The organism is Megasphaera sp. AM44-1BH (assembly GCF_003467125.1).
Lineage (GTDB): Bacteria > Bacillota > Negativicutes > Veillonellales > Megasphaeraceae > Megasphaera.
Map to the genome: position 1 here is coordinate 114,990 of NZ_QSFA01000003.1, position 57,671 is coordinate 172,660.

The 57,671-nt window shown below is 46.4% G+C and carries 46 protein-coding genes, 3 tRNA genes and 1 pseudogene (2 of these 50 cut by a window edge); 18 read left to right on the plus strand and 32 right to left on the minus strand.

Annotation, left to right across the window (positions count from 1 at the left end; all coding sequences use genetic code 11):
- The 4 genes in view from DW949_RS04145 to DW949_RS04160 are tightly spaced (at most 12 nt apart) and all read right to left on the minus strand, a layout consistent with a single transcriptional unit that may run on beyond the window.
- Positions 1–705: the 5' portion of an AAA family ATPase gene (locus tag DW949_RS04145; RefSeq protein WP_118021984.1), read on the minus strand. The gene continues 909 nt to the left of window position 1, outside the view; the window shows 705 of its 1,614 coding nt (coding positions 1–705); its start codon is at positions 703–705; its stop codon lies off the left edge, out of view.
- Positions 706–710: 5 nt separating this feature from the next.
- Complete coding sequence (locus tag DW949_RS04150) at positions 711–1,148, minus strand: hypothetical protein (RefSeq protein WP_118021985.1); 438 nt, start codon at positions 1,146–1,148, stop codon at positions 711–713.
- On the minus strand, positions 1,145–1,360 hold the full coding sequence (locus tag DW949_RS04155) for a hypothetical protein (protein WP_118021986.1): 216 nt from the start codon (positions 1,358–1,360) through the stop codon (positions 1,145–1,147). Before DW949_RS04155 ends, DW949_RS04150 begins: the two co-directional genes overlap by 4 nt.
- A 12-nt stretch (positions 1,361–1,372) precedes the next feature.
- Positions 1,373–2,962, minus strand: coding sequence for a hypothetical protein (locus DW949_RS04160; RefSeq protein WP_118021987.1), 1,590 nt, complete (start codon positions 2,960–2,962; stop codon positions 1,373–1,375).
- Positions 2,963–3,196: 234 nt separating this feature from the next.
- Between DW949_RS04160 and DW949_RS04165 the strand changes: the two genes are divergently transcribed.
- Positions 3,197–4,477, plus strand: coding sequence for a nucleobase:cation symporter-2 family protein (locus DW949_RS04165; protein WP_118022036.1), 1,281 nt, complete (start codon positions 3,197–3,199; stop codon positions 4,475–4,477).
- 112 nt (positions 4,478–4,589) lie between these two features.
- Here the strand turns inward: DW949_RS04165 and DW949_RS04170 are convergent, their stop codons facing one another.
- Both DW949_RS04170 and DW949_RS04175 read right to left on the minus strand, forming a co-directional pair.
- Positions 4,590–5,750, minus strand: coding sequence for a pyridoxal phosphate-dependent aminotransferase (locus DW949_RS04170; RefSeq protein ID WP_158570632.1), 1,161 nt, complete (start codon positions 5,748–5,750; stop codon positions 4,590–4,592).
- Positions 5,751–5,896: 146 nt separating this feature from the next.
- Positions 5,897–7,360: a sodium:alanine symporter family protein gene (locus DW949_RS04175; RefSeq protein WP_199595740.1), complete on the minus strand. Its 1,464-nt coding sequence runs from the start codon at positions 7,358–7,360 to the stop codon at positions 5,897–5,899.
- Positions 7,361–8,037: 677 nt separating this feature from the next.
- Here DW949_RS04175 and DW949_RS04180 point away from each other — a divergent pair.
- Positions 8,038–8,943, plus strand: a complete 906-nt coding sequence (locus DW949_RS04180; RefSeq protein WP_118021989.1) for a LysR family transcriptional regulator — start codon at positions 8,038–8,040, stop codon at positions 8,941–8,943.
- 280 nt (positions 8,944–9,223) lie between these two features.
- On the plus strand, positions 9,224–10,585 hold the full coding sequence (locus tag DW949_RS04185; RefSeq protein ID WP_118021990.1) for an ATP-binding protein: 1,362 nt from the start codon (positions 9,224–9,226) through the stop codon (positions 10,583–10,585).
- Here the strand turns inward: DW949_RS04185 and DW949_RS04190 are convergent.
- The 3 genes from DW949_RS04190 to DW949_RS04200 form a co-directional block, all read right to left on the minus strand.
- Positions 10,553–11,305 (minus strand): SDR family NAD(P)-dependent oxidoreductase, encoded by a 753-nt coding sequence (locus DW949_RS04190; protein ID WP_158570633.1) that lies wholly within the window; start codon positions 11,303–11,305, stop codon positions 10,553–10,555. The two genes, DW949_RS04185 and DW949_RS04190, sit on opposite strands and share 33 nt — an antisense overlap.
- 85 nt (positions 11,306–11,390) lie before the next feature.
- The gene (locus DW949_RS04195) at positions 11,391–12,758 is read right to left on the minus strand and encodes a Na+/H+ antiporter NhaC family protein (protein WP_118021992.1); all 1,368 of its coding nucleotides are present in this window, start codon (positions 12,756–12,758) and stop codon (positions 11,391–11,393) included.
- Between the two features lie 29 nt (positions 12,759–12,787).
- Complete coding sequence (locus DW949_RS04200; protein ID WP_118021993.1) at positions 12,788–14,065, minus strand: aminotransferase class V-fold PLP-dependent enzyme; 1,278 nt, start codon at positions 14,063–14,065, stop codon at positions 12,788–12,790.
- Positions 14,066–14,250: 185 nt separating this feature from the next.
- Between DW949_RS04200 and DW949_RS04205 the strand changes: the two genes are divergently transcribed.
- Positions 14,251–15,150 (plus strand): LysR family transcriptional regulator, encoded by a 900-nt coding sequence (locus DW949_RS04205; protein ID WP_118021994.1) that lies wholly within the window; start codon positions 14,251–14,253, stop codon positions 15,148–15,150.
- 51 nt (positions 15,151–15,201) lie between these two features.
- Here the strand turns inward: DW949_RS04205 and DW949_RS04210 are convergent, their stop codons facing one another.
- The 3 genes and pseudogenes from DW949_RS04210 to DW949_RS04220 all read right to left on the minus strand — a co-directional run.
- Positions 15,202–16,491, minus strand: a complete 1,290-nt coding sequence (locus DW949_RS04210) for an acetamidase/formamidase family protein (protein ID WP_118021995.1) — start codon at positions 16,489–16,491, stop codon at positions 15,202–15,204.
- Between the two features lie 185 nt (positions 16,492–16,676).
- Positions 16,677–17,870 carry a pyridoxal phosphate-dependent aminotransferase gene (locus DW949_RS04215; RefSeq protein WP_118021996.1) on the minus strand — a complete coding sequence of 398 codons (1,194 nt, stop codon included), beginning with the start codon at positions 17,868–17,870 and terminating at the stop codon, positions 16,677–16,679.
- Positions 17,871–17,894: 24 nt separating this feature from the next.
- Positions 17,895–19,103, minus strand: a pseudogene (locus DW949_RS04220) (sodium:solute symporter); the annotation flags it as partial.
- Between DW949_RS04220 and DW949_RS13935 the strand changes: the two are divergent.
- Positions 19,088–19,207 carry a helix-turn-helix domain-containing protein gene (locus tag DW949_RS13935; RefSeq protein WP_118021998.1) on the plus strand — a complete coding sequence of 40 codons (120 nt, stop codon included), beginning with the start codon at positions 19,088–19,090 and terminating at the stop codon, positions 19,205–19,207. The pseudogene DW949_RS04220 and the gene DW949_RS13935 sit on opposite strands and share 16 nt — an antisense overlap.
- A gap of 48 nt (positions 19,208–19,255) precedes the next feature.
- On the opposite strand, the gene DW949_RS04230 is transcribed toward DW949_RS13935, so the two are convergent.
- Positions 19,256–19,459, minus strand: coding sequence for a helix-turn-helix domain-containing protein (locus tag DW949_RS04230; RefSeq protein WP_059075608.1), 204 nt, complete (start codon positions 19,457–19,459; stop codon positions 19,256–19,258).
- A gap of 604 nt (positions 19,460–20,063) precedes the next feature.
- Between DW949_RS04230 and DW949_RS04235 the strand changes: the two genes are divergently transcribed.
- Positions 20,064–21,311: a M20 family metallopeptidase gene (locus tag DW949_RS04235; RefSeq protein WP_118021999.1), complete on the plus strand. Its 1,248-nt coding sequence runs from the start codon at positions 20,064–20,066 to the stop codon at positions 21,309–21,311.
- A gap of 118 nt (positions 21,312–21,429) precedes the next feature.
- Here the strand turns inward: DW949_RS04235 and DW949_RS04240 are convergent, their stop codons facing one another.
- On the minus strand, positions 21,430–22,062 hold the full coding sequence (locus tag DW949_RS04240; RefSeq protein ID WP_118022000.1) for an NAD(P)-dependent oxidoreductase: 633 nt from the start codon (positions 22,060–22,062) through the stop codon (positions 21,430–21,432).
- 239 nt (positions 22,063–22,301) lie between these two features.
- On the opposite strand from DW949_RS04240, the gene DW949_RS04245 reads away from it, so the two are divergent.
- The 5 genes from DW949_RS04245 (at position 22,302) to DW949_RS04265 (ending at position 28,717) form a co-directional block, all read left to right on the plus strand.
- The gene (locus tag DW949_RS04245; protein ID WP_118022001.1) at positions 22,302–24,209 is read left to right on the plus strand and encodes a sigma-54-dependent Fis family transcriptional regulator; all 1,908 of its coding nucleotides are present in this window, start codon (positions 22,302–22,304) and stop codon (positions 24,207–24,209) included.
- 146 nt (positions 24,210–24,355) lie between these two features.
- Positions 24,356–24,745 (plus strand): nuclear transport factor 2 family protein, encoded by a 390-nt coding sequence (locus DW949_RS04250; protein ID WP_118022002.1) that lies wholly within the window; start codon positions 24,356–24,358, stop codon positions 24,743–24,745.
- A 503-nt stretch (positions 24,746–25,248) separates the two neighbouring features.
- Positions 25,249–26,445, plus strand: coding sequence for a CaiB/BaiF CoA-transferase family protein (locus tag DW949_RS04255; RefSeq protein WP_118022003.1), 1,197 nt, complete (start codon positions 25,249–25,251; stop codon positions 26,443–26,445).
- 25 nt (positions 26,446–26,470) lie between these two features.
- Entirely contained in the window at positions 26,471–27,373 is a 903-nt protein-coding gene (locus DW949_RS04260) for a hydroxymethylglutaryl-CoA lyase (protein WP_118022004.1), read from the plus strand.
- Between the two features lie 69 nt (positions 27,374–27,442).
- Entirely contained in the window at positions 27,443–28,717 is a 1,275-nt protein-coding gene (locus DW949_RS04265) for an SLC13 family permease (protein ID WP_118022005.1), read from the plus strand.
- A 96-nt stretch (positions 28,718–28,813) separates the two neighbouring features.
- Here the strand turns inward: DW949_RS04265 and DW949_RS04270 are convergent, their stop codons facing one another.
- From DW949_RS04270 to DW949_RS04290, 5 genes are all read right to left on the minus strand, one after another.
- Positions 28,814–30,229, minus strand: a complete 1,416-nt coding sequence (locus DW949_RS04270) for a Na+/H+ antiporter NhaC family protein (RefSeq protein WP_118022006.1) — start codon at positions 30,227–30,229, stop codon at positions 28,814–28,816.
- A gap of 18 nt (positions 30,230–30,247) precedes the next feature.
- Positions 30,248–31,609: an amidohydrolase family protein gene (locus tag DW949_RS04275; RefSeq protein WP_118022007.1), complete on the minus strand. Its 1,362-nt coding sequence runs from the start codon at positions 31,607–31,609 to the stop codon at positions 30,248–30,250.
- 278 nt (positions 31,610–31,887) lie between these two features.
- A tRNA-Leu gene (locus DW949_RS04280) sits at positions 31,888–31,973 on the minus strand.
- A 15-nt stretch (positions 31,974–31,988) separates the two neighbouring features.
- Positions 31,989–32,064 (minus strand) — tRNA-Phe (locus DW949_RS04285).
- 5 nt (positions 32,065–32,069) lie between these two features.
- Positions 32,070–32,146 (minus strand) — tRNA-Asp (locus DW949_RS04290).
- 303 nt (positions 32,147–32,449) lie between these two features.
- Between DW949_RS04290 and DW949_RS04295 the strand changes: the two genes are divergently transcribed.
- The 4 genes from DW949_RS04295 (at position 32,450) to amrS (ending at position 38,002) form a co-directional block, all read left to right on the plus strand.
- On the plus strand, positions 32,450–34,252 hold the full coding sequence (locus tag DW949_RS04295; protein ID WP_118022008.1) for a phosphoethanolamine transferase: 1,803 nt from the start codon (positions 32,450–32,452) through the stop codon (positions 34,250–34,252).
- A 98-nt stretch (positions 34,253–34,350) separates the two neighbouring features.
- Entirely contained in the window at positions 34,351–35,685 is a 1,335-nt protein-coding gene (locus tag DW949_RS04300) for an MATE family efflux transporter (RefSeq protein WP_118022009.1), read from the plus strand.
- Positions 35,686–35,778: 93 nt separating this feature from the next.
- The gene (gene amrA, locus DW949_RS04305; protein ID WP_118022010.1) at positions 35,779–37,140 is read left to right on the plus strand and encodes an AmmeMemoRadiSam system protein A; all 1,362 of its coding nucleotides are present in this window, start codon (positions 35,779–35,781) and stop codon (positions 37,138–37,140) included.
- 10 nt (positions 37,141–37,150) lie between these two features.
- A complete protein-coding gene (amrS, locus tag DW949_RS04310) occupies positions 37,151–38,002 on the plus strand; it encodes an AmmeMemoRadiSam system radical SAM enzyme (protein ID WP_118022011.1) in 852 nt (283 codons plus the stop codon).
- Between the two features lie 900 nt (positions 38,003–38,902).
- Here amrS and trpA read toward each other — a convergent pair.
- The 7 genes from trpA to DW949_RS04345 are packed head-to-tail and all read right to left on the minus strand — an operon-like array spanning position 38,903 to position 45,359.
- Positions 38,903–39,685, minus strand: coding sequence for a tryptophan synthase subunit alpha (gene trpA / locus DW949_RS04315; RefSeq protein WP_118022012.1), 783 nt, complete (start codon positions 39,683–39,685; stop codon positions 38,903–38,905).
- Positions 39,678–40,862 carry a tryptophan synthase subunit beta gene (gene trpB, locus DW949_RS04320; protein ID WP_118022013.1) on the minus strand — a complete coding sequence of 395 codons (1,185 nt, stop codon included), beginning with the start codon at positions 40,860–40,862 and terminating at the stop codon, positions 39,678–39,680. The genes trpA and trpB overlap by 8 nt, the downstream gene beginning before the upstream one ends.
- Positions 40,859–41,476: a phosphoribosylanthranilate isomerase gene (locus DW949_RS04325; RefSeq protein ID WP_118022014.1), complete on the minus strand. Its 618-nt coding sequence runs from the start codon at positions 41,474–41,476 to the stop codon at positions 40,859–40,861. The genes trpB and DW949_RS04325 overlap by 4 nt, the downstream gene beginning before the upstream one ends.
- A gap of 1 nt (position 41,477) precedes the next feature.
- A complete protein-coding gene (gene trpC / locus DW949_RS04330) occupies positions 41,478–42,257 on the minus strand; it encodes an indole-3-glycerol phosphate synthase TrpC (RefSeq protein ID WP_118022015.1) in 780 nt (259 codons plus the stop codon).
- Positions 42,258–42,269: 12 nt separating this feature from the next.
- The gene (gene trpD, locus DW949_RS04335; RefSeq protein ID WP_118022016.1) at positions 42,270–43,292 is read right to left on the minus strand and encodes an anthranilate phosphoribosyltransferase; all 1,023 of its coding nucleotides are present in this window, start codon (positions 43,290–43,292) and stop codon (positions 42,270–42,272) included.
- Positions 43,293–43,320: 28 nt separating this feature from the next.
- Positions 43,321–43,893, minus strand: a complete 573-nt coding sequence (locus DW949_RS04340; protein WP_118022017.1) for an aminodeoxychorismate/anthranilate synthase component II — start codon at positions 43,891–43,893, stop codon at positions 43,321–43,323.
- Positions 43,890–45,359 carry an anthranilate synthase component I family protein gene (locus tag DW949_RS04345; RefSeq protein ID WP_118022018.1) on the minus strand — a complete coding sequence of 490 codons (1,470 nt, stop codon included), beginning with the start codon at positions 45,357–45,359 and terminating at the stop codon, positions 43,890–43,892. The genes DW949_RS04340 and DW949_RS04345 overlap by 4 nt, the downstream gene beginning before the upstream one ends.
- A 549-nt stretch (positions 45,360–45,908) precedes the next feature.
- Between DW949_RS04345 and DW949_RS04350 the strand changes: the two genes are divergently transcribed.
- Both DW949_RS04350 and DW949_RS04355 read left to right on the plus strand, forming a co-directional pair.
- Positions 45,909–46,436 carry a cob(I)yrinic acid a,c-diamide adenosyltransferase gene (locus DW949_RS04350; RefSeq protein WP_118022019.1) on the plus strand — a complete coding sequence of 176 codons (528 nt, stop codon included), beginning with the start codon at positions 45,909–45,911 and terminating at the stop codon, positions 46,434–46,436.
- A gap of 1 nt (position 46,437) precedes the next feature.
- Positions 46,438–47,322 carry a DMT family transporter gene (locus DW949_RS04355; RefSeq protein ID WP_118022020.1) on the plus strand — a complete coding sequence of 295 codons (885 nt, stop codon included), beginning with the start codon at positions 46,438–46,440 and terminating at the stop codon, positions 47,320–47,322.
- A gap of 111 nt (positions 47,323–47,433) precedes the next feature.
- On the opposite strand, the gene DW949_RS04360 is transcribed toward DW949_RS04355, so the two are convergent.
- The 5 genes from DW949_RS04360 to DW949_RS04385 form a co-directional block, all read right to left on the minus strand.
- Positions 47,434–48,624 carry a pyridoxal phosphate-dependent aminotransferase gene (locus DW949_RS04360; RefSeq protein WP_118022021.1) on the minus strand — a complete coding sequence of 397 codons (1,191 nt, stop codon included), beginning with the start codon at positions 48,622–48,624 and terminating at the stop codon, positions 47,434–47,436.
- Between the two features lie 24 nt (positions 48,625–48,648).
- Entirely contained in the window at positions 48,649–51,609 is a 2,961-nt protein-coding gene (locus tag DW949_RS04365) for a DUF362 domain-containing protein (RefSeq protein WP_118022022.1), read from the minus strand.
- A 47-nt stretch (positions 51,610–51,656) separates the two neighbouring features.
- Complete coding sequence (locus DW949_RS04370; protein WP_118022023.1) at positions 51,657–53,003, minus strand: sodium-dependent transporter; 1,347 nt, start codon at positions 53,001–53,003, stop codon at positions 51,657–51,659.
- 461 nt (positions 53,004–53,464) lie between these two features.
- Complete coding sequence (gene ltrA, locus DW949_RS04375) at positions 53,465–54,877, minus strand: group II intron reverse transcriptase/maturase (RefSeq protein ID WP_118022024.1); 1,413 nt, start codon at positions 54,875–54,877, stop codon at positions 53,465–53,467.
- A 458-nt stretch (positions 54,878–55,335) separates the two neighbouring features.
- Positions 55,336–56,232, minus strand: a complete 897-nt coding sequence (locus DW949_RS04385) for a LysR family transcriptional regulator (RefSeq protein WP_118022026.1) — start codon at positions 56,230–56,232, stop codon at positions 55,336–55,338.
- Between the two features lie 247 nt (positions 56,233–56,479).
- Here DW949_RS04385 and DW949_RS04390 point away from each other — a divergent pair, with 247 nt between their 5' ends.
- Positions 56,480–57,469 carry a LysR family transcriptional regulator gene (locus DW949_RS04390; RefSeq protein ID WP_158570634.1) on the plus strand — a complete coding sequence of 330 codons (990 nt, stop codon included), beginning with the start codon at positions 56,480–56,482 and terminating at the stop codon, positions 57,467–57,469.
- 121 nt (positions 57,470–57,590) lie between these two features.
- On the opposite strand, the gene DW949_RS04395 is transcribed toward DW949_RS04390, so the two are convergent.
- Positions 57,591–57,671 carry the 3' end of a Na+/H+ antiporter NhaC family protein gene (locus DW949_RS04395; protein ID WP_233539484.1) on the minus strand. Its footprint extends 1,380 nt past the window's final position, so only the last 81 of its 1,461 coding nucleotides appear in the window; the start codon falls outside the window, past its right edge — the gene reads right to left on this strand; the stop codon is at positions 57,591–57,593.

Sequence of the window (57,671 nt, forward strand, 5' to 3'; positions counted from 1 at the left end):
CAGTCCGGAAATATTGGAAAAGAGGCGGTTTTTAGCCGAACGCACTTCAGCCATGTCTTCATTGCGGATTTCTCCATTAGCGACAAGAGCGGCCATGACATTTTCTGCTTCAATCTGGGTGACACCGGCCAGCGTTGCCGCCGCGTCGCGCATTTCCTCTTCGCCCCACTCAATGGGCATTTCCTGCCGGTAATCGTCGATAAACCGTTTGACGATATCATACATTTCGTCTTCTCCGGGCAGGTCCAGGCTGACGATGAGTCCATGGCGCTGCAGTGTGTTCCAGACGGGCTTATTGGTCAGGACAATCAGGCAGGTGCCGTGTTCGACCGCCAGATTGACCACATCGAGGAGACGCTGGGCATCGGATGTATCACTGCTGATATCCGAAACTTCGGTCAGCACCAGAGTCTGGTTGTCCCGGTGCTGGGTCCGCATCATATCGGCCACAAAATCAAGGGCCGATACAAACGATACGGCCCCTTCATCGACAGCATCACCGGTACGGATATCGTAAATCCCGCGGGAAAAGGTATGGACGAAAAAACTGCCTTCGTCAATCATCGTATCCTTTACCATTTCTTCGGCAATATCCTGCAGCAGCCCCAGTATACGGCTGCGTTCAATCGTATTGACAACAATCAGCGGAATTCTGGCAATGAGGTACCGCTTCAATTGCTTTTTGCATTCTATCTTATTACTCACGGTGTCTATCTGCTCCCTTTATTCCGACGGCGCAACAGCAGGGCCAGTTCACCGCTCGGATCCTGCCGGGCCGATTCTTCCAGAGCTTCATCCATCGCCTGGCATGTTTTTTTGATTTCATCCTGCAGCATCTGTTTTTCTTTGTTGGGCAGACACTGCATCTGGCTTGCCTGAAACAGCAGATCCAGATCCCGGTCCAGTTGTTTCAAAGCCTGTTCTATGGGGATTTCATCGTCCTGGGCCTTGCGGAAACGTTCTCCTATATAGTCAAACCGGGCGTTGAACGCTGACATGAGGCGGCTGGCAAACCGGCCGGCAACGATATCACACCAATGGAGCCGTCCCTGCTGCATAGCCGGTATGGTTTCCTCATCATCCCGGCCAGCGGCAAAGTCCTTCAGAAGTGGAATCCATTCTGCATAAATACCTGGTATTCTGCTCATTCCCGATACCTCCGTACAACACCGCGGGGAGGGAGGAGATCCCAGTCCGGAAGCCCTGTAATACACTGGGAACGTACTGTTTTATTCCCTGACGGCCTGCTCTGCGCCGGTTCTGCTGTTTCTGCTGCCGGCTGTGGTGCCTCTTCCTGTGGCCGCCTGATCTGTATATGTCTGCGCCCGGACGGACGCCTCATATCTTGTCCTGTTTCCATAGTTAGTGCCTCCTATACGCGGATCCGCCGCGCACTGGTCTGGTTGCGTCGGACATAGTCCGATGCCGAAAGGCCATCGAGAAATGCATGCAAATCCTGCTGCCGTTCCATACCTTTCGTATAGTAATCGTAGAAATCAGCTGTTTCTGCCATGCAGCGGCAGATGCAGTTTTCTTCTTCCCATGCGTATTGTTTGAATTGTTTCTCCAGTTTCCGTCGTATGCCAAAAGTAGAATAATATACCTTAAAGGACAGCCCTGCCAGAATCAATACGCAGACAGTAATGAAGATATACTGATGGCTGGCGTAAGCTGACGTGATCGCGTTCATCAAAAGGGCCGTAATCCCCGCCAGGATTGCTGTCACAATCAGGCCGCCTATCGGTCCGGCAAAGGCCATGCAGAGCAGGGCCACCCCTGCCAGCAGCATAAAGGGGTGATTATCCAGGACCCAGCCGCCGCCATAATACAGAAGAGCTCCGCCACCGATAATGCAGAACAGCATGGCAAACACGGTCCATCCCGGCCGGTGCTTGCTGAGTTCTTCCTTCTGCCAGGCATCAATAATGGTATGTAATGCCGAGAGATGATCCCGTTCATTTCTCCCGTCTATGGAATGGAAGGTCAATTTATCTGTATGTCCTTCATAAGACAGATTCGAAAAAAATTCAAAGGAATCGGGGAATTTCTGGACCGTTTCCCCCTGCGCATCGTCAGCAGCACTGCGAATCCAGTCTTTCGACGACGCTATCGCATACTGTCTCAGGGATATAGCCGCCTTTTTTCCGTCATCAAGGCACCAGTCCGTAAGCCAGGAAATATACGGCTTATATACGGGTTGCCGCTCTCCTTCGGAACGGTCGGCCTCAATAAATCGTTCCAATAAAACACTTCTGGCCTGTTCTTTGGGTACCGACGCTTCATCATCGGCTATGAGTTTCTGCAGGTCATCCAGAGCCTTCCCAGGCAGATGCGCGCCCTGCAGCAATTCTTCTACGCTGGCCTTGGGAGCCTTTTTTAACAGTTTGAACTGTTCGTCTTCACTCAGAGTAATGGAACTCCGTTCCTTATCAAACCAGTCATGCCAGGTCTGGATCTGCTGCTGTATGAGCCGGGCATCCTGGCACTGCCCGTTTTTCCATCCATCGAGCAAGTCTTCCACCTGACGCGATCCGGACATGTTCATCAGCCCGTCCGTATATGCTTCCATACAGTACTGGAAATGACCTGCCAGCGACGAACCATCCTGCAGTCCCAGATACCGTACCAGCCAGACATCTGCCGCATGGTCCCGTTCTTCCCGCAGGGAAAGAAGGAAAAAGAACAACGACGTCTTCTGGTCGTCTGCCTGCAGTGCCCGTTGCAGAGCCTGCTGCGCTTTCACCCGGTCATCAATCAGCCAGCAGATCAGTGCTGCCAATCCATACGCCATCCAGTAATCATCGGCCGAAACGAGCAGTTCTTCCGCTTTCTTTTGCAACGTTTCTCTCGTCAGCAGCCCTGTATCCATATTTTTCAGTATACCCTGGGTCATTACCCGGACATCCCGGCTGGACAATAAAGCCGTCCGCGATGCGTACCCTGATTGTCCATATGCTGTCACACTTACGCGCCCCCTGAACTATAGTATAACTATGTTATATTATACAAGATGTTCTTCTGCAAAAAAAGTGCCTCCCCTTATTCCATCGGTAATTTTTCTGAGCCTTTTCTATTTTGGAGACTACAAAACAGGAAAAACATGCTATAATGCTTATTATTCATTTTTTATTATTCCCATCGAGGTGAAATCATGGACTCTCATTCTCCTTCTGCCGCCGTTCATCCTGTAGACGAAATGCTGCCATACGGCAAGCTCTTTGCCTTCGGTCTCCAGCATGTCCTGGCCATGTATTCCGGCGCCGTTGCCGTACCGATTATCCTGGCACAGGCCATGCACCTGCCGCCGGAACAGCTAATCCACCTGATTAATGCCGATTTATTTACCTGCGGCATTGCCACCATCATCCAGACACTGGGCTTCTGGAAAGTAGGCGCCCGCATCCCTATGATTCAGGGCGTTACCTTCGCCGCCGTCACTCCCATGTGTCTTATCGGTGTTCAGCATGGGCTGCCGGTCATGTACGGTGCCATTATCGCCGCCGGTCTGGTGACCTTTCTCATTGCCCCGTTCTTCAGCCGCTTCATCCGCTTCTTTCCTCCCGTCGTGACCGGTACGATCATCATGATCATCGGGATTACCCTCCTGCCCGTATCCGTCATCTGGATTGGAGGCGGTGGCAGCACCAGTGACCCCGCCTTTGCCGGTCCTATGAATCTCTTTCTGGCCTTTGTCACCCTTTCTATCGTTATCGTCCTCTACCGTTACGGCAGAGGATTCGTCAGTAACATCGCCGTCCTTCTCGGTCTGATTGGCGGTACGATCATTGCTACGGTTTTGGGCCAGACGAATTTTGCTGAAGTCGGCCGCGCTGGCTGGGTTGGTATCGTCACGCCCTTCTCATTCGGCTTCCCCGCCTTCGATATCGGCTCTATTCTATCGATGATCGTCGTCATGTTCGTCACCATGGTCGAAACGACGGGAGACTGTATCGCAATCGGAGAAATCGTTGATAAGCCTATCGGCCGCAAAGATCTGGCACGCTGTCTCCGCGCAGACGGCCTGTCCACGGTCATCGGTGGTATTTTCAACAGCTTTCCCTATACGGCATTCGCCCAGAATGTGGGCCTCATTGCCCTGACCCGTGTCAAAAGCCGGTTCGTCGTCACCGCTTCCGGTATCATCCTCATCGGGCTGGGCCTGTTGCCCAAAATGGCAGCTGTCGTCGCCTGCATTCCCAACTCCGTACTGGGTGGTGCCGGTATCGCCATGTTCGGCATGATCATCGCCAGTGGCGTCCGTTCCCTGTCGAAAGTAAAATTTGAAGGTACGTCCAATCTGATGCTCGTCGCTATCAGCATCGGCGTCAGCATGATTACCCTCACGGTGCCCAATTTCTTCCATGCCTTTCCGGCCTGGTCCCAGATTGTCCTTCACAGCGGCATCACCCTGGGCAGCATTACAGCCGTCGTTCTCAATATCATATTCAATGGTGTCGGTAAAAATGAGGAATCATAATCTTTCCATCTGAACCGCACTGAAAAAAGAGACAGCCCCCATGACTTCACATGTCATGTCGTGGCTGTCTCTTCGTATATAAGAAACAAGTCCTGATGCCTGACAAATTTCCTTACAGAGCTTCAACGAATTCCTGTATCCGCTTCAATCCTTCCCGGATGTTGGCTTCGCTCGTCGCATAGGACAGGCGGATGAATCCTTCGCCATTGCTGCCAAACCCCGTGCCGGGGACGGTGACGACGTGTTTTTCATCGAGGAGGCGGTTGCTGAATTCTTCCGACGAAAGCCCCGTGCCGGTAATATTGGGGAACATATAGAAAGCTCCTTTCGGTTCCCGGCAGGTAATCTTGCCATGCATCATCGTATTCAGGCCTTCCAGCATCAGCTGCCGCCGCGCCCGGTAATGTTCCAGCATATCTGCCACCGGCTGCTGGCTTCCTTTCAGTGCTGCCAGAGCCGCCCGCTGTACCGGTTCAAAGACGCTGGATACGGCATTTTCCTGCATCTTCGTCATGCCCTTGATGATTTCTTCATTGGCTATGGCAAAACCGACACGCCAGCCCGTCATGGCATAGGCCTTGGAGAAGCCATCGACGATGATAGTCCGTTCTTTCATCCCCGGGATTTCTGCTATGGATACAAATGTTTCGTCCGTATAAATCAGGCGGCGGTACATTTCATCGGTAATGACATACAGGTCATGCTGTATCGCCAGCCGTGCAATGGCTTCCAGATTTTCCCGTGTAGCCAGCCCGCCTGTCGGATTAGAAGGGAAATTCATGAGGATAGCTTTCGTCCTGGGGGTAATCGCCTTTTCGATATCGGCTGGGTCAAACATGAAATCATTTTTTTCATATACATCGACCAATACGGGAATGGCATACATTTCCGATACAAATCCGTTGTAGTTTGCCCAGTAGGGATTGGAAATAATGACTTCGTCTCCCGGATCCAGGAGCGTCAGCACCGATAGCAGCAGGGCTTCACAGCCGCCTACGGTAACAATGACATTATCCCGGCCGTACTGCATGCCCCGCGGCCCGTACGATGCCGCAATGGCATCCCTTAGTTCAGGAATCCCCGCATTGGGAGTATAAAAGGTCCGGCCTTCCTCCATAGCCTTGATACCAGCCTGGATGATGTGCTGCGGCGTTACAAAATCCGGTTCTCCAAAGGCAAAACTGATGACATTGTCAAGCCCGTAAGACTTGCCGACCATACGACGGATAGCCGATCCAGTTACACTGGAAATACGTTTAGCTAATGGTTTCATATGAATTACCCCCTGACAATACATGATAAACATTTAAAAAATTAATAATATACCTAAAATCAATTCAATATTTCCCTGATTTTGGGTTAAATTTAACGAGCACCGCAATAACAGCTGTGCCCGTTAAAAATGTTAAGTTATGAACGTTATTTGTTTTCTGCTTCTTTTTCTGCTGCCAGTGTCACTTCATCCCGCCAGATTCCCAGGCGTGCTACGCAGTCGGCAGCCGATGCATCCCAGTTCCCATCTTTAAGGCGCTGTTTGTAATCGTCCACCAGAATCTTGACTTTACCGCTCAGAAGGAATACGACAATGAGGTTGCAGATGACGCAGGTTCCGTAGAAGAAATCGAAGGTAGACCACAGGGTCTTTGCTGCGCCGATAGCTCCGACGACGGCCCAGGCACAACCGATAGCATAATAAATCTTGATCCATATGCCTTCCAGACCCAGTGAATTGAGGCAGATGCCACCGTAATAAATATTGACGACGCACGTTGTAAAGGCAAAGAAGGTAATGATAATGGAAATAAATACGGCACCAGCAGCCACGCTGCCAAAAGCCGTAGAGAAACCGGCTGTCGTAAGGGCAGCGCCGGAAATCCCTGTATTCCACAGGCCCGATGTCATAACGACCATAGCCGTCATAGTGCAGACGACGATGGTATCGAAGAACACTTCAAAAATCCCCCACAGTCCCTGCTTGACCGGATGGTTGACCGATGCCGAGGAATGAGCCAGAGGCGCCGTACCCGTACCGGCTTCGTTAGAATAAATACCACGGGCCAGGCCCCAGCGGACGGCCAGCATGACCGTACTTCCGGCAAAACCGCCCGAAGCAGCCGTACCGGTGAAGGCATCTTCAAAAATCATGGCAAAAGCCTGAGGAATCATGCTGGCATTGGTAATCATAACGAAGATAGCGCCGATGATGTAGATGACAGCCATAAAAGGAACGACGAGATTGGCAAAATTGGAAATACTCTTGAGACCGCCCAAAAGAACGGCTGCCATGAGGACGGCGACGGTTATACCAACGACATAAGGATTGATGGCAAAAGCCGTATTGATGGCATTGGAGATTTCAGCTGCCTGAATAGACGGAGCAAACATCATGCCCGCCGCCATGACGACGGCCCAGAGAACAGACAGCCAGCGCCAGTTCTTACCGAGAGCATTCTTGACATACCAGGGGAAACCGCCGTGCCAGACGCCGCTTACAGGATCTTTTTCACGGTAGGCAAGGCCCAGGGTAACTTCCGAGAATTTGACGATCAGACCCAGCATAGCGATGAACCACATCCAGAAAACAGCGCCAGGGCCGCCAGTAGCAATGGCAACCGATACACCGGCGATATTGCCGACACCCAGTGTCGATGCCAATGCCGTACAGGCCGCTTTGAACGGCTTGATATTGCCGTCGCCAGATCCTTTGTCAAAAATTTTACCAAAGGTATTTTTCATGACATGGCCGAAATACGTAAACTGGAAGAATCCCAGCCGGACTGACATAAAAACAGCCACAAAAGACGTACCGATGAGCAGTGGCCAGCCCCAGACAAAATCAGCGTAGGCCATCATTCCTTTTACAATCATACCAAAAAATTCCATATGCATTACACCCCCACAAAATGAGTAACTTCCCTCTGAAAAATTGTAAGGATAATATCACTAAGAGCTGCTATGATGGGGAAGTCAGAAATCATCGCGCTCTTTACTTCCAAATACATCGTACAGAATCTATATTTATTTTCCGAATAAACATCTGTCTACATTGTACAGACAATACTCGTCATTGTAAAATTCAAAATTTCGCAAAAAAACATTACCAAAACTAGATATTCAGTTGCATCTTAAGAATATTAGGTATAAAAAAGTTTATGACCGCAATGAGAGATACTGAATGTAGTCTTTTTAAGGTATCCGCTATAATTAAGTAAAATAGGTCCTATCTGGTAAGGTTAACAGAAAAAAATGATGATGGGCAACTTGTAAAAAATAAATAACAAAATAATAATATCTATTCCATTCAATATTTAATTCAAAGAAATGATAAATAATCTCTATCTTTTTTCATAAAAATAGGATATATTAAGAGAAACTCTGTTCCTTATCCTGTATTCTTTCTTGAATCACGATCTTTACATATAATTTTTCATTTTTTTGTCTTTTTTCCATAAAATTTGTATAACAGTTTAAACATTTTTAAGTTCAGATGATTTGTCAGCACATCCATAGACGACTATACTAGTTACGTACATTTTCCGTATCATAGGGGGACTGTCATCATGACGAATCTGGAAATTGAAACGTTTCTGACTATTTGCTGGCACAAAAGTATTTCTAAAGCGGCTGAAGCGTTATATATCAGCCAGTCATCACTGAGTACGCGTCTGAAAAAGCTGGAACAAGAAATCGGCTGTCAGCTCGTCGCCCGCCGCAATGGCGCCCGTTCACTGGAACTGACAGCGGAAGGAGCGAAATTTTACGAATATGCCTGCCAATACCGAGAACTGACCCGACAGATGCTGGCTGTCTCTCATAGCAAGGGGCCGGAACAACTGCGCATTTCTGTCGTCAACAGCATCGGGACGTTCCTGTTTCCGCCCGTCTATAAACACTTTCTCAGCCAATACCCCCAATACCGTCTGGAAATCCAGGAGGCCGATAATGTTCCCGCCCTTGCCAATAAGAAAATGAACAACGGCCTGGTGGACCTCATGTTCCACAGCGATATCCAGGCTTCGGAAACACTGCATATCTTTCCTGTTTTCAGTGAACCCATGGTGCTGATCTGCTCAACTGATTCGGCGTATCCTGAACTGGTAAACCGGGAAGAACTGTTACTGGACAGGGAAATCTTTACCAAATGGAGCGATACCCAGTACGAGTGGCACCAGAATATGTTCGGACCGGATACGCGTCCGCTCGTCCATCTGGAAATCATGAGCAACTTCCGGGTCTTCACATCCCAGCATGACTGCTGGGCTATCGTCCCACTGAGCGTCGCCGAAGGAATTGCCGATAACGCTTCTATCAAAATATGCCGGACCGAATTCAAAATCCCCAAACGCGTCACCTACTGTGTCGCTACCCAGGCAGCCCGGACCATGAAGAGCACCCAGGCCTTCCTCACCTGTCTTCATGCCGAACTGGAAAAGAAACCACCCTATCAGCTGGATATCCTGTATTGATTTGCATCCGATTCATAAACTGATTCATTCCAGATGGATACCAAAAGGGAAAACACGCAGCAAAAACAGACTCTGTATTCGCCTGTTTTGCTGCGTGTTTTTCTCATTCCCTCATGAAATGTGTGTACCAGCCTCAATATTCCCTCATAAAATGTGTTTATCAGTCCCGATATTCGCTCATAAAATGTGTGAAATCGTCTGATATTCGCTCATGTTTTGTTGCAGTCATTGCAGAATATCGGTATAATACACAGTAGGAATACCGAAAGGAGGCCGGTCTATGTTATATTTGGAACGTAAAATTGATACCTTTCTAATACATTGGAAGGAAACTAAAAACAAAAGCCCTCTTATTGTCAAGGGAGCCCGACAAGTAGGAAAAACAGAATCCATCCTTCGGTTTGCCCACCAACAATATGCCAACATTATTTATATCAATTTCGTAGAAGAACCGAAATATAAAACCATAACGGAAAATGGCTATAGCGTAAAAGAAATCATCAAAATGATTTCCCTTTTAGACCCGTCCAAACGATTTATTCCCGGCAATACGGTCATCATTTTTGATGAGTTACAGGAATTTCCAGACATCGCGACTTCCCTAAAGTTTTTTAAGATAGATAACAGGTTCGACGTAATCTGCAGTGGCTCCATGTTTGGAATACAATACAAAAAAATTGAAAATAACAGTGTCGGATACAAAACAGATTACGAAATGCAATCTATGGATTTCGAAGAATTCCTCTGGGCCCGCGGTTATGATTATTCTATCCGCAGCATACTACTCGACCACATGATCACGCAGACCCCATTCAGTCCGGGAATCCTGTCTACATTCTTTTCTCTCTTCATGGATTTCTGCCTCCTTGGCGGTATGCCATCTGTCGTACGGGATTACATTGCAAACCAGACATTTGAAGGATCCTTGAATACACAAAGGCAATTATTAGCCGATTATAAGGAAGATGTACGCAAATATGCCAGCGGAGTAGATCAGACCAGGATTTTAAACGTTTTCGAACATATACCCATCCAATTGGCCAAGGATAACAAAAAATTTCAAATTTCCAAAGTAGCTCCCAACGCCCGTTTTAAGGACTATAGAGGATGCATAGAATGGCTGCACGACGCTGGCATTATAAATATATGCTACTGCTTATCCTTTCCAGAATTGCCATTAAAAGGTAATTATGAAAGTACAAAATACAAAATTTATATGAAAGATACTGGTCTGCTCGTAGCCATGCTGGATGAAGAAGCACAGGATGATTTGAGGGTAAATAAAAACCTGGGAGTGTATAAAGGCGCTTTATATGAAAATATCGTAGCCGAAGCTTTGGTAAAATCCGGCTACGATCTGTATTATTACAAAAAAGAGAACGCCACACTGGAAGAAGATTTCTTCGTTCGAACCAAAACCAGTCTTGTCCCCATAGAAGTGAAATCAACCAATAACAAATCAAAATCACTGCATACCCTGATCAACAGCAGAACATATCCCGATATCCGGTTTGGTATAAAATTGATTCGCGGAAACATCGGCTGCACAGAACAAATTTTGACCTTTCCTTATTTCTGTACTTTCCTGCTCAAAGAATACTTACAAGCATCAACTGGCAGTCCATCCGCCATCGATGCATAGATCGGCACCAGTGATGTAGCTGGCTTTTGATGAAGCCAGGAACAAAACGGCGTCGGCAACTTCGTCCGGTTTACCCGCCCGTCCCAAAGGTGTACGGGACGTAATCATATCAGTATATGCCGGATTATCCATAATATTTTCGGTAAGAGGCGTCACAATGAATCCCGGTGAAACACAATTGACGCGGATGCCATAGTCTGCCCATTCATTGGCAAGACCTCTGGTAAAATTCCGGATTCCGGCCTTGCTGCATCCGTAAATAGAACTGCGTTTTGTATTGATATGATTCTGGAGCGATGCCAGGCTGACAATAGCACCTGATTTCTGCTGAATCATCTGCTTACCTACTTCGACACTGCAGAAATAAGCACCTTTCAGATTGATATCCATGATGAAATCCCAATCTTCTTCCGTATACTCCACAGCATATTTTCGCCGTACCACGCCGGCCGAATTAACCAATACATCAATACGGCCAAACTGCTTCACCGTATCAGCCACCAGATTTTTAATCTGCGCCACCTTGCTGACATCACAAGCAAAAGCACTGGCCGTCATACCAGCCGCCTTCAACTCATCTGCCAGAGCCTGGCATTCATCGAGATGACGGCTGACAATGACACAATGCGCTCCCGCTTCACAAAAACGGCGTACAATCGATTCACCAATTCCCTTGCTGCCACCAGTAACCACAACAATCTTTCCAGTAAACTCACCCATCCTATTTTCCTCCCTCATGTATAATAGTAAAAAAGTTTACTATGTATGATTTCGCCAGCATGAGAAAAAAATCCTTTAGGGAAATCTAGGAATTCTCTTCCAACGGTTCCGGAGTTACTAATTTTCTACCAATTCCAGAAAGTATACTAAGCAGAAAAATCAAAATAAGCCCCCAACAATGGAATGCATATGGGACAATGTTAAGAAACGAGAAATCAGGATCAACACCTGGAATCGCTATCGCCAGCCCAACAGAAATAAGCATGGGATTACCATGAGGCATAAGTCCTGTCGTGCCACAAGCTACTCCATCCAGTATATTTGCACCGCGGCACCGGTCAATTCCCATTGTTCTGGTAATAGTCCGGACAAAGGGACCAAAGAAAATAATAGCAATGCCACTGCCACCAGTCATAATAGAACCTAATACAGAGCAGGCGTAACAAACAAGTTCTCCTGAAAGAAATGATGTACAGAATGTCATCATTCCTTTCGCCAGTTGTTCGAAAGCACCACTGCATTTCAACATCTGAATAATCATGAACAACATCATAACATATAAAACCAGTGGTAACATACCAGTCAAACCAGAAGCGATAGGCCCCTTGGCACCAAACAATATTTCAGCCGGGATACATCCTAATCCCCAGTCAAGTATAATACCAGATATATTACAAACGATAAGTGTTGACATAAGGTCCCAGCCCTTACGCATCATTAAGACCATCATTAGTGGCAGTAATAATAAAATTAAAGAGGGTATAGTTACTGATTTAACCGTAATTTCTGGCGGCATGCTGGATGTAATCTGCAAACCTACAATGACAAATAAAACAGCTGAAATAATCGCTGATATCGCAGCATACGGAAATCGCGTACGCACAACATCACTAATTTCAGCTTCCTGGGTAACAGCTGAAGAAATTGTCGTATCAGAAATTGGCGCCAGATTATCACCAAAAATAGCACCGCTGATGATAGCACCACACATAAGTCCCATGTCGATATTAAGACCTGCAGCTAGTGGTAAGAATACCGGTGCTACAGCAGCAATAGAACCTGTAGAAGTGCCACATGATGTCGAAATCAAGACACAAATGAAAAAAGCTATAAGTGGCACAAGCCCTGCATGTAAACCAACGGCAGAGATGGAATAAATCAGCGTATCAATCAATCCACTTTGACGTAGCAATTGTGCCAATAGACTAGCCAGAATATACGCTACAATAATAGTAGCCAGTAAGGAATTTTGTAACCCTGTAATAGTAATATCACCAAAATGTTTTTTATCTTTGGAAAGAAAAAAACCTAAAGCAATCGCAGCGAATGTAATCATTAAAAGGCGGGAAAAACCACCTTTGAGAAAAGTATTTACAAACATACCTGCAAGCATAAATAAAATTGGCAACCAGGCACCTATATATCCACCATGAAACTCAACACGTTCTCTCATTTTTCCCGCCCCTTTCAATAGACAACTTATTATAAAGCAGCTACTTCTTTAACAGCATGCAAAAATTGTTCGATTTCTTCCGGTGTATTGACATGTAAAGGTGAAATCCTAACAATTCCTTCTGAATCAAATTCGTGTACCATCCGAGCAGAAAACTCACTGCTTGCAACGCGTTCAAAGGCAACAATTCCTCGTTTTTCTAATTCGGCACAAGCCTGCTGCGGACCCATATTGGCAAATTCAATGCCTGTTATTAAATCACGTTGATACAAATCAGGGTCATCCATTAATACTTTGACTCCATCAATATATCGAAGACCTTTTACTGCATCCGTACCTTCAAGCATAATCTCGAGAAGTGCCCGTTCGTGATTGGCAATACGTTCCATTCCCAGTTCAAACAGCTCTCTCCTATTGGTTGAACTCTTTAACTTATGTTTTCCCAATTCACATACATAATTAACAATTTCCGTAATAGCCGCAAACTGAGCTGTAGACGGACTCCCCAATTCCCACATATCGTCTGGCAAACATTCTACTTGATCATGTTTCATTTTATTGACCCGATTGGACATGTACATAAGCCCCATGCCGCGTATACTAAAGAATTTGTACGGCGCTATATTCATAACATCAATACCATTCTGTTCCGGATTCAGAATCCCATGTGGTGCATGCTGTACCGCATCACTGACGATAATAATATCCGGATTGATTTCACGGGCACGACTAGCAATGGTTGACACATCCATAATGTGCCCAGAAATGTTAGAGGCAGACATCACACTAAGTATTGCCGTATTTTTATCAATAAGATTTAATATAGTTTCAGTATCAATTCCGCCCGTCAATTTATTCGCATGTGCTATCCGTAGCTCCCAATTGTATTTACGTGCTTGTATTTTCAAAGCATCAAATGCCGACGGATGTTCAAGCGCTGTCGTGACAACATTAGTTCCCTTGACAGAAGCTGCAACAACGCGTATTGCCTGCATCATTAACTGTGATGCAGTAAAGCCAAACACCAGTGAACCTTTTTTAGCATTAAAAATGGTTCGAATATCGGCTCTTCCTTGTTCATCAATCTTTTTCAACATAAGAGCTATTTTATTCGAATGTTCTGAACAATCTGGAACTAAATCAACCTTTTTAAAAACTTCTTCCGCCTTAATTAAACGAAGCGCACCACCAGCATTATCAAAAAAGATGCGCTTATTACCAACAAAATCATGATCGACATACGCAAATTTTTCTCTTACTTCTTTCAGATCTTTTTCTACAAACAATTCCCCGAATTTTGTTTTCATTTTTCTCTCCTCCAAATCATTTTAATATATTTTTCACAATCTCAATAATTATTAACAGTTATTTCATTTATTACATTTTAATTGTAAATCAGATTTAATATAAATAAAAATTAAATATTTTACTATTAAATATAGAAAAATAGAATATTTAATAGTAAAATAAGAAAGAGGGGAGGGATTTTCACATGGAGTATCAACTATTAGAAACATTTATTGTACTCAGCGAAGTACGTAATATTACTAAATGCGCTCACTTATTATATAAAACTCAGCCAACTATTACAAAGCGCTTGCAACAACTCGAATCAGAACTCGGTTATGCTTTACTCGTCCGTGAAAAAGGCAAGCAGGAAATAGAGTTAACTCCACGGGGAATCGTATTTCTTGAAAAAGCAAAAGAATTATATAATCTCTACAATGAATTATCGCTAAGTTCGCAAGAAACGGCTAACTCTCTCCTCATTTCATGTATCGCTAGTTTTCAAACACCATTTATTGCCAACGTATGTCTGCAAATGAATCAGGAACTTGGTACCCATCCTTTTGTTTATACCTACCAAACCCACGATGTATACAAGCTAATTGCAAATAAACAAGTTGATTTGGCCATAGTATCAGATGTTCGCAACGAACCAGGTGTTGCTTGTGAACAATTATTTTCTCAACCTTATTTTGTTGTAAAATATTGCGAAAATCCGACCTCAGAAATTCCTCTAATTTCAACTGATGAACTTGATCCACATTACGAATTATTTGGCCGTTGGGACAATGCCTTTTTGTACTGGCATAATCGAGTCTTTAAAAACACTCCCATTCAAATGATGGCTGACTCTCCTATCATAAATCAACTTTGGTTAAAAAACACATCTTACTGGACCATTATGCAAGAATGTACGGCTTATATCGTAAGTCAGAATATGCCCGTTCAGCTTTACAGGATTGCTGATCCTCCACCAGACAGAAGTTGTTACCTCTTAACCAATCGTTTTATAGATAAGTCCATCAGACCCCTTATATCATATTTTAAAGAACAATTTCTAATAGAAATAAACAAATATAAAATAAACTCACTATTTCCAAAATAAATCAGATGCTGGTAAATGTGGCCAGCATCTGATTTACTTTGGACGTTTTCTCTATAAACTATACTGTTCTTTGATCATATCCCATAGCCCCAACTTTTTCAATTTTTCTACAGGAGCTCTGAATGTAGCTGTGACGGTACCTGGAGCCCGGCCAATTTCTAATCCACCACTGATAGTAATGCGATTCATAACCTGCGGCACTGTCATGTCAAGTAATTCTGCCGCACGTTGCATAGCGCACTCAATAGCTATATTCAAATTAGAACCTGTACCAATAAAAGAAATAGGAGCCGCTTCTTCAAGTTTTACGTTCCATTTATCGGCTTCCCGTTGTGCCAGTTTTCTTTCTGCATCTGTAAGCGGCTTAGCAAGATACGGCAAATCTTCTAACAACGGTAACAGAATCGGACCATCAAGAGTCAATCCTTTAATGACAGAAACCTGTAAAATTGCAATACCTGATACATCACAGGTATGACCGGCTATTTCCCCGTCTCCCTGCAATGCGTGCATGTCACCTACGTAAACACCGCCACCTGGAATACGGACAGGTGCAATGAGCACAGATCCTGCCCTGACTCTGTTAATATCCATATGTCCATCGGTAACAGTTTTCAATTCCTCTTCACTTTGCGCATATTCATGAGGAGCGCCTACAAGAAATTGTCCAAAATCACGGGCATTATGAGAATCCGGAGTATTGACAGGCGGCGTCGTTCCTAATTGCCCTAAAAAAGGCCTCAATCGTGTAGCTATCCCTGGCAGATCATGTGGAGCCAGTGTTACTACAGGATTTTGAACAGAATTATCTGGTGTTTGCATAAATGTCCGCCCAGAATAAGCTGCCTTTTCAGCACCTTTTTGATCAAGTGTCACTCCAATTTTGTGATTATCATCAAATGCAATCGTATATCCACTTGTAAAAGCAAAAGGTGCTGCAGGAGCATCACAGTTTTTACAGCGAATAGCATCCTGCCCAATTCCTTTAATGATGGTCTCCTCATACAACGTGCCACACTGAGGACATTTTCCGGCAACAAAGGGATCCCCCAAACACCTGTCAGGAAAAACCTTATCGTTCCCTGAAGCCGTACCATGTGATGTAATCTGAACCGAGACAATCTTTATGGCAATTGCATCACCGACTTCCGCATTTTCTACTATGACCGGCGTTGTCACTTCATGTCCGCCACGAATAGCAGGAGTTAACATTGGTCCCCAACAGCCAGGTGCCGTGTTAGCAACAATATATCCTCCATCCGCTACTGGGCCTGTCATAGGAACATCTGGTCCTAAAATACCGTTTGTAAACGTGTTAACAAAAATTGTACGTTTGGCCATATTGCAACCTCCTTACAAAATATCTTCTACTTTTATATCACCTATATAATTTATTCTCCTAATCAAAGCATTTTCCTTTTCAAAATTTTTCTAATTTTCACATAATGTATAAAGAATATTGGCGGCACGAACAAATCTCTTCGTACGTGTCGCCAAATTCAAAGTATAGAAAGAAAGTTTTAGGGTTATCTCTTTATTTCCTGAACAAGTTCAGAAATCCTGCGTACACCTTCGATAATATTATCTTCCGAAGTAGCATACGATATTCTGATATAATCCGCATAGGCATCACCGAATGCTTTAGCTGGCACTGTCGCTACATATTTCTTTTCTAGCAATACTTTGGCAAATTCATCACCTGACAGCCCCAGTTTAGAAACATCCACCAATAAGTAAAATGCCCCATCCGGTTTAGAATAAGTCAATTCAGGAATTTTAGATAGTTCTTTTACAATTAAATCTCTTCTCTTAGAAAATGTCTTAACCATCAAATTGACGGCTTGTTTTGTATTTTTACTTTCCATTGCTTCACTTAATCCTACTTGTATGAATGTTGTGCCACTCGTAGTCGAATATTGATGCGTGCGCATAATCACATCAGCCAGATTCTTAGGTGCAGCAATATACCCTACTCGCCATCCTGTCATTGCAAAAGTTTTAGAAAAACCGCTGACTAATATAGTTCTTTCTTTCATATCGGAGAAATTAGCAATGGAATAAAATACCGAATCCCCATATACTAATTGACTATACATTTCATCCGATAAAATAAGGAAATTATTCTCTCTTGCCAATTTACAGATTGCATCCAGTTCTTCACGTGTAAATACGACGCCACTAGGATTATTAGGATTATTAATGATTAACATCTTAGTTTTAGGTGTAATCGCAGCTTGAATAGCTTCTAGATCTAATCGGAAATCTTTTAATGGTACATCAACAAAATGTGCTTCGCACATATTAACTAATGATTTGTAATTTACAAATGAAGGAGTAAGCACAATCACGTCATCATCAGGATCAACAAAACTTAAGATGGCATTATTTAAGCCTTCCGCACCACCTGATGTCAAAATAATTTCGCTGTCCGGATCGTAATCCACTCCGGTTTCATTTTTAATATAATGTTGTAATGTTTTACGCAAACCCGGATAGCCCCGATTGGAAGTATAATGTGTAAAATTATTTGTTAATGCCTGAATAGTAGCACTTTTTATATCTTCCGGCGTATTAAAGTCCGGTTCTCCAATGCTTAAAAATATTACTGGGTTCCCTTCATTCTTCAAGATAGTCGCTCTTTCTAAGACTTTACGAATTGCTGATGGATGTACATTTTTTAATCTCCGGGCTCCTATAGAAAAGTCATATGAATGTTCCATAATATCCCTCCTTATCTATTTATGTTAGTCTTCCTTACTTTCTTCCTTTCGATTATTATCAGCCGTCTGAGCGGCCAGATAACTTTGCCGGAATGATTTACCGCTGACCATAATACCTATGATGATAAGCAATGCACTTGACCCTAAACCCAGATACAAAGGATTAATAGTTAAATGCAATACCATTTTAGAAATGATTGGCAATAATGTCCCACAACAAATAGATGCAAAAGCCCATTTCGGAGTCAACCATCCGGGTTTAAAGACAGCAAGCGACAAAGGTACAAATACACCCGCTCCACGAAGAATCATAGAAAGAAAATTTAGTTCTAAAATAGTTGCATTTAAATATAAATATGAGAAATAGGTACCTACTACCATTGTAATAAGAATCGTGAGCCGATTCGTCAACAGTATTTTTGAATTAGATTTAACATGCATTAAGTTCCCTACAAAGTCACTGGCAAATAAAGTACCAATAGCCAATGCCATGCCAGCAGTTGAGCTGATAATTGCCAGTAAAATTCCCGCAATCGCTACACCGCCTAACCAATCAGGAAAATATCCTAAGAAAAAGGTAGGAAGCGCCTGAATCGGTATGATTTCCGGATGTGTCGCATGCATAAACATCCCAATAGCAACTATAGGCAAGCCTATAGGAATAATAATCGCTGAAGCTGTAAAGGCTCCGCGCGCCGCTGTCTTTGCATCACTTGCAGAAAACAGAGCTTGAATATATGCCTGTGCCGATAGTATACCTACCATCATTGAAAAAATATTTCCCAATACTTCAGCCGTACCACGGCTAAATAAATTAAACCAGGGATCATATGGAAACATCGCATGAAATTCATCACTAGGCATAGATGCTAAATATTTAATAGCAATAAAGCCCCCTATCAGCAGAGAGCCCCATAGTAAAGCCATCTTTATCAAACCAGTTAAACTATTTCCCTTCTGACCACTAAAAAATACAGTAGCAACAACAACAAAAACAAAAAGTACAGAGGATACTTCCGGGGTAATGCCTAACACTTGAATAAAAATTTGGATAGCTGCAATGGTTCCCGGCAATTGAGAAATGAGCATACTAAGGATTGTTGCAACACCAACCATGACTCCTGCCCATTTCCCATAATGAAGTGTGAAAAACTGCGGCAACGTTTCAAGCCCTGTTCTCCGTAGCGGTTTAGCATAAAACAACCCCATTACGAAAAATGGAAGAAGAAATAATAAGGCAGCTCCTGCAAAAAGAAAATGGAAATAAACAGAGCCTGGCTAACAAATTAGGAATCAGCCGCGCTACAATCTGGAATAAATTAAAAGAAAAAAAATAATAAAAAAGAACCCCGTCAGCACTTCCCCTCTTGCTGGCAGGGTTCTTTTTATTCATCCTTCAGGCCTGTAATGTAATCCAGGGACACGTTGTAAAAACGTGCTAATATGATCAACTTCTCCACAGAAATTTTTCGTTTTCCTAATTCATACATACCGTATGCTTCCTGTGTGCAATTTAAAAGTTTAGCAACTTCTCGTTGGGATAATTTTCTCTCCCGCCGCAATATTCGCAGTCGAGCATAGTATTCCATATGTTTTTCCCCACCCTCCTATGATTATCTCAACTTAGTATAATACATTTTGCATAGTTTTGCAAAAACATTATCTATATGTTTTTCTTATTGCTTTAGATAGTTCAATTCCTATTCCTTATATTAATAAAGATAATTCAATTTTTATTATAAATATTTAAGTATTGTATCGCATTTTTTCTTCTCAATATATAGATAAAATACATAATTCTGTCATACAACCGATATGTTATAATTATTATTTTAAAATTCCGATTGCTTTATCAATTATTTATTCTTTATTTAGTGTATATTTATGTATTTTTAAAACAAAAATTAAGTGCAAATCTACTTCATTATATATCGGTTTCATTAATTTTTTTACTTAAACATAATTATATTATCATTATCATTCGTAAATATATAGAATACTTTTCAACGTTTTTATACACGAACTGGTTCTGATATATATTGTAATATGCCTGATAAGAAAACGGTCTATTGGTTTTCTCTTTACTTTGATATATACCGTGATATAATGAAGTTGCCTACAGTAAAACAAAATTTTTATTTAATAATCTTTGCTAAAAGTCTGAAAATATTTCGAGAGGGGCTGTCTTTTCCAATGATTAATGTAAAAGCGTTAGCAGATGCTCACTATGATGAATTAGTTAAATTACGTCGTTATTTTCATGAACATCCGGAATTGTCCAATGTAGAAGATGCGACATGTGATACAATCCAGAAAAAACTGGAAGAATATGGAATCCGTACAGAAGTCGTGGAACACGGTGGCGTTTTCGGTTTTATTGACAATGGCCCTGGTAAAACCGTTCTGATGCGTGCCGATATTGATGGTCTTCCTATTCAGGAAACAGAAACCAATCTGAATCAGAAACGTGTATGCGTTTCCAAAAATCCTGGTGTAATGCACGCCTGCGGTCATGACGGCCATATTTCCATGCTGCTTACAGAAGCTAAAATCCTGCAGGAAATCAAAGACCAGTGGTCCGGACGCGTCATTTTCATGTTTGAACGTGCCGAAGAAGGTTCCGATGCAACACAGCATCTCATGCCTTATCTGCTCAAGCAGAATATTGATTACTGCTATGGCACCCATGTCCGCTGGGATGTACCGGCTGGCAAAATCAATGTAGAAAAAGGAGCTGCCATGGCTGGCGGTTTTGCCTTCCAGATCAAAATCAAGGGCCACGGCGGGCACGGTTCCCGTCCAGATCTGTCCCAGAGCCCGATTGACTGCTTCCATGCATTCTACGGCAATCTGCAGGCACTGCGCATGCGCGATGTCAATCCGTTGGAATGCCTGACTCTTTCTATTGGTACAGTCCAGGCCGGCTCTGCCTATAATGTCATCCCGAACGAACTCTTTTTCGGCGGTTCATCCCGTTTCTTCAGCTATGAACATGCCGGAAAAAAATTCTATGATGACTTCCTCAAACTTCTCAAAAACGAATGCGACAACTACGACTGCACGTATGAACTGGTCCGCATGAAACAGCCGCTGCTGGAAGTACGCAACAACCCGGTCTGCGGTGATTATGCCCGCAAAGCTGTCGCCAAATACCTCGGCGAAGACGCCCTGTACGATGTAGAACCGTGGATGGCTTCCGAAACCTTTGGCCTGACGTTATCCCTCTTCCCGGGAGTCTTTACGTTTACCGGCATTGCCAATAAAGAAAAAGGCTGTGGCGGCAACCATCACACACCGCAGTTTGATATCGACGAAGAAGGCCTCCGCGCCGGTGTCGTTGCCGGTGTCGGTTATGCTCTTGAAATGCTCGCTGCCAAACCGGAAATCGAATTTAAACAGAATACGGAAGATCCGGTACAGCTCGGCCTGCGCGGTATGTAATCCACCTGCTGCCCGATACTGAATACAATGATAATCCCCCGGCCAGTCAGATAGAAATAATCTGACCGGCCGGGGGATTTGTTGTCAATGACAGTACGTCTGCACGAAATTTTTATCATTATGCACGGACGACAGAAATCCGCTTCTGGATGTGATTTCCGTTTTCTATTTCATCTACCATGGCAATGGCATAGTCGGCATAGGAAATGACCGATTCATTTTTACTGTTGAGTTTGAATTCTTCACCAGCAAGGATATAGTGACCTGTCCGTTCACCATCGGCCTGGAAATCCGCTGCCGGACTGATGTATGTCCATTTGACATCAGTACGCAGGCGAAGTTCTGCCAGTGACTTTCCCTGTGCCGTGGCAAGAGGTTTGAAAGCCTCAGGGAAATCCGGCGTATCGACAAGCTGAGTCGTATGTTCCGGATCAACATAGAGTGAACCGGCGCCGCCGACTACCAGAAGGCGGACATTGGTACCGGACAAAATATCTGCCAGATGCTTCAATGTCTTAGAATGATTGTTTAATGTTTCCGGAGTCCAAGTACCAAAAGCATCGACAACGGCATCAAACCCCTGCAGATCTTCTCTTGTCAGATTGAGGATATCTTTTTTAATATACATCTTAGTCGGTGTTTCATTGACATCATGACGGCCAAATGCTGTTACTTCATGACCCCGGTTCAAGGCTTCTGCGATTACTTTTTTTGCCACACGGCCATCTGCTGCTACAACTGCAATTTTCATGATTTAGTCTCCTTCCGGGGGATTCCTGCTCCCCACGTATCAAATACCGAATATTTAAAGTAATATTTATTGTTTCATCTTACAAGGCATACTATATCATCGTTCGTCTATGTTGTCAATATTTTTATTACATCTTTTTTTGCCAGATGATTTCTATCAAAGTATATTCTGCCGTCGGTCGTTTCGTGATATACTACAGCTATAAAGTAGCACGGAATACAAAGAAAAGAGAATGAGCCATGAAACAAATACTTTTTATTTCACCATCTGAAGAACTAGCAAATCTGGTCCGTGATGTCGCAGAGGAACGGGGCATGGAAATCACTATCCGCACAGCCATATTAGAAGAAGCCGAAGGCATCGTGGCTAATGCTATAAAACACAACACTAAAGTAGTTATCAGCCGCGGCGGAGCTGCATATCTACTAAAACAAAAATTTACAGTTCCAGTCCTTACAGTAAAGATGACCAGCGGCAGTTACATCAATGCCTTCAAAAAAATACGCAACGCGACCGGCCCCGTTGCTTTTTTCTCTGTAGAAAAAATCCAGGATAATGTCAAATCCCTTTGCTACTTTTTAAATGTAGATGCCAATTACTACTATTTTAACGATACGGAAAGCGCAATAGCCGCTGTCAAACAAGCTAAAAAAGATGGCAATGTATACGGTGTCGGCGGAGTCCTTACCAAAATCTATGCAGAACAACTCCATATGGATTACTATACATTAGAAAACAACCGTGAAGATATTGAAATAACATTAGACGCCGCCCAGCAGGTATTAAAATCCGTATTAGACGGTGAACGGCGCAACCGCACATTGCAACTTCATCTGAAACGGTACGAAACTATTTTCAATTATACTCATGACGGAATTATTGCCATTGACAAAAAAGGAAAAGTAGAAGTAGTCAACAAGCAGGCAGAAGACATCCTTCCACTAAAGAATAAGCCCTATGAAGGCCGCCATATTGAAGAAATCCTGCCATCCACTAAAATGCCAATTGTATTACAAAATGGTCATAAAGAATTAGATGAATTGATGAAAATTGATAACGTCATCATCAATACCAACCGTGTTCCCATCGTCATCGACGGGGAAGTCGAAGGCGTCGTCGCCACATTCCGAGATATTGAATCTATCCGGAACAGTGAACAAAAGATACGCAGTAGTCTGCATCGCAAAGGCCTGGCTTCGCGCTACCGTTTTTCTGACATGATTGGCGAGTCCTCCACCTTCCGCCGTGCAGTCCGCATCGCCAAAAGTTATGCCCATACAGATTCCAATATTCTGATACTTGGTGAAATTGGCACGGGAAAAGAGATGTTTGCCCATGCTATCCACCATGAAAGCAGCCGACGAAAAAAGCCATTTGTTGCCATCAATTGCACTAATTATTCATCACAGGCATTACAAGCTGATCTCCTCGGCTATGAAAATGGTTTTTCCCCTTTTGGTGTCAAAGGAAGCAAAGAAGGGGCATTTGAACTGGCCCATGGTGGCACACTGTTTCTTGATAAAATAGGCGATGCTCCACTCAATGTCCAGTCGTTGCTGGCCCGGATCATCGATACGAAAGAAGTACGCCGTATCGGCGGTGATAAGGTCATCCCCATCGATGTCCGCATTATTGCATCCACCAGCCATAATCTGACCAAAGATGCCGGACAAGGCCGTTTCCTCGAAGAACTCATGTATTCCCTCAGTGTCCTTACTTTGCATATTCCTCCCCTTCATGAACGAGACCGGGATTATGTATTATTTTGTGATACCTGGTTCCACCGCAATTTCGGGGCCGATTACGCACTATATAAAAAACAGATTGACACTATCATCCACTATTTTCAGGGGCATGAATGGAAGGGCAATATCCGCCAGTTATCTAATATCGTGGAACGGGTCAGTGTCCTTTTAAAAAATGATATGACCGTAGAAGAAATCATGTCCACACTGCCCCATGAAGAAAATGAATTAATCCAGAGTCAGGATGTAACACTGGGAAAATGGACCCGCTCAGCTATTGTAGAAGCATTGACAGCCAGTCATCTCAATATATCCAGAGCCGCACGGATGTTGAATTGTAGCCGCAGCACATTATACAAAAAGATGGATGAACTAAATATAAAAATCAGTAATATCCGATGATTTTGTTTGCAATAGATGTAATGTATTGATTGACATTCATCACAAATCATAGTATGATTCAGGCATACCTTAATTCTTTAAAAGCAGCAGGACATCCCTCTATGCCATCAGAAAGGGAGAATCCACAGTAACGCAGGAGGCCTATTATGAGTGATACCGAACAAATCCAGCAGATTGTCCAATCGTACATTACTGCCATCCATACGCAGGACAAAGATTCTTTTTTGTCCCTGTGGACGGGAAATAAAGCCGACACGTTGATTTCCCTGACTAGTGTGTTTCATGGGGATGAAGCTATTTATCAGGATTTTTTGATTGATAAAATTCAGGCACGCTATTCCTCTATCGAATTATTTGCCGATCATATCGACATTCACCAGATAGATGAAGAAAATGCCATTGTTATCTTCTCTTATCATACAGTCTGCCGTCTGAGAGAAACAGGAGAAGATTATGGCATTGAAGGTATAGAAACGCAGGTCTTCCGGAAAGTATCCGGACAGTGGAAACTTCTGCATATCCATTATTCTAAATAAAACTACTTCTGCATTTGATTCAAATACCGATAGACACAGCAAATTTTTGCTTTGTCTATCGGTATTTTTTTATGCTCAACGCGATGCATGCATCTGGCATATACGCCTCACCGCTGATTTATTTGCACCGATGTTGCATGGACGCTGCTAAAATTTTCTTTTCACCAGTCCAAAATGTATAAGCAATGTATTGTACACACTATACAATAATTGACAGTAATAAACATATTTACAACTATATAGTCAAATATTCTTCGTTAATTATAACGTTTTAGTCAAATGATATGCCATTTTATTATATACATATAAATACAATTTAAACCAAAATAATACATTTTTGTACAATAACAAAATACCACTATATTTGCCATATTCAAAAAGCAAGTTGTATAATGACCTCGTCAATTGGAAAACCTGTCTTATACAGTCCGGACAATAAATACAGACAATTTTCCCACGCCCCATTACTCAACGTTTCTATATTTTCATGAAGGTGAACAAACATGACAAAAAAAGCATTAGAAGATATTGTAGTACTCGATTTAACCCGCGTTCTTGCCGGTCCGTATTGCACAATGATGCTGGCTGATTATGGTGCCAAGGTAATCAAAATCGAAATGCCGGGAAAAGGCGATGACACCAGAGCATTCGGCCCTATGAAAAATGGTGCCAGCATGTATTACGCTAATGTAAATCGTGGCAAAAAAGGTGTAACACTGAACTTAAAACCCGAAGAAGGCAAAACAATCTTCAAAGAAATGGTAAAAAAAGCCGATGTCGTCGTTGAAAACTACCGTCCCGGCGTCATGGATAAACTGGGAGTCGGCTATGATGTACTGAAAGAAATCAACCCCCGCATCATCTATGCCGCTGTTTCCGGTTTCGGCTGCTACGGCCCCAATCATAAACGTCCTGGTTACGATATCATCGCCCAGGCTACGGGCGGTCTTATGAGTATCACCGGTGAACCGGGTGGACATCCTCTCCGTGTCGGCAATGCAATGGGTGATGTACTCGGCGGCATGAATCTCACCATCGGCATTCTCATGGCACTGCACGCAAGGGAACTGACCGGAAGAGGCCAGCGCGTTGATGTATCTCTCGTCGATTCTGTCGTATCCAGTCTGGAAATTGGCATCCAGCGGTTCTTCGCAACGGGCAAGCAGCCTGAACTCATGGGCAACCGCTATGCATCCGCCTACCCATACGACTCATTCCAAGCTAAAGACGGCCTCTTCGTCATCGGCTGCGGCAACGATAAACTCTTCACTCTGTTGTGTAATAAAGTTCTGATGCAGCCAGAACTCCTGGAAGATCCCCGTTTCATAACAAACATCAAACGCTGCGAATATTATGCAGAGTTGAAACCCATCATTGAAAAATGGTCATCTCAGTATACTATTGACGAAGCCGTTGAAAAAATCTTGGCCGCCGGTGTACCAGCTGCACCTATCAACGATCTGCCTCGTGTAACATCTGACCCCCATATTGCAGGTGCCCGCGAAATGTTCGTACCTCTCCACCACCCGGTTATCGGCGATATGAAAGTAAACGGCAACCCGGTCAAATTAATGGACACCAAACCCGATATCAGTGTTCCGGCTCCTGCACTTGGTCAGGACAACGCAGCTGTCTACGGTGAATTACTCGGTTTTGACAAGACAGAAGTACAAAAATTACAGGACGAAAAGATTCTCTGATATACTGCAAAGGAGTACATATACAATGACACAAAGAATAAATTTCGTTGAAGTCGGTCCCCGCGACGGTTTCCAGAATGTAAAAGAATTTATCCCCACAGAAGAAAAACTGAAAGTAATCGACATGCTCATCGGTGCCGGTGTCAAATCTATGGAAATCGGATCCTTTGTCCATCCCAAAGCCATCCCCCAGATGAAAGATATCAAAGAAGTCGTCACTAAAACGCTGGAAAAACACGGCGATGAAGGCATTGATTTCTTCGCGCTCGTCCCAAATCTCTATGGCGCCAAAGCAGCCGCAGACTGTGGTCTGAAAAAAATCGATACAGTCATTTCCGTCAGTGAATCACACAACAAGGCAAATATCAACCGGACCGTAGAAGAATCACTGCAAGGCCTGGCCAAAATCCGCGAAGAACTGCCCGACATGGATATCATCCTCTCCATGGCTACAGCATTCACTTGTCCCTTCGAAGGCATCACTCCCGTAGAAAATGTATTGCGCATCATCCGCCGCGGTGTACAACTGGGCATTCATAAGTTCTGTTTAGCCGACACGATTGGTCAGGCTGACCCTAAAATGGTCCGCAATACGATTGAAATCGTAAAAAAAGTATTTCCCAATGAATACTTCGAAGTTCACATCCATGATACCCGTAATATGGGCGTAGCCTGCACACTGGCGGCCATTGAAGCTGGTATTCCCAATGTCCAGGCAGCTCTGGGCGGTCTGGGAGGATGTCCCTTTGCACCGGGTGCTTCCGGCAACGTTGCCTCTGAAGATTTGATTTATATGTTTAATGCCATGGGCATGGAAACAGGCATCGACTTTGATAAGATGCTTGCTGCCGCCAAGTATGAAACGACGATTATCGATGGAAACTTCAGCAGCCACCAGATTCATATTGGTGAACCCTGCGCTAAATAATCTGACCTAAGTCCCCCGTTCCGGTCAACGTTCCCCTCTATTGGCCGGAACAGAAAGGAGTCCTACATCATGGGTATGGATTTGTTAGCCCTACTCTTATTCCTGACAGCTATTATCCTGGCATTTATTCGTCATGTCAATATTGGTATCGTAGCCCTAGCAATGGGCGTCATCGGCGTCCGGATTTTCGGATTGACCGACAAAGACCTGATCAGTGGTATCAGCAGCGGCATGTTCTGCACACTGGTTGGGATTACACTTCTGTTTGCCATTATCAAGCAGACGGGCGCACTGGATCTGCTGGCGCAAAAAATAGTTGACAGCACTGGTAATCGCGTCTGGCTTCTCCCCATCACGATTTACCTTGCCGGCTTCGTCATCGCCGGTGTCGGCCCTGGTGCCGTCCCAGCGCTCGCTATCATCCCTGCACTGGCTGTCACTACGGCATTGCACGTCGGATATAATCCGCTTATGCTCGCCCTCATAGGTGAATTCGGCCTCATAGCTGGGCGCATGACCAGTATTACGCCAGAAGCGGCCATCATTACTCATGCAGCCGCCAGTGCCGGTTTCGATAATGTCATGCCCATCATCCTGGTCTGTCAGACATTAGTAACGCTCATATATGTGCTTATCATTTTCTTATTATTCAAAGGGTATAAATTAAAAACCCCGAAAACGAATTTAAAAGAAACTAAATTGCCATCTTTCACAAAAAACCAGATTCTGTCTCTGCTGGGCATTCCTCTCATGCTGATTCTTATGATTGCCTTTAAAATAAACATTGGTCTGGCTGCATTCTTTGTTTCTGCTCTTCTCGTCCTGTTTGGTGTAGCCAAAGACGGAGAAGCCCTGAAAGCACTGCCGTGGAGTACAATCATCATGGTCGTCGCCGTCGGTGCCCTGCTCAGTGTCGTAAATAAAGTAGGTGGCATTAAACTCATGAGCGCGGCAATTTCTTCTATCATGACCAGCAGCACGGCTGTGCCTCTCATGGGCATCTCTGCCGGTCTGCTCAGCCTCGTCAGTTCGGCACTGGCCGTCGTTTACCCAACCATGATGCCCATGTGTGCCGATATTGCCGCCCAGGTAGGCGGTGTCAGCCCGGTTGCGCTGATGGCCGCAGTAGGAAGTGGTGGCTCTGTTGCCGGCATATCGCCTATGTCTACAGGCGGTGCCTTGATTTTGGCAGCATTAGGAACTAATCTGGACAATTTCACTTCCTCCCAACAGGCAAAAGTATTTGTCAAATTATTAATCTTTTCCGGAGGCTCTCTGGTCTTGCTGGCCATTATTTCCGGTCTGGCCTTCGGACCTATTGTAGATATTCTGTACCACGGTTGACCTCCTACTATCCTAATACACCGTACACACCAATGGAAAAACGCGTATCAGCCATGTGACTGGTACGCGTTTTTCCGTTAGTATATAATTTTCTTCTTACATGATGAATCCACAGACGACGTATAATACCATAGAAACGCAGGCAAATCCTAATACGTAAGGCATCTGTGTCTTGATATGATCCATGATGTTGCAGCCTGATGTCGCGCAGGACATGATTGTCGTATCGGAAATAGGCGAAGCGTGGTCTCCGAAGATGGAGCCGCCGAACATGGCACCTGCGGTCAGTGGGATATTTACTCCCATGTCAATAGCCATAGGCAGGGCGATGACGGCCATGATAGCCATGGTCCCCATTGACGTACCCGTTGCAAAGGACAAAATCATGGCAATGATGAATGTCAGGAGCGGCAGGAGGGATGGTGTGAGGAACTGCATAAAGATAGAGGACAGATATGCTCCGGTACCCAGTTGTTTTACCAGTGGCCCCAGCGTAAAGGCCAGGCACAGGATGGTGGCAATACCAAACATGGTGCACATGCCCTTCAGCACTTCACTGGTCAGTTCTTCCAGCGTAAACACTTTTTCTGCAAGGCACATGACGGAAATAGAAAGTACAGATAAGACCGATCCCCAGAGCAGAGCCTGCATACCAGCGCCCTTGGTGAGATTGCCTGAACCGGTTACATAGAGAACGCCGATGATTGTCGCAATCATGACGACAATGGGCACAATCATGTTAGCCAGATGAGGTTTCGCCTTAGGAGCCAGTTTCGTTGCACTTTGGGAAGAACTGCTGGCAACGTGGGCCGGATCATCGAGCGCGCCCGTCAGGGATGCCCGTTCTTCCGCTTTTTTCATCGGTCCGAAATCGACGGGAGCCAGGCAGGAAATCAGGGCAAAAACGACGGCTATGATGCAATAAAAATTCAGAGGAATCGACTGGAAGAGAACGGTAATGGCCTGATCGTCGGGAACTCCGCCCGATGTCAGGTAACCGGTCATCGCTCCGAGCCAGCCACTGAGTGGCAGCAACACGCACCACGGCGTAGATGTGGTATGAATGAGAAATGCAGCTTTTTCATGGGACACCTTCATGCTGTCATTGAGCGGACGGGCAATAGATCCCGTAACCATACAGCTCAGAGATCCCGATGTAAAAATGACAATTCCCAGGAGCCAGGTAAAAAAAGCGGCCGCTTTTTTGGAGCGGATGATGCTCTTTTTACGGACCATGATATCGACAAAGCCCTCGATACCGCCGGACCGTTCGATGAGATAGAGCATCGCCCCGATCAGGAGCAGCGACATGATGACAATCGTGTTGCCATTGCTGGCAAAGGTCTTTACAACATTATAAAAGGTAGCATTGATGCCGGAAAAAATATCCGGGCTGAGTGTCATACTTGCCAGGAAAATACCTACCAGAAGCGCGACGAATACATTGCGTATAGCCAGAGCCAGTACGATCGTCACCAGCGGCGGTATAACCGATAAAAAGCCATATTCCATACTGCATTCCCCCTTAGATTACTTGCGCACAGAGCGTCCCAGATGCCACTGGACTACCTGACAGTCCCGGGCTGCCACTTGGCCGCCAATCAGGACATATGAAATCCCCTTTCCAGGCAGGACGGGATTTTCAAAGGTTGCTCCATCGATAATGACATCGGGATCAAAAATGACAACATCGGCATCGGCACCAGCTGCCAGATTTCCTTTACGGGAAAGGCCCATGCGTGCCGCCGGCATAGCCGTCATTTTGCGGATAGCTTCGTACAAGGAAAGTTTTCCCTTGCGGACAAACTGGCTGAATACGCGGAGAAACGCCCCGGCTGCTCTTGGATGGCCCTGCCCATGATTCAGGATACCATCACTGCCTATCATGACACCGGGATTGCGGAGTGCCATATCTACTTCCTGTTCTTTCATGATATAGCAGACCGTAAGATATTCCGGATGTGTCCGCCGTACGTCTTCGAATATCTCTTCCGTACAGCGTTGTCCCTGATAGTCTCCTTCACAAAGCTGTACCACATCATAATCACAATGATACCGCTGCCGCCATCCCTCATCATACGTCGTCGAGCCAATTGCTGTAGAAAATGCGTAATAGGGATAACAGTCACAAGTCACGTCGAGGCCGTTCAGGCGGTATGCGTCCACCATCTTCAAAAATTCTTCCATCTGGCCGAACGCTGCCATGGATCCGATGTGGGATACTTCAGCGGGCAGCCCCAAATCGCGGGCTACGTCAAGAAATTCCCGGCCCGCTGCAAATATTCCTGCCGCATCGTCACGGACATGGGCGGCAATAAGCCGTCTGTCTGGCACACAGGTCCGGGCCGTCGTCACAAATTCCCGGTGATCAATCCCCGGCACGTAGCGCATCCCATAGGAAATGCCAAAACAACCGGCATCCAGTGCCTGCTGACAAAGCGGAATCATAGCCTGCAATTCATTATCGGTGACATGACTGTACTTATTCCTGTGTCCTACAGATTCCCGGAGCCAGCTGTGTCCAATCAGGAGAGCAACATTGACAGGGGCCCCGTCACGGTCCACTATATCGAGATAGCGGATGGGATCATAGCGGTTGATTCCGCATTCACCACCCAGTACCGTCGTCACACCCATGCGCAGCATACAGCCGAAAATAGCGTTGGTTTCGTCCTGTTCCAGTGTTTCCTGGTGCGTCACGAAATCTTCATGCATGTGGATGTCGATAAAGCCGGGAGATACGACCTGACCTGCCGCGTCAATTACCGTATCTGCCTCCGGTTCCTCTGTTGTCACCGCCAGCACGCGGTCATTCTCCAGCAGCAGATTTAGTCTTGCCTGCACCGCATTAGCCGGATCGATGAGTAGGCCGTTTTTTATCAGCGTTTTCAAAAAATCACATTCTTTCCCAGGAAACACGGTACACGTTAATAATAACAGAAATTTAATCGTGTTAACCTGTATTCTTTCATTTATAAGCCTGAAATCATTTTAATCTTAGCACGTATCACGTTTTATGACAACAATAATACAACACAATTGTGATAAAAAAATATGATACAGTCAATCAAAAAACTGAATGAATATGAATTTTGACAGAAGCAGATTCTTCCACATACACAATAAAAAAAAGGTTTTCAGTATATTAACTGAAAACCTGATCTGTCTGTTGGTGCGGTCGATGGGACTTGAACCCATATGAACTTACGTTCACTACCCCCTCAAAGTAGCGCGTCTGCCATTCCGCCACGACCGCATATGAAGTTGTTTGTGGTGCTCAGGGACGGAATTGAACCGCCGACACGGGGATTTTCAGTCCCCTGCTCTACCGACTGAGCTACCTGAGCGAATATGGCGACCTCGATCGGATTTGAACCGACGATCTTCGCCGTGACAGGGCGACATGTTAAACCGCTACACCACGAGGCCGTTTCCACTTCCATATTCAAGGCCCGAATGCCTCGAACAAAAAGAATTGTATCATGTATCGCACACTTTGGCAAGTACTTTTTTTAGTTTTTTTCATTTTTTTGGTGAAAAGAAACATTTTGCCTCTAGGTAAAGGACTTATAATGATGTATAATAAGGACGGTCCGCTATTTACAGGATTCTTACATGCCGTAACCGGACTTTTTACAAACAGATATTATGTCAGAAAGGCAGCGTTATCCTATGTCAGGTTTTTTCAAAAAACGTCCTGCATCTCCGTGCAGGAAAAATCAGGTTTCTTCAATGGCCAGGGGAAGTACCGGACGCCAGATTTTCTACCTTATTTGTATTTTTGCCGTCATATATGCCTTATGTTTCCAATGGGAACTTCTCGTGTCACTCGGTCTGGGCGAAGATAATATTGAAGATATGACCTTCGGCCTCATCCCGGCAGTCGGCGCTGTCACACTATCCCTGGCGCTGTATTGGAAACATCTGTCACTGGCCGCAATCCTCCCTAATGCCGTCGTCGGTATTTCCTGGATTATCACCGGTCCTGTGCTGAGCTATAATACATTACTCAATAGCAATACAGTCTACTTGAACAACATTTACGACATTTACGTGGGGCTGTATTTTTTTGCTATCTTATTTTGTGTTTCTATGGCATTACGCCAATATGCCCCGCCCAAAATCCGGATGGTGCTCATGACGCTCATCCAGCTTCTGGCTATTTCCGTCATCGTCCTGCAGTGGGGATATTACTACCTGTATCATTCCTCCATCACGACGTCGGGTGCTCTCCTGATTTTCCAGACCGGCCCTGCGGAAGTAAAGGAATATTTCGGCTCCCTGGGTTTGGGCAACATGCTCCTCGCCCTGATATGCATCGTGGCACTGATTGCATTCTTTGTCATCTGCCAGTACATCCAGCAGCCATTGCCCCGCACCGCATTATGCCGTAAGGTATTGCCACTGCTGTCCCTGGTCATCGTTCTGCCTTCCATCGGTGCCCTGGGAGAAGAAATATTTCCGGAATGTTTTCCCATCCGCACCTTCCTGGATACGCATGATTATATGGAACGGTCTGCACTTTATGCCCAGAACCACTCCAGCAAATTCGCCAATCTCCAGGCAATCCAGCTGAATCCGGCACAATACCCGGATACGGTCATTGTCGTCATCGGCGAATCGGAAACTCGTACCCTGATGAATGCCTACAATCCGGAGCATGTCCCGAATACGCCCTGGCTGACGTCTGAAAAAAGCAATCCCCGTTTTACCTTGTTCAATAACGCTTACGCCTGCGTCTGGTACACCGTTCCCGTACTGGAACATGCCCTGACAGAATCGAACTTCTATAATGATAAAGAATTCAATCAGTCGATTTCCATTATCGACATGGCAAAAAAAGCCGGGTACAAGACATACTGGTTCAGCAATCAGGGATCTGTCGGCGTCGCCGATACGCCAATCACACTGGTAGCCAACACGGCCGACGTTTCAGAATGGGTAGACCGGGATCTCAAGGAATCGACGCATGATGGAGCCTTGCTGAAGTTCCTGAATCAGGTAAATCCTGACGAAAAGAATTTCATTGTCCTCCACATTATGGGCAGCCATATCGAATATCGCAACCGGTATCCAGCAGAATTCCAGCATTTCAACGATGGAAAAATCAATGAAGAAGCTGATTTTGACAACACCGTTCTCTACACAGACTGGATTCTCCAGCAGATATATGACTACGCCCGCCAGAATCTGAACCTCGATGCCATGATTTACTTCTCCGATCACGGTTCGGATCCGGATGTGGCACGGGCTCCGGACGGCTCCAGTTTCAAAGTCCTCCGCATCCCCATGTTCGTCTATTTATCTGATACCTATACAGCACGGAATCCGCAAATCGCCCGCACCGTCAAAGAACACCAGAATGCGTATTTTACGAATGATCTGGAATATGAATTCATCTGCGGCATCCTCAATATGCAGTCTCCTAACTACGATCCATCGTGGAGCCTCGCTTCCGATCAGTGGCATCTGGAACGGCAGGACCTGCGTACCCGCTTTGGCCGGGACAGTTTGATGGATGATACGGAATATTAAGCCCATTTTACAACGTTTAGTTTGACGTAAATCCGAAATCGTATTACTATTATAATAATACGGTTTCGGATTTTATTTTTTCAGGAAAAGTAATATATATGCGTATTCAATTATCGGATCACTTTACATATAGCACATTACTCCGTTTTTCCCTGCCATCTATGATCATGATGGTGTTCACATCCATCTACGGCGTCGTAGACGGATTATTCGTTTCCAATTTCGTTGGCCCCGCTCCTTTTGCAGCGGTCAATCTGGTCATGCCCATCGTATATTTCCTCAGCGGCCCCGGCTATCTTCTGGGCACAGGCGGCACGGCCGTTGTCGCCGCGACACTGGGACAAAAAAAGCGTCATCTCGCCAACGGATTTTTTTCCAGTCTGATCCAGACCACCGCTGTCGCCGGCATCCTCGTCCTGATATTGGGTCAATGGACGCTGCAGCCGGTTTTACAACTGATGGGAGCACAAGGGACTCTTCTGACAGAAAGTCTTCAGTATGGGCGTATTGTCCTTCTGGGCGTTCCCTTTCTGATGCTTCAGGACGCCTTTCAAAGTTTCTTTGCGGCAGCCGAAAAGCCCCGGCTGGGACTGGGAATCATCGTTGCAGCCGGTATCACCAATGCTCTTCTCGATGCCCTGTTTATCATCGTTCTGGGATGGGGCCTGACAGGAGCGGCCGCCGCTACGGTCCTTGGCATGGCCGTAGGCGGCATGCTGCCCGTATTGTATTTCATCCGCCCCAATACGAGCCTCCTCCGTCTGGGCAGAGGTATTTATTCTGCCCGGATTCTGGTGCGCACCTGTCTGAATGGTTCGTCAGAAATGGTAAACGTTGCCGCCAGCTCTCTTGTCACCTTTCTCTATAATTATCAGCTTCTGAAATGGGCCGGCCCGGACGGGGTCGCCGCCTATGGCGTCGTCATGTATCTCAGCTTCATTTTTGCCGCCGTTTATGTGGGATATGCCATCGGAGCATCGCCAGTCATCGCCTATCACCTGGGAGCGAAAAACCGGGAAGAGCTGCATAATCTGTTCCGCCGCAGTATGCATATCCTGACGGCATTCAGTCTCACCGCTTTTTGTATCACCCAGCTGTTCGCCTCCTCCCTCACCGCCCTTTTCGTCGGTTATGACCAGCACCTGTGGGATTTTACCTTGCAGGGCATGCGCTGGTATAGTCTGGCATTTCTGTTCAGTACCTTTAATTATTTCGGTTCCGCCTTTTTTACAGCACTAAACAACGGTCTCGTTTCAGGACTGCTGGCATTTGTACGGACGCTGGTTCTGGAGCCGCTTTGTATCATCCTGTTCCCCCTCTTTTATGGAACGACCGGCATATGGGCCGCCTTTCCCATAGCTGAAATCTGCACCTGGCTCATTACGATGTGCACGTTTTACAGACTGGGGTCCCGTTACGGCTATCTCCATTAGGCAGAGACATCTGTTTTTCTCTTGAAAATAGTGTACAATAAGTATATAAGAAATATATCTGCCTTGTATTCCTCACACAAAGGGGGTTTTCCTATGGATACGACTTGCCTGGGCGCTGCATTGCTGCCTCATCCGCCCATTATGCTGCCGGAAATCGGCAGACAGGAATTAAAAAAAATAGAAGCTACCGTAACCGCTGTTTCAACATCCGCCTCTCTTCTGGTGGAGCGGCATCCTGAAACGCTGGTGGTCATCACACCTCATAATTACGTTTTTTCTGACAGCGCCGCTATCTTTCCCGTAGCCAGGATTCATGGGGATCTGGGAAAATTCGGATTTCCTGATTTGACTATGAGCGTCAATACCGATATGGAACTGGCAGAGGAAATCATCCGCCAGGCCGACGGTCACACTCCTTTATACCGGATTGATGAAGAGTGGGCTGAAAAATACGGTCATGCCATATTTCTGGACCAGGGCGCGTTCGTCCCTTTGTATTATATGAGGAAAGCCGGGTTTGACGGTCCTGTCGTCCTTCTGTCCCCCCGCTTTGACGAGTATGAAAGCATGATGGAATTAGGTCGTCTCATCGTCCAGGCCGCAGCCGTAACCGGCCGGCGTATCGCCATTATCGCGTCCGGGGATTTGTCCCACCGGCTTCTACCCGGTTCACCGAACGGCTATTCCCCATCAGGCGCTATCTTCGACAAAACCGTCATGGAAGGACTGAAAAATCAGGACCTCTCCGGTATCCGTGCCATGTCATCCCAGCTCATCGAAGAAGCCGGTATGTGCGGCCTCCCCTCAGTCTACTTTCTCTTTGGTGCCCTGCGCTGCATGCACCCGTCTATGCCTGTATTCTCGTATGAAGGGCCTTTCGGCGTCGGGTATGGCGTCGCCCTGTATCTCAACGAAAGTGATGGCGCCCAGGTCACGGACCGGGCTGTTCCCGATATCCGCGTGCGCCTGGCCAGAGAAAGCATTGCCTATTATCTGGAACATCATACGGTAATGTCCGTACCAAAAGATCTGCCAGACGACCTGACAGACCGGGCAGGCGCGTTCGTTTCCCTCCACAAAGGCAGCATGCTCCGCGGCTGTATCGGGACATTTCTTCCCATGCAGATGAACATTGCCAGCGAAATCATACACAACGCCGTTTCTGCCGCGACGCGGGATTCCCGGTTCTATCCCGTACGACCGGAAGAGCTGGACGAATTGTCTATTTCTGTTGACGTCCTCGGTACTCCCGAAGCGGTCACGTCCCCAGATAAACTGGATCCGAAAAAATACGGTGTCATTGTCATGAGCCATGCCCGTACAGGCCTGCTGCTCCCGGATTTACCCGGTGTCGATACGGTGCAGCAGCAGATTGACATTGCCAAAGAAAAGGCTGGCATCCCGCCCCAGGTGCATCCTGATTTATACCGCTTTACGGTAACCCGCTACAAGTAGGTGATGGCCTGTGGAAGCGTTGTATTATAAAAAAGAGAATGACCTAGCAGTCCAGTGTCAGCTCTGTCCCCATCACTGCCATATACAAAACGGAAAGACAGGCTTCTGCCGCACCCGGAAAAATGAAGGCGGAACGCTTCTGGCACTCAATTACGGACAGTGTACGGCACTGGCTCTGGACCCTGTTGAAAAAAAGCCGCTTTATCACTTTCATCCCGGTAGTCAGATTCTGTCAGCCGGGTCATGGGGATGCAATCTGACCTGTTCGTTCTGTCAGAACTGGCACATATCCCAGGGGAGTCCTCCCTGGCAGGAACTGCCTCCCCGGAAAGCGGCAGAGCTGGCCCGCAGCCTGCAGGAACGAGGAAATATCGGCCTGGCATATACATATAATGAACCATCCGTGACGTATGAATGGATATATGAAACAGCTCCGCTGATTCACGAAGCCGGGCTCTCTAACGTGATGGTAACAAATGGCTATATAGAAGGAACACCACTCCAGTCACTTCTTCCGTATATTGATGCCTGGAACATCGATCTGAAAAGCTGGAACGACGATTTCTATCGTCAGATTTGTCAAGGTACGATTTCTCCGGTTCTTCGTACTATCGAAAAAGCAGTGGCCGTATCACATGTAGAAATAACCTGCCTTATCCTTCCCGGAATAAACGACAGCCCTGATGACATGGATTCCCTTGCCTCCTGGCTGGCCTCCATCCGCCCGGATATCCCTCTTCATATTACCCGGTATTTTCCGCGCTATCACTGTACGCTGCCACCAACACCAGTAGAAACGCTAAAAATGTTGCAACGGACAGCCGGCCAGTATATATCCCATGTCTATGTGGGTAATGTATAGTCATCCTGCTATTCTGTTTTTGAATTGTTTTTAAATATTTTATATAGTTTTAGGTTATTATTTCTTGTTTTTTCTTCTCCATATGGTATACTAACAACAGTCTTGCAAGACGATTGCAAGATAATTGGAAAAAGGATACTACCTTCTTTCCCCCTTATTTCATTCGTTTCCGGATGAATAGTATACCCCAATACGAAACCCAATGAGTTAGGAAAAAAGCGAGACTCCCCCGTCTCGCTTTTTTCATGCAATAATAGAATGGATAATTCTGTAATATTTTAATAATCGAATAAGACAAGCGGAATATATTATGGTATAATGTAGTTAAGAAAGAGAAAGGGGTGAGTCCAATGGGTTCAGAAGAAACAGCAGCCACGTGTATGTCCGACGAAAAAGGAGAAACAAGTAATACCGTAAGAAACGCAAGCGGAACGAGAAGGCACGTAGCCTGGAGAAAGGAAATGAAATATTCGTTGGACTGTCATGTATTATCAGACACTACAGTGTTCTGACCAGCCACTCCGACCAGGGAATCTGACGAACAAGGTATTTACTACGCAAAGGCATCCGGACCGTCAAGACGGGAGATGGATACGTACTAACCGGCGGTGAAGGTATCGGTCGGAAAGCACGGATACGAAGAATCCTGTTTACACTGCAAGTGTTCGTTACAAGTACAAAAAGCAGCAGCATCTAAATCTTCGTTTACATAGATTACAACTGAATCGGTTTATGGTTTATGTAGTAAGCGAATGATTATATGTGATTTTTTTGCGAGGTTAAAGATACCAGAACCAGAATAACTCATATCGACTGCACATAAGAAAGAAACGTAAGAAAACCCGGTGGGCATATGTCGTGTGCCCTCCGGGTTCATTTTATATACAGGTACAGATGTGATTACTGCACGCTCCGCATGGTCGCTTCTTTCATCGATTTTACGTAATCATAAATATAGGGAGCCGCATCATCCCCATATTTGGCAATAATCTTGACAATGGCGCTGCCAACGATGACACCATCGGCAACGGCGCCGATTTTTTCTGCCTGTTCAGTCGTATTGATGCCGAATCCAACCGCAGCCGGAACATCCGTCACATGTTTTACGACATCAATAATTTCTTTAAGGTCTGTTTTGATTTCCGTACGCGTCCCCGTAACACCCAGGGAGGAAACGATATACAGGAATCCTTCCCCTGCCTTTGCTATTTTTTCAATCCGGTCTTTTGAAGTCGGCGCAATCATGGAAATGATGTCAATGCCATGGGCTTTTGCCGCTGCCGCACATTCATCCCGTTCTTCGTAGGGCATATCGGGGATGATGATGCCATCCATTCCCGTTTCTTCACACCGGGCAAAGAACCGGTCCGGCCCATAGTAAAATACAGGATTCAGATAGGTCAGGAATACGAGAGGAATCTGTGTTTCCCTGCGCACCTTCTTCACCAGTTCAAAAACGTCGTCTATGCGCGTACCAGCTTTCAGAGAACGCAGATCTGCTTCCTGGATGACGATGCCTTCGGCAATCGGATCAGAAAAAGGAATGCCGATTTCTATCAGATCAGCGCCAGCCTTTTCCATGGTCATAATATATTCATAGGTTTTATCAAGTGACGGATCCCCGGCAGTCAGAAATCCGATAAACGCCTTGCCATCTTTAAATGCGTTGCCAATCTTACTCATGGATGTCCCTCCCTTTATATCTTGCAATAGCCGCTACGTCCTTATCTCCCCGGCCGGACAGGCAGACGATGATGATATCGTCTTTATTCATCTTCGGTGCTATCTGCATCGCATGGTATACGGCATGGGCACTTTCGATAGCGCAGATGATACCTTCCGTACGGGCCAGATATTCAAAGGCTTCTACGGCCTGATCATCTTTGACCGGTACGTACTGGGCGCGGCCCGTTTCATGCAGGTAGGCATGTTCCGGCCCGATACCGGGATAATCGAGACCGGCCGAAATGGAATATACGGCATCGATCTGTCCATCATCATTCTGGCAGAACAGGGACTTCATGCCATGGAATATTCCGACCTTCCCTTTTGCAATCGTAGCCGCATGGAGTTTGGTATCGATGCCCTTGCCGGCAGCTTCGCAGCCAATGAGCTGAACACCTGTATCGGGAATGAAATGATAGAACATACCCATAGCATTCGATCCGCCGCCTACACAGGCCAGAACGGCCGTCGGCAATTTTCCTTCTTTTTCCAGAATCTGCTGCCGCGCTTCCTGACTGATGACAGCCTGGAAATCACGGACCATCATCGGGAACGGATGGGGGCCCATGGTCGAGCCGATGACATAGTGCGTATCATCGACGCGGCTGACCCATTCGCGCATGGCTTCATTGACCGCATCCTTGAGAACCCGCGATCCCGACGTAACGGCGTGGACTTTGGCTCCCAGAAGTTCCATCCGGTATACATTCAGTGCCTGGCGGATTGTATCTTCTTCCCCCATGAATACTTCACATTCCAGTCCCAGGAATGCCGCAGCCGTAGCCGTAGCTACTCCGTGCTGTCCGGCACCGGTTTCTGCTATGACCCGGGTCTTGCCCATTTTTTTTGCCAGCAAGCACTGGCCGAGGGCATTATTGATTTTGTGGGCGCCTGTATGATTCAGGTCCTCCCGTTTCAGATAAATCTTTGCCCCGCCCAGGTCCTTCGTCATCCGTTCAGCATAATACAGAAGTGAAGGCCTGTTTGCATAATTGTCCAGTAAATCCTTGAGTTCTGCCTGGAACTGAGGGTCATTCTTATAATACGCATAGGCTTTATCCAGCCGCTGGATTTCATTCATCAATGTTTCCGGTATATACTGGCCGCCGAACGGGCCAAATCTTCCTGTTGTCATATTCGTTCCTCCTGCTGCATCACGCTGTGTACGTGTGCCATAAATTGTTTTATTTTTTCATAATCTTTGACTCCATCCGTCTCGATTCCGCTGCTCACATCGACAGCAAACGGATGATATGCCAGTGCCTGTTCCACATTTTCCGGATGAAGCCCTCCTGCCAGGAAAAAGGGACGGTGCACGCGGGACAAGAGCGACCAGTCAAAAACCTGCCCTGTCCCGCCGGTCCCGTGATCCAGCAGAATGTAATCGGCACTGCTGCACCGGACTGCCTCCAGTTGGTCTTCCCTGTCCAGGGAAAGAGCCTGAATGACCGGTACGGAAATGATGTTTCGCAACTCCCGGATATAGTCCTCATCTTCACAGCCATGAAGCTGTACCAGCTGGATGGTTCCCTTTCTTACTAAATCGGCAATGTGATGAATGTCTTCGTTCTGGAAGACCCCTACAGCCTGGATTTCCGGTCGGAGATGATGCCGCAGGCTGGCCGCCAGTTCATCGGTTACGCGCCGTTTCTGTCCGGCAAAAACAAATCCAGCATAATCAGGCATTACCTCATTGGTCCATTCAATATCACACAACCGCTTCAGACCACAGAGCTTGACTTTTACCATATCATTCACCTGCCAGTTCAGCCAGCATGGCTTTTTTATCAGCAGCCCGCATCAGCGTTTCACCTATGAGTACGGCATCGACGCCGTGTTCCCTGAGCGTCCTCGTGTGAGCGGCCGTTTTGATTCCGCTTTCTGCCACAAACAGAATGGACGGAGGAACCATGGGCCGCAGGCGGCAGCTCGTAGAAAGAGATACGGTAAAATCTTTCAGATTGCGGTTATTGACACCAATGATACGCGCTCCGGCCGCTACGGCCCGGCGCACTTCCTGCTCATCGTGGGCTTCAACCAGGGCCGAAAGCCCCAGAGAATCGGCCAACGCAAAGAACCGCCGTAATGTGTCATCATCGAGGATGGCGCATATAAGGAGAATAGCTGCCGCCCCATTGGCCCGTGCTTCATAAATCTGGTATTCATCAATGATAAAATCTTTGCGCAGGACCGGGATAGAAACCTGGCTGGCAATATCCTTCAAATAGTCTATGCTGCCCTGAAAATAATCCCGCTCGGTCAGGCAGGAAATCGCCGCTGCCCCTGCCTCTTCATACGCTCTGGCAATAGTGACATATGGGAAATCAGGAGCAATCAGGCCTTTCGATGGCGAAGCTCTCTTGACTTCACAAATAAAGGACAGTCCATCCTGCGCCAGTGCTTTTTCAAAGGGGAAACCCTGTTTTTGCGGCGCCGACAAGGCCGTTTTTTTCATGATTTCCGGGGAAATCTGTTCTTTATCTGCTGCCAGCCGTCTGGCTACGGCAGCGGTAATATCATCCAGTATCATCGTCTGCCACCTTTACTGATTGCTGACAGCAATGCAGCGATTCAGCGTTTCCGTCGCCTTGCCGCTATCTATCAGAGAAGCCGCCAGGGCAACGCCATCGGCTATAGAAGCGGCCTTGCGGGCCACAAACAGTGCAGCTCCGGCATTGAGCAGCACGACATTGCGTTTCGTTCCCTGAATCTTGCCTTTCAGGATATCCCGGGTAATCTGTGCGTTTTCTTCCGGTTTGCCGCCGACCAGGTCGTCCTTCGTTCCCGGCACCAGTCCAAAGTCTTCCGGCCGGATGACCGAAGTCCGGTAATATCCGTCACGCAGTTCGCAGATTGTCGTCGGACCATTCGGCGATATTTCATCGAGCTTTTCCTGTCCATAGGCGACAATAGCCCGTTTGACTCCGAGAGAATCGAGAACTTTTACCAGCGGTTCTACGAGATATTCATCGTATACGCCGAGGAGGAACATTTCCGGTCTGGCCGGGTTGGTCAGCGGCCCGAGGATATTGAATACCGTCCGGAACCCGAGCTCTTTGCGGATGGGACCGACATATTTCATGGCGGCGTGATATTTCTGGGCAAACATAAAGCAGAAATTCGTTTCCTTCAGCATCGTAAGGGCCAGATCCGGATCCTGCTGTATATTGATTCCCAATGCTTCCAGGCAATCTGCCGTACCGCATAAAGAAGAAGCGGCCCGGTTGCCGTGTTTGGCTACTTTGACACCGGCTGAAGCAATAACCATAGCGGCCGTCGTGGAAATATTGAAGGAATGGGCCCCGTCACCGCCGGTACCGACGATTTCCAGCACTTCCATGCCCGGATGAGGAACTGGCGTCGCCAGGGAACGCATCGCTTCGGCACATCCTGAAATTTCATCGATGGTTTCTGCTTTCGTGCTCTTCGTAGAAAGAGCGGAAAGAAAAGCCGCATTCTGCGTCGGCGTCGTTTCCCCCTTCATGATTTCCAGCATGACTGTTTTTGCTTCATCGTACGTCAGGTCACCTTTGCTGACAATTTTAATAATCGCTTCTTTAATCATGATAACTCCCCCTCTGTTCTATACCGTATCAGATATGCATATTCAAAAAATTCTGTATCATAATCGGCCCCTGCGGGGTCAGGATCGATTCCGGATGGAACTGCAGGCCGTATGTCGGATAGTCCTTGTGACGTACTGCCATGATTTCTCCATCTTCTGTCCGGGCCAGCACCTGTAATTCATCAGGCAGCGTATGCGGATCCAGTGCCAGCGAATGATACCTTCCTACATCGATACGACTTCCCAGTCCGGAAAACAGCGGATCTTCCGTATTGACTTCCACAACGGACTGCTTGCCATGCATCAACTCTTTGGCATAGGTAATCGTACCACCGTAGGCTTCACACAAGGCCTGATGGCCCAGGCAGACGCCGAGGAGCGGTACTTTTCCCGTGAAATACGTAATGGCCTGTTCACAAATCCCTGCATCAGCCGGTCTTCCCGGTCCCGGTGAAATGATGATGTGATCCGGATTCATAGCCGCAATTTCCTCTACGTTCTTTTCATCATTGCGGACCGGTGTAATGTCCGGGTCGAACTGACCCAGAAGCTGATACAGATTATACGTAAAACTATCATAATTATCGATGAGTACAATCATTGGTCTATCCCTCCATCGGCCTTTTCCAACGCGAGTACAACGGCTTTTGCCTTATTGATGCATTCCTGATGTTCCTGTTCCGGAATGCTGTCCGCTACGATACCGGCACCGGAGCAGACGAAGACATGATTCTTTTTCTTGTATGCCAGGCGGATGCCGATACAGCAGTCCATGTTCCCCGTAAAATCAATATACCCGATGGCTCCGCCGTAAACGCCCCGTTTATGGCCTTCCAGTTCATCGATGATTTCACAGGCCCGGATTTTGGGAGCCCCGGAAAGTGTCCCGGCCGGCAGCACCGAGGCAATGGCATCGACGGCCGTCTTGTCTGGCCGTATCCGGCTGTGCACAGTTGAACCAATATGCATGATATGGGAAAAGCGGAGTACATCGAGATATTTTTCCACGTGGACGCTGCCAAATTCACTGATACGTCCCAGATCGTTCCGCCCCAGATCGACGAGCATATTATGTTCTGCCAATTCCTTGGCGTTGTGAAGTAATTCCTGTTCCAGCGCCTTATCTTCTTCCGGCGTCTTTCCCCGCGGACGCGAGCCTGCCAGCGGAAAGGTAAATAAATCGCCATCTTCCAGCCGGGTCAGTGTTTCCGGAGACGATCCGGCCAGCTCGATTTCATCACCGGAAAAGAAGAACATGTACGGCGAAGGATTCAGCGTGCGCAGTACACGGTACGTATCGAGCAGACTGCCTTCGGCTTCGGCCATCATGCGGTTGGAGAGGACGACCTGGAAAATATCGCCTTCCCGGATGTATTCCTTTCCATTTTCCACCATGCGGCAATATTCGTCTTTTGTAAAAAGAGGTTTGAACTCACTTTTAAGAGAAAGGGGAATATTCCGGGCCTTTTCCCCTCTGCGGATGAGTTCTTCCATGCGCTGCAGTTCCAGCATAGCCCGGTTGTAATTTTCATCAGCCGATTCCAGCCGGACATTGACGATGAGATAAATCTGCTGTTTGAGATTATCGAATACGATGACCTTATCAAAAAGCATGAGGTCAAAATCATTGAATCCGTCATCATCTTTTGCCTGCAGTTTCAAAGATGGTTCTGCATATTTGATGAAATCATAAGCAAAATACCCGACAAGGCCGCCTGTAAATGGAGGCATACCATCAATACGCGGTGCTTTATTATCGTCCAGAATCTGGCTGATAAATGTTTCCGGATGCTGCGACCGGACCGTGACTTCCGCCCCGGTCTTGATATGGACAACGCCGTCTTTGCAATAGATGCCCATCTGCGGATCGTATCCGATAAAACTGTACCGGCCCCAGCGCTGGCTGTCTTCCATACTTTCCAGCAGATAGCAATGGGAGCTGACATTTTTGACGATGCGCAGCACTTCGACGGGAGTACGTACATCGGCATATATACTGCGGCACAAGGGTACAACCTTATAGGTGCCGGCATATTTTTTTATTTCTTCCAGACTCAGCGTTTCCATAAGAACCTCCTCTATTCAGACACCAAAAAACCGCCCCTGACAATTGTACATATTGTCAAGGACGGTTAACTTATACCGCGGTGCCACCTTGCTTCAGGATCTGACTCCTGCTCTCGACGGAATACCATCATATTCCCGGCAACTGACGTATGCCTCCACGTCGCAGAATACTCAGCATCAGCTTTTGACTGCGCCCTCAGCGGTCCATTTAACAAGCTGCTTACGGCCGGCTCTCAGCACCCCGGCTCTCTGTACGTGCACGTCATGTTTTTACTTCCGCCTCAAAGGTTTTGGGACGATGTTCATTTAATGTACCAAATCATACACCGCCATATGTCACTTGTCAAGTACCAGCGGATATAGTAAAACGTAATACGTTTGAAAATGTGACGAACTTGTGAAATAAACAGAAGTAGAAACTCATGCTATATGAAAAAATGTGCGTGTGATTATAATAAATTCCCCTGTTCTCTTCCAGTTCATTCCCTGTGCAAGCCCTGTCTCCCATGCTATACTAAAAAAAATACTACCTGCAAGGAGGGATTTTATATGGACACGGGACTCATTCATATTTATTGCGGAGACGGCAAGGGAAAAACGACGGCATCCCTGGGACTGACCATCCGCTGTGCCGGCCGCGGCGGCAGAGTATTATTCACCCAGTTCCTCAAGGACATGGAAACGGGGGAACTGGCTTCACTGGCCCGCATCCCCGGCATTACGGTCATCCGCGGCAAGGGATTTAAAAAATTCACCTTCCAGATGACACCGGACGAACTGGCGGAAGCAAAAAAAATCCAGACCCGCATGTTCGATGAAATCGTAGACAAAGTCCGCAAGGATACGCCGGACATGCTCGTCCTCGATGAAATACTCGTCACCTGCAGCCTGGACCTTCTCGATGAAGAAAAAGTATTGCAGTTCCTGCGCACAAAGCCGGAAAAACTGGAAGTCGTCATGACCGGCCGCAATCCTTCGCAGGCCCTCATCGACATGGCGGACTACGTATCGGAAATCTGTAAGCGCAAACACCCCTTCGATAAGGGAATCGGTGCCCGCATCGGCATCGAAGAATGATATGATGAACTCATCAGTCAGTGCCTGGAAAGGTCCGGCATTGCTTCTGTCTGCCTGCATCATATGGGGATGCCAGTTTCCCGTTAGTAAAGCAGTCCTTACGGTCATCGATCCCATGGAACTCGTGTTTCTGCGCCTCGTCATCGGAGTTCTATGCCTGCTTATTATCGGCCTTTTCTGTCACGTTTCATGGAAAATAGAACGGCAGCACTGGCCACTCCTTCTCCTCATGAGTCTTTCCGGGTATGTCATTTCTATCTGGGCCCAATTCTATGGGACAGCCCTTACAACATCCCAGATCAGTGCCATCATCATGTCCACCATTCCTATCGGAATGGTAATCCTGTCACGGCTTATCCTGAAAGAACACATTACCCGGCGCAAAGGACTGGCGGTCTGTACAGCTACAGCAGGCGTCATCATCATTATCGGCATCGGTGATATAGAACCGTCCCAACAGTTTGGCGGATTGCTGCTTCTTCTGGCTGTAATCACCGTCGCGCTGATGATGGTCCTGGTCAAAAAAGTACCATCCCGCTACTCCATGCTGACCATTACCATGTACTGCATGCTCATATCCGATATCATACTGGCTCCATTCGAATCAGGAGGCATTCCTTCTGCTATTCTGGCCATGATGTCCGACTGGCATCTTCTCGCCGGTGTGCTCTTCATAGGCATTTTTGCCACAGGCCTTGCGTATTATTTCTGGAACAAAGGCCTGACGTATATGTCCGCTTCTACAGGCGGCATGTACCTGTTCGTCCAGCCCATTACGGGAACACTACTGGGCTGGATGCTCCTGGGAGAAACCATCGGCCTCACCTTCCTCATCGGTACAGCTATGATTCTGGGCAGCGGCCTGATTGTTGCCAAAGCCTCATGAAAACAACTGCATACAAAGAAACAGCCTGATACAGGACATTTCCTGGCCAGGCTGTTTCTTTGTATGAGATTAGTGTAAAGTGAGGGGTAAACAAAATAATAGCAACATCTACTACTGCCGGTACATATCGCGAAGTTTCCGGAAAGCCGGCAAAGAGCGTTCGATCATGTCCGGCTGTTTGCAGTACGAAATGCGGACATATCCCGGGCAATCAAATCCCGTCCCCGGTACGAGGAGAAGGTTAATCTTCTTGCCGTTTTCCATGAGCTGCATGTCATCGCCATCGGGTGTTTTCATGAATAAGTAGAAAGCTCCGCTGGGATATACACAGTCAAATCCCATTTCACTGAGATTGTTGTACAGTGTCTTCCGGTTCTGATCATAGACACTGAAATCTGAAGTCATACCCATGCATTTCAGGATGACATGCTGATACAGAGTCGGCATATTGACAAATCCCAGGGCACGACCGGCGCCACAAACGGCGGTATAAACATCTTTTCCGTCTTCTACGCCTTCCGGCACCAGGATATACCCGGCCCGGTTTCCCGGAAGGGACAGGGACTTACTGTACGAATAGAGAATAATCGTATCTTTATAGAACTTCGGCACATAGAGAATAGGGATGTGGTCATAGACAATTTCCCGGTACGGTTCATCGGAAATCAGATAAATGGGATGGCCCAGTTCCTGTGATTTTTCCCGCAGGAGATCCCCTAATTTCGTCAGCGTTTCTGCCGAATATACCATCCCTGACGGATTGTTTGGCGAATTAATCAGGACCGCTTTCGTCCGCGGCGTAATGGCTACTGCCAGTTTTTCTATATCGAGCTGGAAGTGTTTTGTATCTGGCGGTACGATGACAGCCTTTCCTCCCGGAACCGTAACAAATGTCTTGTATTCCGGATAATAAGGCGCGATGATAATGACTTCGTCTCCGTCCTGTTCAATCAGCGCTTTCATGATAATAGCCAGAGAGGCACTGGCCCCGCAGGTAAGATAGAAGTTATCTGCCTTAAGATCAGCCCCGTAAGTCTGATTCATATAATCAGCCAGTCCCTGGCGTACTTTGGGAAGACCCATAGCCGGGGTATAGCTGTTGATTTCCATGGGAGAATACTTCGTCGCCAGTTCGACAATGGCGTCCGATACAGCCTGCGGTGGCGGTACTGACGGGTTGCCGATACTGTAATCAAATACATTTTCTTCCCCTACATGTTCAGCCTGCTGCAGGCCGAACATGTAGAGCGTACGAATCAGGTTGGCTTTGGCTCCCAATTCATACATTTTCGTTGCTACCATATCTATCCCTCCCTGATGGTTGTATCATTCTTTTTCATTCTGGGCATAGCGACGTCCAATCTGCATGCGGTCACCGGCTACGGCCTGAATCAGCCAGGAATTATTCGGCGGGCATCCTTTACAAGGCGTTCCTTTAGACCAGAGCTTTGCTGTGCAGGCTCCCATAAAGATAAGGTCTTCCGGTTTAACATCCTGCGGAATCCGGTCTTCCGTCACCGGCCCCAGCACGATGGTTTTACCTTCCAGCAGATATTCGATATGTTCCGCCTTCATATCCATGATGGCACTGATGAGCGTTGCCTTGCAACCCGTGCAGGCTTTGGCATCTTCAATAATGGTAAACGGCGGCACTCCTTCTATTTTGACTTCCGTAGCCCGCTTAAAACGTCGTTTAACTGTATCAATCGGTTCTCCTTTTATGTCAATCTTCTGGAGATCCATTTCGCCAAGTCCCCGTTCATGGGCCTCTACGGTCGTGCGCACTTCTTCCGGATCATATCCCATGACAGCACTGGTGACAGCATCAGCAGCAACACAATCTTTCGATGCAATGACAAGATTCATATGGACCGGTTCCCCAAAAATAGGCCCCAGGCCTTCCTGTCCTGTAATCCCATCTACAATCGTCAGGACCCGGGGGATTGCCTGGTTGAGATCGACAACACCGCCGAACACGCCCAACTTATGGAACTGTTTCTTCTCCCCGTCCTGAATGAGCCCTTTGAGATTCTTGATTCCCAGCGTAACTTCCGTCTGGTCATGCGTCTTCATAACGGGCACGCTGATGATGGCATCTGCCTTGGCTACCGGTTCCCATGTCCAGAGTTCTTTGATAATATGACCTTCCGGAGCTGGGATTTTAACAGTCTTTTCTTTTTTCAAGTCCAGGACTGTATATCCCTGTTCACGAAGCTTGTCATATTCAGCAAACCGGATCACTTCCTCCGTATCGACACCGGCTGCCGATGATTCAGCAATAACAGGATCTGCTCCCAGTTCCTTTACCATATCAGCAATGGCCTTACAAACTTCATACCGGGTAACGGCGCCGGAAAAACGGTCTTGTCCTTTAGCAACTAAATTAGGATTAATGAGGACGTGAAAACCTGGTTTGATGATATCTTCCAGTCCGCCAATCGCTTCTACGGCCTGACGGACAGCTTTCGCTATGGCCTGTTCGGTATTGTCCTGCACTTTGATAATGGATACGGTACTCATAGTCTGACCTCCTGTAGTATTTAGTTTTGCTTTTATGATATCTACTAATTCATCGGCACTCTTGGAACAGATAATCCCCCTCTTCGTCAAATCATCACTGACTTCTACGGGTAAATCACTGCCTGCTATATTTTCATTGAGCAGGCCTCCCATAATGACGTGGGCCTGTATCTGCCTTTTTTTCAACACGTCCTGAAGCTTTTTAGCATAGGTCAGGGCAATGCCGTTAAACGTAGATAAAAGGATAAATTTGGCATCTGTTTCTATTAGTGTATCTGCAATTTCATCGGGTTCCACGTTGGCACCAAGGTCAAAAATCGTCATTCCCGCTTTTTCCAGCACGGATTTAACGATTTCCTTGCCAAATTCGTGGACATCGGTCGATGCAACCACTGCCGGTACACCTTCCAGTGAATGTTCCAGGTTTTTGATACGCTGACAGATAACGTCTTTACGATGATTAATAGTCCATACAATATCGGTCGGCTGGATTGGAATCCTGCCGCGCATAGCCTGAGAATCTTCCTTGCCGGCACCATAACGAGATTCCAGTTGAGCCGGGCCCATTGCTTTTAATGCCATGAAAAGTTCACAGGGATTACGGGTATCAACCCCGATATCATCCATTCCATTCATGACCCGTTCAAAAAACAGGCCTCCTCCGGCTACAAGCCGGTCTTTAATAGCGGTCATTTTTTCCATATTCAGGAAGGGCGCATAGTGTTTTGCTTTTTCTTCCAGCATATTGGCCGTCACATGAACTTGTATGATTTCATCTGGAGAAGGAATCCGTACGGCTTCCGTAATGGGAATCGGCGTGACTGCATGCCCTGTCGGAAACAGGAGCTGTCCACACGTATCCGCCAGGACAAACGAGGACAGTGATCCGTAGTTCCGGTCGTAATCGCCAGTATAATCGGTCGTGCTGCCATAAATCATCGATCCCAGCGAATGCTTTGTATTGATTTCATCCATGGCCATAAGAAATACAATCCGCATGATAGGATCGGTAAACAAATTACCGAAGCAATGAGACAGGTGGGCTCCCAGCAAATCTTCCACGATATATCGCTCCAGAATGGCCCATCCCGTAAGATTAGCCAGATCGTGGAACATGGCGCCAAAACCGTCATCCAGATTGGAATGGATAAGTGTGTCATGGTCGTTAAACCGGGCCATAATCCCGATAGCCACCGCCATATTGATGACCCGGTCTTTTTTGCTCATCAGTCCGCCAGGATATTCGTACGTATAATATTGAGCAATATTTCCAATCGTCGTTGCTCCTGCTTTAAGGGCAAGTTTGACATTTTCTGTCGAATTCAACGAACCGATCATATGATCTCCAAAATGAGGCTGGATCGGCACAATCTGTCCGCAGGCACGCCACTCTTCTTCGGAATTCAGAATAAGGCCTGTTCCCGGAGTAACACGGTCCCGCATATCTTCCGGCACTCCCATGATCCAGTCCAGACACATACCAAACCGGTCCAGGACGACACCACGTTCTGTCAACTGTTTATAAATGTAACGGAAATTTTTGGCAGATTCTTCAAACGAATTCCAGCCGATGGCTGTGTGATGCATAACTTTCTTTTTTTTCATCATGCGCCGTTTATATTCGCCTTCAGAACACACATGATGTGTACGCATAAATAGTGTCGTCCCCACCCGGATGTCACGGGACTCTGTTTCCGCCTTACTTTGTATCTCCTGCAACGAAGGCAGTTCTTCCGGTACTAAATCCTGCTTTAATACAACATCCATCTGATTCACTCCCTGCATCGTATTAATGCTATGCCATATATAGGATCTCAATGAAAGAAAATCTTAGGTATATTCATAAGCGACTGGATGAACATAAACAGGAGAACCGGACAGGCTACATATTTGTAGATGAAGTCAAACCAGCTGCCGATGCGGATGCTGCTGCCCGGCATGAGCATGGTAAGACGAATTTTCTTTGCTCCCACATACCAGGCCAGAACGCAGGCCATGAGACTTGCCGTCAGCGTATATCCTACATCGCCTACGAGGAAATCAAACTTCGCCAGGAATGCTTCGTCCCAGATACAGGGAATCGCCCCCAAGATGATGACGATAGAAACAATAATAATCGCCTTCGTGCGGCTCCAGCCCAGCGAATCACCGATAGTCGTCGCCGATGTTTCCAGATTAGCAATAGCCGAAGACAGCCCTGCCAACAGCATGGTCAGGAAAAACATGAATGCAATAATCTGTGAAAATGGCATCTGTGCAAAGACATAGGGCAGTGTCAGATAGGTCAGTGCCGGACCAGACTGCAGATCAAGGCCAAAAGCTACAACGGCAGGAACGATGGCAAATCCGGCAACGACACAGCCAAACAAATTCCACCAGGCCACAGCCAGAAAATCCATGGGAATATTTGATTTTTCTGGCAGATAACGTCCGAACGCCGTCAGGTAGGAAGGCCCAAGCCCAATAGCAAAGAGTGCCATACCGGCTGCCCGGGACCACATAGAAGGATCCATCATCTGTTCCAGATCCGGCCGGGCCATCATAATGACTCCATCCATGGCGCCTGGCAGGAAAAATACCCGGACCATGAGTACGACCAGCAGCAGAAATGCCAGTGGAATACCGTAAAGACAGAATTTTTCAATTCCACCTTTAATACCCTTCAGACAGATAATGGCAATAAGAATCGTCGTAACTACCGTCCACGCAAATATGGCCGTTTTATTTTCCATAAAACCATTGAAGAATCCTATAGGATCTGTCATCATCGTGCCACTGAATAAACTGTATAGTGTATAGACCAGTGTCCAGGAAACGACAACGAAATAAAACATATTCAGGCACATGGGAACTAATGGAAATATCCAGCCAATGTATTTGCCCTTTTCTCCCAATATTTTTCGAAAGCTTTCAATTGTCCCGTTACGCATTTTCCGCCCAAAAGCAATTTCCGCCATTCCTGCGGGTACGGCAATGACAATCGTAATAATGGTAAATGCCAAAACAAAGGAATCACCGCCGTTCTGCGCCGTGAGATACGGAAACCGCCAGATGGCACCCAGGCCAAAGGCCATGCCAACCGTTGATAAAATATACCCCAGCCGCGATCCCCATTGTTCTCTATTTTTTTCTTTGTTTTCAGATACTGGTGCACTGCTCATCCTTAGCCCTCCTTAATTCTGCAATATACGTACACTAGTTTTCCCCTTCAGTCCAACCATTTTTCTCCCTGAGACAGCGGATTAAAATTCACAGAGAGCCACACCCTACTACAATAAAATAAAAAGCCAGCATAAACACTGTAGCCCCATCCGTAGCTATCACTCCTTTTAATAATGAAGTAAGATTTTTACGTATGTGTACTACTTTCTCATCTGCAGAATAAAAAAAGTACGACGTGCCATTATGAATAACAAAGAATGTAGCGAGCCAAAAAATGAATAATAAAATTACTTTCCTTTGTGTATATTATACAAGAAACTATTTTTTCCGTAAAAAGACAGTCCTGAATGAAAGTATTCAGGATTCTAATACATAGCTATATACACATTGAGTAGGAGGCGGACCATGGCCCGCCGACCTCTCACACCACCGTGCGTACCGTTCGGTACACGGCGGTTCTCTAGTTTTCACAGTTTTGCTCATAATAGCTCGACAAGGTGATATATCCTTGCCGGGCTATTTCTTTATTTGTCAGGATGGAGTTCAGCATGAGTGCCGCTCTCCATGGCCCTTTCCGGCAGTTGGCTAATTCGTGTACCTTCCATTCCGGCACGTTGTATTGCCGTATCATCCGGTATCGCGTCTTTACCTTCTTCCACTGTTTCCAGTATATGGCCCGTATTTTCCTGCGGAGCCATTCGTCCACCGTTCTCAGCAGCCCCTTCATATCCGCCAGTTTGAAGTAGTTTACCCATCCTTTTATAAATCGCTTCAGGATACGCGGTCTTTCTTCCTTGCTTATCGCTTTGCTCCGCTGGGTTATCTCCCGCAGACGGTTCATCATCTTTTTCTGCGATTTCTTATGTACCTTGAACCGGCATTCTCCTTTGTATCGGTAGAATCCATATCCCAGGTATTTCACTCTTGAGATATGCGCCACACTAGTCTTTTCCCGGTTCACTTTGAGGAACAGTTTCCCTTCGATGAACGGGATGATGTGGGTCAGGGTTCGCTCTGCACTCCGTTTGCTTTTACAAAGTATCATGCAGTCATCGGCATAGCGCACAAATTTATGTCCGCGCTTTTCCAGTTCCTTGTCCAGTTCGTTCAGCATAATATTGCTGAGCAGGGGACTTAACGGCCCTCCCTGGGGCACGCCCTGCTGGCTTCGCTCAAATACTCCCTGCCGGATTATTCCGGCATTCAGGTATTTGTGTATCAGCGACAGGACTCTGCCATCCTTGATGGTCCGGGACAGGACTTCGATGAGCTTGCTCTGGCATACGGTGTCAAAGAATTTCTCTAAATCCATATCCACCACATAGACATATCCTTCGTTGGCATACTTCCGGCATTGTTTCAGGGCATCATGGGCTCCCCGTCTGGGACGGAATCCGAAGTTGCTGTCTGAAAATTGTGGTTCATAGATTGGGGTCAGTACCTGGGCGATTGCCTGTTGGATGACCCGGTCTACTGCCGTGGGGATTCCTAATTTCCAGAACTTCCCCTTTTCTTCTTTGGGTATTTCTACCCGTCGGACGGGGTTTGGCTTATAGTGGCCGTCCCGTATCTGCTGAAGGAGGTCCACACGGTGTTCTCTAAGGTACGGTAGAAGCTCATCTACACTCATCTTATCGACTCCGCCTGCACCCCGGTTGGATTTTACCTTCTTGTAGGCACCATTCAGGTTGTCCCTTGATAATATCCGCTTCAGCAGACTGTCCGCTGGCAAGTCTGTGATGATGTCGTTGTGTTCCGCAATCCTTACAGACACGGGCACTCCCGCATATCCTCGCTGTTCCGCAGCTGCCTTTTGCGGGCAGTCCTCTTGATGAAGTTTTCGGCCTGTATACGTCTGTTTGGTTGTCTTCATTGACTGACATCTCCTAAAGTTCGGTCCTTCCGGGTCGGTCTATAGCCCGTCCCGTACTATGACCTCGGCTGACTTCTCGCGACAAATCTTGTTTCAACCGTAACCGCCAATATTCTATGGCGTAGGCTACGCCCGTGAGACCTCCCCGGGTAAGAACGCACTCTTTCTCTCCATGTGTCTGCCACATATACTATTCATGGTTCCGTGTAGCTATGGGACTTCAACCTGTTTGGTGGCCTTATCCCCATGACTAGCCTTATGTGATTTCTGTTCGTCAGACCAGAGATTTGCCTCGACCTTCCTCCAGATTCCATCTCACGATGGACACCCTTGGTTCTGGCTATGGCCTTCCCTCTACCGGGCGGCCTAGGGACTTTCACCCATTAGAGTGCGCCCATGCCGGGCGCACCAAAAAACCTGTAGCGATACTCACCGTTACAGGTTTTCTTAGTGTATATTTATAAAATATTATCTTTAACCATTTCTACTGCACATTCAATGAACCGCCTGGTGTGAAGTGATGCTGACGACAAAGAACGTACGGCCATTCCCAGATGGCGGATGACCGGTGGGTCCAGCGGACGCGTTTCCAAATCCGGATGTTCTGAGATATTGAGTTTCAACAGTAACTCCGGCAATAATCCTATTCCTAATTTCTTTTCAATCAGATAAAGGACCGTATGATCCGAATAGGACGTAAATTTTGCCGTATTAGGAATATGTAAGCGCTGAAAATAGGATACAACATCGATATCTTGCCCGTCCAGTGAACGGTACATATACAAATCAGGCCCCATCAGCTCTGCTGCCGGGATTTCTTTATATTGGCACAAGTCATGGTCTTTGGGAAGAACAGCCTTGTACTGATCTTCCTTCAAATCTACCCAGTCATACTCTCTTCCCGGTTGCCGGCTGATAATCGCAACATCCAGCATTCCCGTATTCAGCCATTCTTCCAATTGTTCAAATCCATTTTCTTCTACCAGATCCACCTGGATATGAGGATACTGCTGATGAAACCGTTCAATCAAGCTTGGCATCCATGCACAGGAAATCGTCGGGAAGCATCCTACACAGACTTTCTTTTTTATATTTCTTCGGGCCAGATTACATTGATCTTCTACTTCCGTATTGACCGCTACCAGTTTCTGTATATAAGGCAGAATAGTCTCTCCCTCAGCCGTAGGGCGTACTCCCTTGTTACTCCGCAGAAGTAGCGGGAACCCAATTTCTTTTTCCAGACTGTTCATCATATGAGTAATACCAGATTGGGTATATCCCAGCTCTTTGCAAGCCCGTACATAACTCCCCTTTTCTATGACTTTCAGCAGTACTTCATATTTTTTTATGTCCATAAAGACGCCTGCCTTCCCTGATTTTAATGATTACCTTAATTATATTAATACTGCTAAAGGAAAAAATATATAAGAAAACTATATATTATTTTGTCATATTATTTCTGTTATTCATATAACTCCGCCATATTCTCATAGTTACTCCTTTTATTTTAGGAAACACTCTGTTAAAATAATGATATACACTATATGTCGGACATTTTTTGTTTTTATATATAGTCTACCTATATACCAAGGAAGTGGCAGTATGACCTTACAACAGCTTCATTACATCGTTGAGTTATCAAAGCATAATTCTATTTCAGCAGCCGCCCAGGCTTTGTTCATCGCCCAGCCCAGTCTTAGTACGGCTGTAAAAGAGCTGGAAAAAGAATTTCACATTACCATTCTGGAACGGAACCGCCACGGCATCAGCTTTACGCCGGAAGGGCTAGAATTCCTCAATTATGCCAATCATATCATCGAGCAGACGACGAGCCTGCGTGAACATTTCAGTCCTCAGCAGGAAGGAGAGAAAAAGCTGCGCCTGTCCATTTCTTCCCAACATTATATGTTTGCCGTCGATGCCCTCACCGATTATCTGCAATCGATTATACGGAATCCCCGGTACACCATCACCTTCCGTGAAGGCCGTACGTCCCAGGTCATTCAGGACGTCATCACCCAGCGCAGCCAGGTCGGCATCATCTTTATTTCCAAGATGACGCAGAAATTCATGGAACGGACACTCCGTAAGAACGGGCTGGAATTTACAGAGCTCTTTTCTTATCCGCCCTATGTATTTATGAATACGGCCCACCCGTTATCCAAATATGATGCCCTGTCTATAGAACAGCTGGCCCCGTATCCGTATATCCAGTATACCCAGGAAGAGGACTCGTACCAGTTCTCTGAAGAAATCATCATCCCCGATATCAATCCCGAACGGGCCATCAATATCACCGACCGTTCCACCTTATTCAGTGTTATCGCCTCTACCGATGCCTATACGATTGGCACGGGGATTCTGTTCCGGGCCTGGGATTACTGGCCCATCGAGTCCATTCCTATGAAAAACCCGCTGGATATCATGCGCGTCGGCTGGATCAAGTCCCAGACTACGACCTTATCATCGACGGCCCGGGATTACATCGAACAGTTAAAAAATACCCTCATCAGCCGGGGAGTGACTTTATCGGAATCAGCGGCTCCCAAAACAGAGGATTCTACAAATCCGGATCAATCATCCGATACCTGATCCGATACGGAAACACAAACAGGGAACGTAACAAAATTGATTTCAAATCATTTTGTTACATTCCCTGTTTTTATACTATTCAGAGGCTCCCATTTTTCGGAAGCCTCTGAATAAATCAATCCTATGCTGTTATGGAGTTTGTACTTTTTTCAGCACCACTCCCAACCTGACTCTGCGGTTTCTGTTCGGCAAAGTTCCAGGG

What these genes read in the sequence shown, in the direction of transcription:
- DW949_RS04345 (WP_118022018.1), bottom strand. Translation starts at nt 45,359, where the DNA reads ATGGAAACGCTGAGTCTGGAAGAAATAAAAAAATATGCCGGCACCTAT.
- trpB (WP_118022013.1), bottom strand. Translation starts at nt 40,862, where the DNA reads ATGACAACAGGAAGATTTGGCCCGTTCGGCGGCCAGTATATACCGGAA.
- ltrA (WP_118022024.1), bottom strand. Translation starts at nt 54,877, where the DNA reads ATGAAGACAACCAAACAGACGTATACAGGCCGAAAACTTCATCAAGAG.
- DW949_RS04385 (WP_118022026.1), bottom strand. Translation starts at nt 56,232, where the DNA reads ATGGACATAAAAAAATATGAAGTACTGCTGAAAGTCATAGAAAAGGGG.
- DW949_RS04270 (WP_118022006.1), bottom strand. Translation starts at nt 30,229, where the DNA reads ATGGAATATGGCTTTTTATCGGTTATACCGCCGCTGGTGACGATCGTA.
- DW949_RS04250 (WP_118022002.1), top strand. Translation starts at nt 24,356, where the DNA reads ATGAGTGATACCGAACAAATCCAGCAGATTGTCCAATCGTACATTACT.
- trpA (WP_118022012.1), bottom strand. Translation starts at nt 39,685, where the DNA reads ATGAGTAAGATTGGCAACGCATTTAAAGATGGCAAGGCGTTTATCGGA.
- DW949_RS04150 (WP_118021985.1), bottom strand. Translation starts at nt 1,148, where the DNA reads ATGAGCAGAATACCAGGTATTTATGCAGAATGGATTCCACTTCTGAAG.
- DW949_RS04170 (WP_158570632.1), bottom strand. Translation starts at nt 5,750, where the DNA reads ATGAAACCATTAGCTAAACGTATTTCCAGTGTAACTGGATCGGCTATC.
- DW949_RS04265 (WP_118022005.1), top strand. Translation starts at nt 27,443, where the DNA reads ATGGGTATGGATTTGTTAGCCCTACTCTTATTCCTGACAGCTATTATC.
- DW949_RS04210 (WP_118021995.1), bottom strand. Translation starts at nt 16,491, where the DNA reads ATGGCCAAACGTACAATTTTTGTTAACACGTTTACAAACGGTATTTTA.
- DW949_RS04260 (WP_118022004.1), top strand. Translation starts at nt 26,471, where the DNA reads ATGACACAAAGAATAAATTTCGTTGAAGTCGGTCCCCGCGACGGTTTC.
- DW949_RS04390 (WP_158570634.1), top strand. Translation starts at nt 56,480, where the DNA reads ATGACCTTACAACAGCTTCATTACATCGTTGAGTTATCAAAGCATAAT.
- DW949_RS04205 (WP_118021994.1), top strand. Translation starts at nt 14,251, where the DNA reads ATGGAGTATCAACTATTAGAAACATTTATTGTACTCAGCGAAGTACGT.
- DW949_RS04340 (WP_118022017.1), bottom strand. Translation starts at nt 43,893, where the DNA reads ATGATTGTACTCATCGATAATTATGATAGTTTTACGTATAATCTGTAT.
- DW949_RS04200 (WP_118021993.1), bottom strand. Translation starts at nt 14,065, where the DNA reads ATGAAAACAAAATTCGGGGAATTGTTTGTAGAAAAAGATCTGAAAGAA.
- DW949_RS04175 (WP_199595740.1), bottom strand. Translation starts at nt 7,360, where the DNA reads ATGGAATTTTTTGGTATGATTGTAAAAGGAATGATGGCCTACGCTGAT.
- DW949_RS04185 (WP_118021990.1), top strand. Translation starts at nt 9,224, where the DNA reads ATGTTATATTTGGAACGTAAAATTGATACCTTTCTAATACATTGGAAG.
- DW949_RS04180 (WP_118021989.1), top strand. Translation starts at nt 8,038, where the DNA reads ATGACGAATCTGGAAATTGAAACGTTTCTGACTATTTGCTGGCACAAA.
- DW949_RS04165 (WP_118022036.1), top strand. Translation starts at nt 3,197, where the DNA reads ATGCTGCCATACGGCAAGCTCTTTGCCTTCGGTCTCCAGCATGTCCTG.
- DW949_RS04240 (WP_118022000.1), bottom strand. Translation starts at nt 22,062, where the DNA reads ATGAAAATTGCAGTTGTAGCAGCAGATGGCCGTGTGGCAAAAAAAGTA.
- DW949_RS04245 (WP_118022001.1), top strand. Translation starts at nt 22,302, where the DNA reads ATGAAACAAATACTTTTTATTTCACCATCTGAAGAACTAGCAAATCTG.
- DW949_RS04255 (WP_118022003.1), top strand. Translation starts at nt 25,249, where the DNA reads ATGACAAAAAAAGCATTAGAAGATATTGTAGTACTCGATTTAACCCGC.
- DW949_RS04325 (WP_118022014.1), bottom strand. Translation starts at nt 41,476, where the DNA reads ATGGTAAAAGTCAAGCTCTGTGGTCTGAAGCGGTTGTGTGATATTGAA.
- trpC (WP_118022015.1), bottom strand. Translation starts at nt 42,257, where the DNA reads ATGATACTGGATGATATTACCGCTGCCGTAGCCAGACGGCTGGCAGCA.
- DW949_RS04155 (WP_118021986.1), bottom strand. Translation starts at nt 1,360, where the DNA reads ATGGAAACAGGACAAGATATGAGGCGTCCGTCCGGGCGCAGACATATA.
- DW949_RS04350 (WP_118022019.1), top strand. Translation starts at nt 45,909, where the DNA reads ATGGACACGGGACTCATTCATATTTATTGCGGAGACGGCAAGGGAAAA.
- DW949_RS04355 (WP_118022020.1), top strand. Translation starts at nt 46,438, where the DNA reads ATGATGAACTCATCAGTCAGTGCCTGGAAAGGTCCGGCATTGCTTCTG.
- DW949_RS04195 (WP_118021992.1), bottom strand. Translation starts at nt 12,758, where the DNA reads ATGAGAGAACGTGTTGAGTTTCATGGTGGATATATAGGTGCCTGGTTG.
- DW949_RS04215 (WP_118021996.1), bottom strand. Translation starts at nt 17,870, where the DNA reads ATGGAACATTCATATGACTTTTCTATAGGAGCCCGGAGATTAAAAAAT.
- DW949_RS13935 (WP_118021998.1), top strand. Translation starts at nt 19,088, where the DNA reads ATGGAAGAAGAAATAATAAGGCAGCTCCTGCAAAAAGAAAATGGAAAT.
- amrA (WP_118022010.1), top strand. Translation starts at nt 35,779, where the DNA reads ATGGATACGACTTGCCTGGGCGCTGCATTGCTGCCTCATCCGCCCATT.
- DW949_RS04360 (WP_118022021.1), bottom strand. Translation starts at nt 48,624, where the DNA reads ATGGTAGCAACGAAAATGTATGAATTGGGAGCCAAAGCCAACCTGATT.
- DW949_RS04370 (WP_118022023.1), bottom strand. Translation starts at nt 53,003, where the DNA reads ATGAGCAGTGCACCAGTATCTGAAAACAAAGAAAAAAATAGAGAACAA.
- trpD (WP_118022016.1), bottom strand. Translation starts at nt 43,292, where the DNA reads ATGATTAAAGAAGCGATTATTAAAATTGTCAGCAAAGGTGACCTGACG.
- DW949_RS04295 (WP_118022008.1), top strand. Translation starts at nt 32,450, where the DNA reads ATGGCCAGGGGAAGTACCGGACGCCAGATTTTCTACCTTATTTGTATT.
- DW949_RS04230 (WP_059075608.1), bottom strand. Translation starts at nt 19,459, where the DNA reads ATGGAATACTATGCTCGACTGCGAATATTGCGGCGGGAGAGAAAATTA.
- DW949_RS04365 (WP_118022022.1), bottom strand. Translation starts at nt 51,609, where the DNA reads ATGGATGTTGTATTAAAGCAGGATTTAGTACCGGAAGAACTGCCTTCG.
- DW949_RS04300 (WP_118022009.1), top strand. Translation starts at nt 34,351, where the DNA reads ATGCGTATTCAATTATCGGATCACTTTACATATAGCACATTACTCCGT.
- DW949_RS04235 (WP_118021999.1), top strand. Translation starts at nt 20,064, where the DNA reads ATGATTAATGTAAAAGCGTTAGCAGATGCTCACTATGATGAATTAGTT.
- DW949_RS04190 (WP_158570633.1), bottom strand. Translation starts at nt 11,305, where the DNA reads ATGGGTGAGTTTACTGGAAAGATTGTTGTGGTTACTGGTGGCAGCAAG.